Here is a 57,671-nt window from a genome sequence, read left to right as displayed (position 1 = left end):
AAACGTTGAATGGCTTCCCACCAGATTCCAATGCATATGACGGCCAATGAAATACCATTAAACAGGGCGGCAAATACTTCCACCCGGTGATAGCCATAGGTGTGGTTGTCATCACTGGGTTTCCTGGCCAGCCTGAAAGCGGCATAGCTGATCACCAGTGCCAGAATATCGGTGAAAACATGGGCGCTATCAGAAAGAAGCGCCAGACTGCCAGTCCAGATTCCACCGGCAACTTCAGCAATCAGAACTACACTGGTGATCAGGATTGAATAGAGGTAGCGGCCTTCCAGCTTTGTATCTTCGTGAGAGGGCATATGGATAGACCTTTTTTATGAATCCTGGATGGGGCAGAAAAGGGTTACAGGGTTGGGATACGAACCATCCCAGCATTTCTTCGGAAGGGGTTTTTGAACATGCAGGGGACTCTTAAGAAGTTCTTTTCCGTCGGCTGTAACAACCGTCAGGATATAGTCCATCCACCATTTTGGAGGATTGATGACCATGGTGTGGGTAACAACAGCATAAGCTTCATTCGGGTTGCTCGGATTTGCCACCATGTCATATTCGATAAATGGTTCTTGCGGTCGGGCATCCCAGATCTGCAGTTTGAGTCCGGTCGGGGCTGGCTGGTTGAAACGCACGACAAATGTACAGGAAACAGCCGGGATGGTGAAGGTAATGGTGCCGGTTTTCTTGTCAATTGTTCCAGCCTGGGCATTTTCTGGCATCGAAGCCGGGCCGTTCGGACCGTCCACATGGCTGGAGAAGTATTTCGTGGTCAGGCAGAAGGGATTAATACCATCCGTTTCAATAGCCAGCGGGGGAATGGGCGTGGCTGTTGGAAGTGGTGTGTTGGTAGGTTCCGGGGTATTGGTCGGGGGAATGGGGGTTGGTGAGGGCAGCGGCGTGCTTGTGGGCGGAACCTCTGTTGGAGTGGCGGTTGGTGGATTCAACGCAGAGATAGCGGAGCAACCGGTGGAACTCACCAGCATAATTAGTGATAGGGATGAGAAAACGATTGTTTTTAACAGATTGTTTTGCAGCATATCAGGTAACTCTTTTCATATTAAGGTGGTTCGATTATAACATTCAGTAAATCGGTCAAAAATGTATTATGAGATAAATCATCAAGATATTGATGTTTTCAATATATCGTAAATAAAAAAAAACGGCTTGAGGCCGTTTTTGGGGGATAATGTAGAACATGGCGACTGCAAAACCGACTATTCCTCGCACCGTTCAGGCTGCAAGTCTGCAATGGAATTGACAATTCGTGATGGTTTATATGGGTAACGGTGCAGGGTGTGTTCTCCGGTTACGCCAGAGAGTACCAGAATGGTTTCCAGCCCGGCCATCACACCGGCCACAATATCCGTATCCATGCGGTCACCGATCATTACGGTGTTCTCCGAATGGACACCCAGATAATTCATGGCTGTACGCATCATCAATGGATTGGGTTTACCAATAAAGAAAGGAGCCCTGCCGCTGGCTTTTTCAATGAGGGCGGCCATGGCGCCGCATGCCGGCACAACGCCGGCTTCATCAGGCCCATTAGCATCTGGATTGGTGGCGATAAATGCCGCTCCCTGAACGACCAGACGAATAGCTTTGGTGAACTGTTCCATGTTATATGTATTTACTTCACCCAGAACGACATAATCTGGATTGATATCCGTCAACACAAATCCCATATCATGAAGTGCCTGAGTCAGGCCGCTTTCACCCAGGGCAAATGCAGTTCCGTTGGGATTCTGACTGTGTAAAAAGCGGGCTGTAGCCATGGCTGATGTGAAAATTTGGTCGGGGGCGATTTCCAGACCGATCAAACTCAGCCGGTGCGCCAGATCTCTTTGCGTATACAGGGGATTGTTGGTAAGAATCAAAAACTTATGTTTCTGCTTCTTGAGTGCTTCAATAAACGTGTCTGCCCCTGGAATCAACGTCCGTCCTCGCACCAGAACGCCGTCCATATCGATAAGATAGTTTTTCTTTTTTTCCATTTTGTTTTCCATTGATAGTCGAAGAATAATGACCACCTTTCGGACCTGAATATTGCCGAAAGTTCAAAATTTTTAACAAATCATCATCATTATACGAATGTTTTGAGAACTGCATATCCAGAATATGGTTGAATGGGTTATGTGAAAATTCCCATTACATGATACTTCATGATATTTGATGACTCAAACGTGAGTCCGGTCTGACTCTGAGTGAGGAACATGGATGATGTATAATTTTGACCGAAAAACAAGTCTGACTTGAAACGGGGTATGAGTGGAACATAACCATCCGGTTGATCAATACACGCTGGAAGAATTGCAATCGCTTCTGGCGGAAAAACGTATGAAAATACGGCGTGAACGCCTGGCGTATTATCGTCGAACAGGCCGTATTGTGACCGGAACAGTGGTAGAGAGCGGTTTTAAACCGGGCCGCATTCTGAATGAACCAGGCGAAGTTAAAGAACCGGCGGCGGTTCCTTCCAAACGGAAAATTTGGATAGACCGCCTGTTGGTAGGAATCGAGATCGTGGCGGTCATCGGTCTGGTTTTTGTTCTCCTCAACGGTGTCTCCATTTTGCGTAACCTTAATAAGGAAGTAGCCTCTTCTCTGGTTCAACCCACTCTGGCTCCCACGGCCATTATTCAGGCTGTGGTACTGCCCTCCGGCCATACACCACCCAATGCTCCGGGAGGTGTGCAGCCGAATGAAGAAGAAATCCCTGCCCATTTGCGTCCACTGGTGCAATCAATGGCAGCCATTCCGCTGCCAACCGCCAGCCCCGAACAGGCAGTTCGAATTCAGATTCCGGCAATTAATGTGGATGCTCCTGTTATTCAGGGTGATGGATGGGAACAACTGAAAAAAGGGGTAGGCCAGCATGCCGGAACACCCAACCCCGGAGAGGGCGGTAATGTGGTCCTTTCTGCCCATAATGATGTTTTCGGAGAAATTTTCCGTGATCTAGACAAGTTAAAAACTGGTGATACGATTGTGTTGTTCACAAACCTGCGTACGTATACCTATGTCATTAACCAGAGCCGGATCGTCCTGCCAGCTCAGGTTGAGGTTATGTCTCCTACAACAGATTCTGTTGTAACGCTAATTTCGTGTTACCCTTATATGGTTGATAACCGCCGGATAGTCATCACTGCGGTTTTGAAAAATTCTTAATTTATTCAGGATAGACCCCCATGGCTAAAAAACAAAAACGACAAGTTTCCTTCACTACACCGAGCGCCGCAACATCTCACCCAGCCGGTGGATTTTCACGACCGGGAACTGAATTCAACCCAGATTATACCTATGTAAAAAATGACTTGAAGAATATGGGTCTTCAAGTGATCCTATTCCTCGGGATTCTGATTGCTTTGACGTTTTTCCTCCGTTAATCCACGCCAAATTAAAAGGAGAGTCTTATGTCACCAATGTTTGTTCCTGGACCCGTTGATGTCGCTCCGGTAGTCCTCGCTGCGCAGGCCAAGCCAATGATGCCGCACCGCAGCAAGGATTTCGAAGAGATCTTCCGCCGTACAGCGGAAAAGGCCCAAAAGTTATTCTATACACAGTACCGGGTATTTCAAGGTACTTCCTCCGGTTCGGGGATGCAGGAAGCCGGCGTTCGTAACTTTGTTCAGGAACAGGTTCTCTCCTGTGTTAACGGCGCTTTCGCGGATCGCTGGAATAAATGTGCCATTGCCAATGGTAAAAAAGCAGACCGGCTGGAAGTCCCCTGGGGACAGGCTATCACACCGGAAATGCTGGCCGATGCCATTAAGAAGAAATCATACGAAGCCGTAACCATTGTTCACAATGAGACTTCCACCGGTGTTGAAAATCCGGTGAAAGAGTTGGCTAAAGTTGTGCATGAATTATCTCCCGATACCTTGATTCTGGTGGATGCAGTTTCATCATTGGGCGGTACCAAGATCGAAATGGATGCCTGGGGGATTGATTTCCTGCTGACATCTTCTCAGAAATGCCTGGCTCTGCCGCCAGGTCTTTCTCTGGCTGCTGCATCTGACCGGGCTATGAAAAAGGCTGAAACGGTTGCCAATCGTGGTTGGTATTTTGACCTGGTCCTCATGGAAAAGCACCGTCTCAAGGATTCCACCCCCATGACCCCGGTGATGCCCTTGATTTTTGCCCTTGATGTTCAACTTGACCGTATTCTGGAAGAAGGCCTTGACAACCGTTTTGCGCGGCATGCCGCCATGGCAAAACGCACCCAGAATTGGGCTGTGGCTCACGGAATGGATCCGTTGGCTCCTGAACCATACCGTTCGAAAACAGTATCCACGATCAAAAACACCAAAGGATTGGATATTGCTGCTTTGAATAAATTCCTTCTCACCAAAGGAATGCGGATAGCCAATGGATATGGTGATCTGAAGGACAAGACCTTCCGGATTGCCCATATGGGAGAAATCACCATGAGTGATGTCGATTCTCTCCTTGCCAACATGGAAGAATTTATGGGATAATAACCTTCTAAGAACTACCGGGCGGAGCACTCAGCCCGCAGCGTTGATGTATTACTCAACGGTCTCAAAGGTGCACCAGTCTATTTTGGAAATAAACTGGCGCGCTCTTTGGGATCGTTTTATTTTTACTGACTTGGAGCCTTGCGGTATATGCAATCGATTCGAACACAAAAATCAAAGCCAGGAGAGCAGGCACTTTATCGCACGGCTCTCATCATTACACTTTGTGGAAATACATTGCTGGTAGCCATAAAATGGGCGGCGGCATATTTCAGCGGATCGGTAGCTTTGTTGGCTGATACGGCAAACTCGGCATCAGATGTCCTCTATTCTTTGATGATGGTTCTGGGGATCTGGATGTCGCAGCGTCCGCCTGATTCAAGTCATCCCCAGGGACACAGCCGGTTTGAACCCCTCGTAGGTTTGATGATCACATTTTCAATGACCTTTGCCGGCTATGCAGCTGTACGAGCGTCCATCGAAAGATTTCTTGAGGGAGGTAAAGCCATTGAACTTGGCCTGCCTACGTTTGTTCTGTTGCTGGCGGCCGGGATCAAAGCCGGTATGTTTGTCTGGATTCGCAATATTGCGAATAAATTGCACAGCCCGACTCTGGCAACTACAGCCACCGATAATTTGAGCGATGTTCTCACATCCACGGCGGCGTTTGTGGGGATTGCCGGGTCTGATTTTATTCATCCTCTGGCAGACCCGGTAGCCGGTATCCTGGTGGCTCTCTGGATCTTCAGGGCGGCGTTCATGGCAGCACGCGATAACCTGGGATTTCTGACCGGGGCAGGGGCTCCGGAAGAATTACGGCAGAATCTTGTTGCCGCTGCCGAATCTGTGCCCGGTGTGATGCATGTGCACCATGCCATCACCGAGTACAGCGGACCTCGGCTTGTGGTTGATATGCATATCAATGTAGACGGAAACATGCCGCTCAATCAGGTCCATGAGATCTGTGACCAGGTGATTGAGCGGCTTGAAGAGTTCCCTGAAGTGGACAGAGCTTACGTCCACATCGAACCCGAAGGCTGGGATTAATTTGCCGTTATGTTATAGAAGAAGTTGTAGGCGTACCGACCGTCAGGAAATTCGATACGTATATCAATGGGTGAAAAGCCTCGCAAAGTGGCGGGAATATTGAAGACCAGAGTCATTTGACCGCCATTCTCGGTTTTGAAGGTACCCAGTAGTGTGCCGCCATATCCGCGGGTTCCGGCTGCTCCCATATAAACCGTATATTCTGATTTTGCCGGGAATTCAGATGTCATAATGGTAACGGTGCTGTCTCCCACCACACTGAGAACACCAAAGGTGGGGACGCCAGGAATAACCGGGAAGGGAGGAATGAACTTTGTCGCCGTGGGAACGGCAATCGTTCCAGAAAATGGTGACGGAGTTCCACCGACACCCGGTGTGCCATTGGCGCCGGGTGTGCCAGAAACTACTGCGGTTCCAGGATAGATAGTTCCAAGAGCCATGACGGAAGCAGTTGGTGCGCCTGGTGTACCGGGCATCCCCATTACGTCAGGTGTTCCAGGTGTACCGGTGGTCATGCCATTTATTCCACTGGCGGTGGCAGTAAGAGTGCCAGACCGGATGGTTGCCACGGCTGTCTGAGTAGCACTCAAAATTTCCTGAAAACCTGATGCCTGGGTGGCAACCTTAACAGGTGTTTTGATCATTAACGTTGGCGTTTCTACTTTTGCCACGGGTGCCAGAGTGGGAGCGACTGCCACTGGTGCAATAGTGGAAGGCCTCTCACAACCGGTCGCACCGATCATGACAAACACAAGTAAGATGAAAAGCAATAATTTCCTGGTCAAAGTGGTTACTCTCTTTCCTTCCCTGTTCGCCCTGATATAAAGAAAGGTCGGCGTAATAGTACCGGGCAAATGGAAATGGATGGCAAAGTGCTTTCCGCCTGAATACAGAGTCGCATCTATACGGCGAATAGTACAAATTGTTGCAAGAAGCGTTCCACTTCGGAGTAGTAGTCTGCCAACGTTTCGTCTTTGCGGAAACCGTGACCTTCACCTTCATAAACTTTATACAGCAAGGGCACTCCATTGCGTCGAACAGCATTCACAATTTCTTCCGATTGTGATGGAGGTACTACCCGATCAACGGAACCCTGAAATACAGCCAGGGCATCACGAATGGACTGTGCATGGAATACTGGTGACCAGGCATGGTACTTTTCTGCTGCTTCAGGCAATGACCCGACCATGCTGTCATTGTAGCGGGCTTCAAATTTGTGCGTATCTTGCACAAGGGTGAAAAGGTTGCTGACACCATACAGGCATATGCCTGCTTTAAACAGGCCTGGATTTCGAATGAGAGCATTCAAAACGGTATATCCACCAGCGCTGCCCCCGCGAATGATCAACTTTTTCGGATCTGCCAGCCGGTTTTCTATCAGAGCATGAGCGGCACCGACAGCATCTTCCACATCCTTTTCTCCCCAGCTATGTTTTAGCGCTTGAAGATAGCTGCGTCCAAAACCGCTGCTGCCCCGATAATTGACATCCAGCCAGGCATATCCGCGTGACGTGAAATATATCCTCTCAGAGTTGTACGTTACAGGTTGTTCTGAGGTGGGGCCACCGTGAATATACACGATTGCAGGGGGAAGCCCTTCTGATTCAAAACCCGGATTGGATGGTGGATAGTAGGTTCCATACACCACACTATCGTCAGAAGCCTTCCATTCAAGAGGGACAGCGTTTGAGAAATAACCTGAAGGCAGCCGTTCCGTATCGCTATAAGCGACTACATGCATCTGAAATCCATCCCATCGAACCACACGGGGTGGAATGCCGGCGGCAGAAGCTAGAAAGGCAACGTCATTGCCCTCCTGTGAGACGGCCAGTTGGGTGATCCATGTATAAGGCGCTGTATCAATTTGATCTGACTGCCCTGTTTCAATATCGACATGCCACAGAGATGCAAACCCGCCATGATTGCGTATGTAGAAAATATCCCGGCTGTTGCCTGCCCAGCCGTAAAAACGCATTCCCTGAACCCAGGCTGGTTGTGCCAGATGAAATCCATCGCCCTTTACCAGTACTCGTGACTCACCCGTCTGTAATTCGAGCAGTACCAGGTCTTCCCACTCTCCATTTGAGACAATGTAACTTAGATACCGGCCATCTGAAGAGAATTCAGGTTGACTGACCGCCTGGTCGATTTCTCCCGCCACACTGTGGGAATCAATCAACCGGGGCGGGGTTCCTTCCAGACGACCAAGCATTAAAGTTGTGCCATCCCATGGCATATTGGGATGATTCCACTCAACCCAGGCAACGATCTTACTGCCAGGATGCCAGCGGGGAGACATATAGAAATCGGCTCCCTTAACAAGTTGAACTGGCCATCCGCTTCCCTCGATATCTGTGATGCTGAGCAGATCTTCTTTACCGTTGGAATAAATGGCCAATACCCAGGCGCCGTCTGGCGAAATTTGTGGATCGGCAAATGCCCCAAAGGTTGGCGTAATCGAAACCGGCAGACCATTTTCCAGTTCGGTTTTGTAAAGCCGCCCGCTTTTATCGGCAAAAACGACGATACCTTTATGCGTAGTAAATTCACCGCCGCCGTACCCGATTCCTCCCCTTACAGAAAACCCCGAACTGGTCAGATCACGCCGGGCGTCACCGGGTTTTTGCTGAACGAGCACCCCGGTGCCAGACCGGCCTTCCACCCAGAGTAGTGTCCCATTGCCTGAAGCAAATTGGACATCCTCCAACCGCAATTTCTGACCGGCGGCTGCTGCGCTTACTTGACTGGGCCATAATCCATAGGTGCACGTTTCTTTTGAGTTCATCTTGATATTCCTTCTTCTACAGGTGCGGGGAAACAAATTCTATTAATTTTTCCCGGCTTTGCAGACCGACCATGCGGCCAACTTCTTTACCCCTCTTAAAAATCACCAGGGTTGGCAGGCTCATAACGCCAAATTGCATCACCAGATCACTGTTTGTATCGGCATCCACTGAGAAAAAACTCGCTTTGCCTGACCATTCTTCTGCCAGACTTTCCAGGATTGGAGCCAGACGCTTGCAGGGTGAACACCAGTTGGCACTGAAATCCAGAATCACAGGCAGTGTGGCTTTTTGAACTTTACTGGCAAATTCAGGTGTTTGAAGAGCAGGTAAGTTAGACATGACATCCTCGTGAATTAGTATGCTCTTATTGTAATAAAAAAAACAGGCGGGTAAGGCCGCCTGTTTTTTTGTATGCATTTTTACTATTTCAGATCGCGGGGTTTGACCCTTTCAACAAGTTCTCCGCGAGTCTCTTCTTTGAGATCAGACCAGTGGTCAATTGGAAGCATAAGATGTGCCACAGAAGCAGTCGGAAGGGATTCCACCTGTCCGCTCAGAATTTGAAGCAATCCTTCCAATCCTGGATTATGGCCGACAATCAAAACTCGGTCAAATTTATCGGGGACTGTCTGAAGCGTGGAAAGATAAGCGGCAGGTTCAGCCAGATAGAGTGAATCGATGTATTCCACCTTGCCCTTGAAATTCATCTTGGTCAGCATGCCATCGATTGTCTGAGTCACCCGTTTAGCCGGAGAAGCCAGAATGAGCTGCGGAACCAGCTCTTTTTCACGTAGAAACTTCCCCATGTGTGGAGAATCTTTTTCACCACGTTTGTTCAACGGACGGTCTTGATCCGGCAACTCGGGGTGTTTCCAGCTTGATTTCGCGTGCCGCATCAAAAGTAATGTTTTCATACGAAAGTTTTCCTGTTTGGTTTGCTAAAAAAGAAACGCCTGAATAATGCGTTAATATCATACCTTATTTCAATCGTGCCGATTTACTATTAATAAAATGTTAACCATGCCGATTCACTGGTAATGTTTGATCTGAAAGGAAAGGCTATAATTTGCCTGATGGTCAAGAAGAAGGGTAATAACTCGCGGTGAATCTGAATTTCCAAGAAGATCTCTGGCTTAAAGAAGCCTGTGCGGGCAATCTGGAGGCATTTAATCAGTTAGTCACGCTGCATCAAGACGCAGTATTCAATTCAGCGTACCGTATTATGGGTAGTTTTGATGAAGCGGAAGACATCACCCAAAAAACGTTCATCTCTGCGTTTCAAACTATCCGATCTTTTCGGGGAGGCTCCTTCAAAGCCTGGCTGATGAGGATTGCCATAAATGCGTGCTATGACGAGATTCGCAGAAAAAAACGTCACCCGGCAATTTCCATTGAAGCAGGTTCAGAAGATCCAGATTATATAGAGGCAGATTACTGGCTTCCAGATCAGTCTCCCACACCGGCAGAAATCAGTGAGATGAAGGAATTACAGAGTGCGGTGCAACATTGCCTTCAAGACTTGCCGCCGGATTTTCGCATGATCGCCGTTTTAGCCGATGTGGATGAGATGGAATACGAAGAAATCAGCCGTATAGCTGGTTGCCCCATGGGAACCGTCAAGAGCCGGCTGGCACGGGCTCGATTGAAATTACGCGGCTGCCTTGAAGAATTCTGGGAACTTTTACCCCGGCAAATCCGTCAGAAATATGAGGATAGGAAATGACGGCCAGATTATCCGATCATGATTGGGAAATCCTGTCAGCGTATGCCGATCATGCTGTATCTGATATGGAACGGCAGCAGATCGAAAACCGCATCAGGCAAGATGCTGAATTCCTTCAGGCGTACCAGTCCCTTCTACGCGTGAAGGGATTGTTGCATGAAGTACCTGATGTAAAACGCCGTCGAAATTTCTACCTGACTCCCGAAATGGTTCATCCACACGGCTGGCTCTGGTTGATCCCGATGTTGAATTTCAGTTCGGCAGCTGCCGCATTGTTGGCGGTTATCTTCTTTCTTTTGGATCTTTTCCCTCTGGCAGCCAGACCATCTGCAGCACCGATGGCTTTGCAGGCTCTCCCGCCTGCACAGGCTGTCGTGACACCCACACAGGAAAACATAGGTGAAGAGACAGCCAAAGGTATTATTGGAATACCAACATTGACTGTTCTCAATACGGCAGAATCTGAAAAACTGGCTATTCCGGGTACGGCGCCGGATAAGGTGCAAGAATACGGAATGGAAACAGGAGCCATACCGACAGAAATTGTGACAGAGGCGTGGTTTGATACAGTTCCTACAGAAATAGTTCCATCAACCGATCAGAATACGGTTGCAGAAGCAGCGCCTCCACAGGCGGCGGCTGTACCTATGTTGAAATCAGGACCGTCTGTACCTGAGGCAGGAACCGGAGCTGTGATAGTGGAAGACGCCAACATCCCTGGAAACACAGAAGTTCCCTTGCCAGAAATGAGGCCTTCGACTGCTGCCGCTCCGAAAGAACAGACCGCTTTATCTCCGGTTGAATCGGCAAATACGCCAACGGCAGAAATCCGTTTTCTGGCGAAGCCAGAATCAACGAGAGGTGGTAAAGAAACACCTACGGCGGCTCCGACGGTAGCTGCTGCGCAACAAGAGATCCAAAAAGTCGAGATAAAACCAACAACTATTCAGCCTTCAATTGAAACCCAGAAACCAGTGGAACCAGTCCCATTTAATAAAGAAGCAATGACACTCGCATCTGTATCATATGGCGTGATATTCCTGATGGCGGCTGTGATACTGGGTTTTATCGGTTACATACTCAAGAAAAAATCGACATTATGAAAAAACCAGATGAAATTTCATTTTGTGTTCAATGCGGTACACCCGTCCGACAGGAAGAGAAATTCGGGAAAATCCGCCCGGTCTGCCCTTCTTGTGGATGGGTTTATTTTTCCGATCCAAAAGTAGCAGTGGCTGTTGTCATCCTGGAGGATGATAGAGTTCTGTTGGTCAGGCGGGTTAATCCTCCGCATAAGGGGGAATGGACATTACCGGCCGGATTCATGGATTCTGGTGAATCGATACCTGAAGCCGCCCAACGGGAATGCCGTGAAGAGACAGGGCTGGAAATCAAGATCACAGAGTTGCTCGATGTATTCAGTGGACGTGAGCATGAGCACGGATCTGATATCTTGTTGATTTATCGTGGTGAGATTACAGGTGGAGTATTAAAGTCTGGTGACGATGCGGATCAGGCAGAATTCTTCTCGATGAATTCATTGCCGCCTCTGGCTTTTGCAGCCACTCGGATCACACTGCAAAATATTATAAAAGAAAACAGGTAACCTTTCATTTATTTACATAAAATTTCTTTCCAATAAATCATTACATTCCTATAATCTACTTAAGATCGTCAGATTGTTCCTGATGGATTTATCTTTCCAGTTATTGGCCCAAACCTTGCATCAGAATTCCCGATTACTGCAGGCTGGTTTTCAAGAATTGTTGGTTGTTTCTCAGTGGTAAGGAATGCTGACAAGACCCCCGGGCAGAGCCTGTGTAGATAGATCATGAGGGATCCTTTGGCATGGATCTCTTGGGTATTTTCTGGTACTGGTTGATTTCAGGAATCTGAAAAAATACTTATGCATGCTATTACTCAACAAAGCCAATCTCAAAATCAACGAATATCTGTTTCTGATATTCCTCTGCCTTCCATTCTTGTAGAGGTAGACAGTACACGGATTATCTCCTCCAACAGGGCATTTTCTGATCTATTCCCATCTATTGGAACCGGTCAGATTCTATTAAACCTGCAGAATTCAAGTGCTCGAACGGCAGATCAATTGATCCAGGCTATCCGGAAGGCATTTCACAGCAAAAATCCGGTGATCATAGACAGGTTGTTTCTGCATACCGGCTCCGGCGATAGAGAATTTACACTTTATGCCAGGGTTTCTGATTCGGATGATCTGGCAGTTGCTCTGGTAAACCTGGTGCCTCAAATGGTACCCGGTCACAACGATTTATTTGAATTTTCTCCGGTTATGCAATTGCTTCTGGATCAGAAGGGAAATATTGTCGATGCCAACCGGCAATGGCTTTTGACCACTGGATACAGTCGAAAAGATATCGAATCACTTGAAATTTCCTCTTTCATCAACAAAGAATCAGTTGAACTAATCCAGAATGAAATCATCCCATCATTAAAATCTGATCAGGCCACTGAGATACATGAGCTTGATCTGCGGATGGCATCAGGAGAAAAAACTCGCTATCAGGTTCAATTCAACCTTGTTCCATCAGACAATTCTCTGTTGATGGCTTTTATGGGACAAATCTGCCACTCCGCCAGTGCAGATGACATGAATGAGATGGCATTGGCCAACGCACTGCGTGATTCTTTAGAAGCATTGACCAGTACCTTGAATTTTGATGAAGTATTGGATCGCATTTTGGTCAATGTTGGCTCAGTGGTGCCAAACGAAGCCGCTAATGTCATGATGATCTGGTCTGGGGTCGCCTATATCGTCCGTTCCATCGGATATGCAGAGCTCGGTCTGGAAGAGACCATGATGAGCCTGCAGATCCCCATAGTTCAAGAGTCTCATTTTTTGAGTATGTATGAAACCGGCATGCCGCTGGCAGTGGGCGATTTACAGGGATATGTGGGTATTGAAAGTCAATCAAGTATGCATTGGGCACGATCCATGGCATCGGCGCCGCTGCGCAGCAAGGGGCAGGTATTTGGCTTTCTTAACCTTGAAAGCTCTCAGGCGGGTTTCTATAACCAACGCCATGCCGAGAGGTTACAGGCTTTTGCCGATCAGGCGGCTGTGGCTATTGAAAATGCCCGATTATATGCTGAAGTACAACAATATGCCATTACAGATGAATTGACAGATATTTATAACAGAAGAGGTTTATTTGAATTAGGACGGCGTGAGGTGGAACGAGCCCGTCGTTATGGTCGCAGTCTGTCAGCCGTGATGATTGATACCGATGAATTTAAATCGATCAATGATACATACAGCCATTCTGTTGGAGACCATGTTTTACGCTCCATGGCAGATCGTTGGAAGTCCAGTATCCGAGAGGTGGATATATTAGGCCGGTATGGCGGGGATGAATTTGTAATTCTGCTTCCCGAAACAGATTTAGCCAACGCACTTCAAGTGGCAGATCGCCTCCGAATAGCCATTAGTGGAAAAAAGATCGAGACGCCCATTGGTGATCTCGATCTGACGGTAAGTGTTGGTGTAGCTGATATTGACGATGACACAACCACATTTGATGCCTTGATAGAAAAAGCCGATCAGGCAATGTTCCAGGCAAAGACCAATGGAAAGAACCAGGTAAAAAGCTATTATGTTTAAATGCGGTATGCAGGTGAAACAGACGAATCATGTGTTTAAGGTATGAATTTTCCTGAATTAAAAAACCAGGCGGTCAATTCCATGCTGGCAAAGATCCTAATTATTGAAAATGAACCTTCTTTGGCGGAAAAGATCGTCAGAAACCTTAAACAGTTTAATTATGAAGTTCTACCAGTGGTTTTTCGCGGAGAAGATGCCATCCGCAGTATTGAGTTGGACAAACCCGATCTGGTCATTCTAGACCTGCAATTTGCTGGTGATATGAGCGGCCCTTCTCTTGCCGAATTGATACATCAACGGTTTGGAACTCCGGTTGTTTTGGTGGTTGAATCGAGTGAAAACCTTTCCCTCGATACTGTTCAATCGATTAATCCATATGGTTTTGTATTAAAAGATTTTGATAATTATCGTTTTTCTGTGGTAATTTCAATTGCGTTACAAAAGTTCCAAACAGAAAAACGTCTTCGAGAAAGTGAAGAACGCCTTAAGACCATAGCCAATTTCACATATAACTGGGAATACTGATCGGATGAAAATGGCAAGTTTGTGTATATCTCTCCGTCAGTTGAGCGTGTTACCGGATACTCCATTAATGAATTCATGAAGAATCCCGGGTTGCTGCAAGAGATGGTTCATCCCCTGGATAAACAGTTATCGTATGACCATTCCAAGATCCGAAAGTCAACATTGGGGGTGGTTCAATTCAAATTACGGATCATTAAAAAAGATGGCACTGTTCGCTGGCTGGAGCATATTTGCCAGCCAGTACTCGATAATACCGGTGTTTACCGAGGCCATTACGCCACCAATTATGATATTACAGAGCAGCATCTGGCTGAAACAACACTGATTGAAAGTGAAAAGCGCTACCGCAGCCTCTTTGAGGATTCCAGCATATCTTTATGGGAAGAAGATTTTAGTGGAATTAAGCAATATTTAGATTCTCTGCGGGCAAGAGGAATTGAAGATATCCGGAATTACTTGCTCTCCCATCCCGAAATCGTTGACGAGTGTGTTTCAAAAGCCAGGATTCTGGATGTTAATAAGGCTGCGCAGGCCTTGTATAAAATGCCTGATAAGTCCAGCCTCATCAATAATGCCTTTCGAATCTTCTCAATGGCCGATCCCATATTGATCGTAGATGAAATAATGGCGATCGCCAATGATGCCGATGCGTATGATGGCGAGGGAACCAATTATGATCTGGACGGCAACCCCATCGATGTTCAGCTCCACTGGTCGATAACCCAGGAAGAGAAAGACCGGTATTCTCGTGTACTCGTCTCGATAATTGATATGACGGCCCGTCGTAAACGGGAACGCAGTCTTGAGGTGATCAGCGCTGTTAGTGCGGCTGTCAGAACAGCCAAGACCCGTGTGGAGATGATGGATGTAATCAGTGATCAAATCACCCGTCTATTTAACGCAGATGCCTGGGCAGCAGTATTAATCACGGATGATAAAAAGTATTATGTGGTTGATTATGCTACTGGTTTATGGGAGAAACTGACAGGTATTACTCTGGATGCGGATGACCCTATTTATACGACTTTCTTTCCAGATGCAATGCCTGTTATAGTAAATCGTGATGACCACATCTCGACTCGTGTAAATTTAGAGGATGATTTTGCCTATATAGACCGGGTGGTTTGCCCGTTGATTGCCGAAGATCAGGTTCTTGGTGCTATGCTCATTGGTCGTAAGACCTCTCTGGTTGACATTGATATAGACCTTGTTCATTCCCTGTCAAATATATTTGCCGTCGCCCTTTATCGAACTAATTTATTAGAGAAAACCCGTCTTTATGCCGATCACATGACGGCTATCAGCACCTTAGGCCGGCGTTTGTCTCAGACTCTCAACCTTGAAGAGGTCTACGATTATCTGGCAAAAGGGGTGCTGCAAATATTTCCTACTATTAAATCTGTGTATGTCACATCCTTTGATTCTGTAACACAATATCAAACATGTGAATATGCCATAGTGAATAATAAAAAATTGGATGTTTCTACGTATCCACCTGTCCAATTGGCTCCGCCTGGAATGGGAACAATCAGTGAAGTGGCCTATACGCGACAGCCCTTGATTGTTGATGAATTTTCCGAGTACATCAGGGGCTTGATGCGGAAACATAATCCAAATATGAATATGGATGATATCCAGTCATCCGTTATTATTCCCCTCATCGTAAAAGATGAATTTCTGGGTGTATTGCAGGTTCTAAGCGACAAACCTCATTATTTCACGCAGATGGATGTTGACCTGTTATTTCCATTAGCCAGCACAGGGGCTATTGCTATCAAAAACAGCCGTCTCTTTACCGAAACCCAGGAACAGTTGAAACGTCTTGCTACCCTGCACACAGTAGATACTGCCATATCATCCAGCCTGGAATTAAAAGTTACTCTCAATATTCTGGCAAACGAACTTGCAGCCATCCCCGGTTTTTTGGCAATTAATGTCCTTCTGTATGATACGACACGACAACTTCTAGAGTTTTCTGTAAGTCGCGGATTTGCCATTTCTGGTGAGAACCCAACATCGATCCGCCTTGGGGAAGGATTAGCAGGCAAAGCAGCCCTGGAAGGCAAAGTGATTACCTGTCACGATATTGATAAAGAATGTGTTTCTATTATCAAACCTGGCGAATTAGTTAAAGATGAATTTCGAGGATATGCTGCTGTCCCCATGATCAATAAAGGGCAGATTAAGGGTGTTCTTGAAGTCTATTTTGCCGATAGGAAGTATCAAGAGGATGAGTGGATTGAATTCCTCGAAACGCTGGCCGGGCAGGTATCTATTGCCATAGACAACAATCTGCTGGTTCAACAGTTACAACGTTCAAATCTTGAATTAACTCTGGCGTATGACTCTACCCTAGAAGGATGGTCGAAAGCATTGGATCTGCGCGACAGAGAGACTGAAGGTCATTCCCGCCGGGTGACTGAATTGACAGTCAGGCTGGCTGAAGCCCTCGGGCTTATGGATCAGGATCTGGTCAACATTCGGCGCGGCTCCCTGTTGCATGATATTGGAAAAATGGGTATTCCTGATAGTATTCTGTTGAAAGAAGGACCCCTTACACCGGAAGAATGGGTGATCATGCGGAAGCATCCGGTGTATGCCTTTGAAATGCTCTCCCCCATAACCTATCTGTCCAAATCTCTGGATATCCCTTATTGTCACCATGAACACTGGGATGGCAGGGGATATCCGCGGGGTTTGAAGGAAGAACAAATCCCATTGGCGGCACGTATTTTTGCCATCGCCGATGTTTATGATTCGCTGGTATCTGACAGACCTTACCGAAAAGCCTGGACAAAAGAGAAAGCCCTGCAGCAGATCCGTGAAGAATCAGGCACCCACCTGGATTCCAGAATTGTTGATGTGTTCCTGCACATGATGGGACAGTAATTAACAGGTGTGTTATCATTCCTGGAAGTATTTTCCAGGAAGGTTGCTGTGATTGGTGCCATTGCAGGTGATGTAATCGGTTCGGCGTATGAATTTCACGCCGTAAAAACCGTTGATGTTCCCCTTTTCTCAGAACACTCCCGATTCACCGACGATACGGTCTGCACGATTGCACTGGCAGAATCTCTTCTGAATGGTGCTGATTTTGCGACGACCCTGTATGAGTTCTGCTGCCGGTATCCTGATGCCGGATACGGGGGGATGTTTATTAAATGGTTGTATTCAGAGAATCGCACACCGTATAACAGTTTCGGAAATGGATCTGCCATGCGGGTCAGTCCGGTGGGATTTGCGGGGGAAACCGAGGCAGAGGTACTACTTCTGGCTGAAAAAAGCGCGGTTATTACTCATAACCATCCTGAAGGGATTAAAGGTGCCCAGGCGGTAGCCCTTGCCATATTTATGGCGGCCCATGGCGCAGGGAAGAAGGACATCAAGCATGAGATTCAATCCCAGTTTCATTATGATCTGGACCGCCGTCTGGATGACATTCGTCCGGCGTACACATTTGATGTCACCTGCCAGGGAAGCGTACCTGAAGCGATAATTGCTTTTCTAGAATCGACATCCTATGAAGAATGTATCCGTCTGGCTGTTTCACTGGGCGGCGATGCCGATACACAGGCCTGCATAGCCGGGGGAATCGCCCAGGCTTTTTATGGTTCTATTCCCGAGAATATTGCAGAAGATACCTTTTCACGGTTGACACCGGAGATGCGCAACACCCTCTCACGCTTTAAGGAACGCTATGGCTGGTAAATCAGACCGCATCAAGGCGGATATTGTTCTCTTGATTGTGGCGGCTGTATGGGGCGGTGGATTTGTTGCCCAAAGGACCGGCTCGCAGCATGTAGGCTTCTTTGTGTTTGGCGCAGGCCGGTACTTGCTGGGTGTGATGGCCATGCTTCCTTTCCTCCGTACGTTGAAGTATCCGCGCAAGTGGCTGCCCTGGTCAATTTTGACGGGCGCTGTTTTATTTGGTGGAAGTGCCCTGCAGCAGGCTGGAATCAAAACAACAACTGCCGGAAATGCCGCATTTATCACCGGGCTTTATGTGGTTATCGTTCCTATAATAATGGCTGTGATCACCCGAAAACCGGCTCCTTTAGTCACCTGGGTGGCGGCTGGAATTGCGGTTATCGGTACCTTCCTCTTATCCGCTGGCGGAACCATGACATCTCTTGCCTCAGGTGATGCCCTGGAGTTGGCGGGAGCTTTTCTGTGGGCCTGTCATTTGATTCTGGTGGGAAAAATATCATCTAAAGTCAATGTGGTGCATTTTTCGCTTATCCAGTATGCCGTTGCCTGTGTGTTGAACCTGGTCTTTGGGTTAATTTTTGAATTTTCCACCTTTGCCGGTTTGCCAGATGCCTGGATGGCCCTGGCGTATGCGGGAATAATTTCTACAGCGGTTGGTTTTACCGGTCAGGTCTGGGGGCAGCGCCATGCACCGGCAGCCGATGCCGCATTAATCCTCTCTATGGAAGCGGTGTTTGCTGCGCTATCCGGTATTCTCTTTCTTAATGAGAGTTTCACCCTGGTGCAAACAATAGGCTGCCTGATGATTTTTGGCGCTGTGATTCTGGCCCAACTCTGGCCGCTTATGCGGAATTCTGTTCAAACAACAGGCATTGAGGAAGTGGAAAGCAAACTGTAAGGTAACAATCAATATCTGTTTGTTTGAATAATAGAAAAGTAATACAAAATAACCTGAACCATCTATTGCAACATTAATTTAATATGAGATAATATCCATAATATTCTTTATTATGGGTAGATTATTACTCTTTTATTTCACCACCCTTACTGAATCTCCATTTTAGATTCATTAAGGGCGGTTTTGTACATAAGTTTTTCCCCCGCAAGACAATCAGCTATTTTCCATATTTACAGGGAGTTTTTAATGGTAAAAATTGTCCCCCGGTTATTTATTGGTATTGTCTTTTTCAGTCTGATTATTGGCTTTTTCCTGGCTGATTCGTTTCACATTGTACAGGCTGATGGAGACACATCGCTCCCTGCCCAGATGAATAAAGAATTTATCCCCAACAGGATCAGTGTTGGCGGTACATCTACGTTAAATATCATTGTATTTAATCCAAACACTTTCCCTCTGACTCTGTCTACATCGCCGGCCAGTTTGAGTGATACCCTCCCATCTGGAATGACCTTTGCAGATCCGGTGAATGCCACTACCACCTGCGGGGGAACAGTTTCCATTACAGGTACAACAGTTTCACTTATTGGCGGAACTGTTCCGGCAAAATCAGGGCTGGTTTTCGGGACATGTACCGTCTCGGTTAATGTGACGTCACTCACTCCCACGACGTATATCAATACAATTCCTGCCAATAACCTGAAAGCCACCGATCCGACCGGAACAATCACAGTGACCAATACCACACCGGCCAGTAATAATTTGCTGGTGGATCCTGTGCAGCCCCCTTCATTAAACAAGACTATTGCTGATGCCACACGGTATGTGGGGCAAACCACAACCCTCACCATTAATATTAAAAACAATGACACGAATTACTCCCTGACCCAGGTATCACTGACGGATACACTACCAACAAATCTGGTGATTGCCAGTGCCACTGTTACGAAAACAAACTGTGGTACGCCATCCATCACCGGGCCGTCCGGGAATCCCCTGGCTGTTAATGACACAGCTGTAACCATGACTGGGGCTACCATCGCGCCAAATACCACCTGCTCTGTAAGGGTGACAATCGTATCGTCGGTTGCAGCGGCATATCTTAATACCATACCGGCACGTGCCATCCAATCGCAGCAGAATGTAACCAATACATCGGCTGCCACGGCACCCGTAAATTACCAATCTTTGGGAGCGACAAAAACATTTTCACCGAGCATGTTTCAGGCAGGTGGTTATAGTGATTTCACCATAACCTTGAATAATCCCTCAAGCACAGCATATACCGGAATAACCTTTACTGATACTCTGCCCACCGGGCTTTCTTTCTATGGAGCCCCATTGTCCCCCCAGTGCAACGGAACCGTTACATACGATGCCACGCACCTGTACCTGGTGGGCGGCAGCATTCCGGCTGGCACTCCCACCTCTCCCCAAAGCTGCACAATCAAGGCCAGAGTAACATCCACTTATGCCGGGAAATTCACCAACAGTATCCCCCCCTATGGAATAGTGACTGACCAGAAGGTTACAAACCTGACGGCTATTTCCGGCAATGTTACGGTGTACACGGCCGGGAACGGGATTACGGAAGCTTCCAAGAGTTTTTCTCCTTCAACAATCGGGATTAGTGGAGAATCAACACTCACTATATCTTTCAGGGCTCCCGCCGATACTGACCTTACAAATTTCTCCCTTCTGGATGTCTTTCCAGAAGGAATTCAGGTATCCTCTCTTCATTTATCCCCGATTTCAGGTTGCCAGGGTGGAGTTTTTTCTCCGGCAGTAGGTGATACCCGGGTACTCTATTCAGGCGGAATAGTATTAAAGGGAACAGTCTGTACTTTGAAGGTCAATGTTACGAGTACAAAAGAGGGTGTTTTTCAAAATATCATTTCTCCGGTAAACATTTCAAATGCAGAAGGGCGGAATGTATCCAGCAGTTTTTCTGCAACCTTAACTGTCACCGGGATTGGTGTGAAAAAATCATTCACCCCGCCAACGGTAAATTCAGGTGGAATTTCCACAATGATGATCCAGTTAACCAACACCAATACCGTACCGTTGGAAAATGTCAAATTTACCGATACTTTGCCTTCTGGAATCAAATTTGCCTCCACACCAAATCTGGTAAATTCCTGTGGATCAACATCTGTAACTCTTGATTCGGGATCACCAAATAAACTGATCATGAACGGTGGTATCGTCCCTGCCCAGGTGGGTTCTGTTGCTGGAATTTGTACCGTCTATGTGGATGTGGTTGGTTCATCAACTGGAACGAATACTCTCGCAGCTTCATCTGTTACTGGGGATGTTACTGTGGGCGGAGCCACCTCAACAATTTCAAACATTTCTCCTGAATCCGCAACCCTGACTGTTTCTCCATTATCTATTAATGTTGTTAAGGCTTTTTCTCCCGTTAATGTAACCGGAGGTTCATCATCAAAATTGACGGTGACATTGTCAAATCCAACAACGGCACTATTGACCGGCATCACATTTACAGACCATCTGCCATATGATGATTCTGATCCAGACAAACGGGGAATTAAGGTTGCCTTTCCTCCTCACGCCAGCGTGGGAACCTGTGGGGGAACCATAACAGCCAATTCGGGTGATACGAGTTTTACGTTTTCTGGAGGGTCCCTGGCGGCGAAATCCAGTTGCGATGTGTCCATCGATGTAACCATGAATAAGGCAGATAATCTGACGAACGTGATCCATTCCCACGATGTAACCACAACCAACGGGGCGACCAATGAAAATGAAGCCAGTGCTACCCTGACCAACCTTGCTGGAGCCAGTGTTACAAAGGCTTTTGTAAACAGCACAATCACCAGCGGAGTGGGGAATCATTCTGATCTGGTCATCACGATTAACAACACATCGAATTTCCCCTTAACAGGATTAGGCCTGGTTGATGTATTACCATCCGGGATGGACCCGGATGGTGGTATAACCACACCTCAGTGCGGTGGTGGTACAGTGGCATACGACAGCAGTACCCGCAAGCTTACACTAACCGATGGGTCTCTTTCAGATGGAGGCAGTTGCACCATTACCGTTGGGGTGACCGCTCCAACGGCAGGTACATATGAAAATTGCATTGAAGCCGGTGTATTACAAAATGATCATAGCGCTTCCAATGAACGCACCTGTGAAACGCTTACGGTTATGCAGGGACTTATTCTACCCTCCATCACGAAAACCTTTTCACCCAATCCGGTGGCTGTTAATGCTACCTCAGGTCTAACTTTTACCATCACCAACCCCAATGCCACCGCATTAACCGGTGTTCAATTTACTGATACTTTCCCGTCCACACTTGTCGTTGCTTCAACTCCGAACTCATCGCAATGTAATGGAACAGTTACCACAACAGCAAACAGTATCACCTTAACCGGGGGAACCATTCCCGCCAGCAAATCCTGCACGGTAACAGTGGGGACCAAATCGGCCGATGCGGGAGAATATCACAATGAGAGCGGGGAAGTATCATCCACCAATGGGGGGATTGGCAACAAAGCAGCCAGTACCCTCACGGTGGCTGCCCCGCCATCAATTACCAAGTCCTTCACAGACTCCACCATCACACGCGGCTATACCAGCCGGTTGCAATTCATCATCACCAATCCGGCAGAGAACACAATTCCCCTGACAGGTGTTAACTTTACGGATGAATTACCATCTGGGCTACTGGTGGCTTCTTCGCCAAATGCAACAATGTCCGGCTGCGGTTCAGCGTCGTTTTCTCCAACAGGCGGATCAACAAGTCTATCCTTCTCAGGCGGAACAATTCAAGTTTCTCCTGGAAACGTCTGTACAGTGGGGGTGGATATTTATGCCCCTAATGGAGGTGTTTATACCAACACGTCTTCAAAGGTCTCATCTCTGGAAGCAGGCACCAGCAAAGATCCGGCAATCGCTGTGCTTACAGTAAATGGCGTTGGTCTCTCACTTCAAAAGTCGACATCAACGAATAATTTTAAAATGGCCGGTGATTCGATTACATATGACTATAAACTGACCAATACAGGAACGGCGGAGTTGTATGGTCCCTTTATGATTTCTGACAACAAGATAGGTGCCGCTTTTGAATGTGTAGGCACTTCCCCTCTGGCGCCTTCTGGAGAAATCACCTGCAGCCATGCGTACACGGTTACAGCCGGCGATATTTCAGCCAAATCTGTCACCAATACTGCCACGGCGACCGCATTGGATGGCCCTGTGGGTGGAGCGACAGTCACCTCCAATACCAGCAGTGTCACAGTACCTCTGGCACGGTTGACTATCGACAAGACAACCAGTTCAACAGGCTATACCTCTGCTGGTGCTACGTTAAATTATTCATACACACTGACTAATACCGGTAAAGTCAACCTGTATCCGCCTATTCAGGTTTCTGATGATCATATCAACGGCGGGACGGCATTTAACTGTGGAAGCCAGACTGTTATTCCGCCAGATGGTGTAACCACCTGCTCGAAATCCTATACTGTTCTTACGGCCGATGTTACAGCCGGCTTTGTAACCAACACTGCCTACGCCACTGCATTGGACGCCTCTTCTGGAGGTGCAGTTGTAACATCCAATAATGACAGTGTCACCCTTTATCGGATTGTTGCTCCCGTTATTTCGAAGAGTTTTTCGCCCAATCCCATTGCTGTAGGCAGTACATCACAGCTAACATTTACGATTACCAATCCCAATACTGCGGTCTCCCTCACTGGCCTGGCTTTTAGTGATACCTATCCATCAGGAATGACTACCGTAACGGATGCCACATCTTCACAATGTGGAGGAACGGCAACCAGCTTATCGGGTGCTACGTCTTTTTCATTTACTGACGGCTCTCTTATTCCGGGAGGCAGCTGTACTATCACTGTTCAGGTCACAGCTTCTCAACCAAAAAACTATGTGAATACCAGTGGATCGGTTTCTTCCACCAATGGAGGAACGGGGAATAAAGCTGCCGATACCTTGACGGTTCTCGATGCCCCTGTGATCACCAAATCCTTCTCGCCGACCACCATTCTGGAAAATGGAACAAGCACACTTCAATTGAACATCAGCAATCCAGCGGCCAATACAGCCGCGTTGACAAATGTGGCCTTTACCGATAATTTCCCGGCTGGTTTGAAAGTGCAGAATCCACCTAACATTACGATTACCAATTGTGGTACACCTGTTTTTTCTCCAATTGCCGGTGATACTTCGCTCAATTTCAGCGGCGGCAGCATTGCCGTCGGGGGAACCTGCACCTTGACAGTGGATGTAACGGCACCCTATGGTATATACAACAACTTTACGTCACCGGTTTCCACCAGCAATGGTGGAACCGGAGTGAAATCCAATACCGCTACGCTTACTGTTAATCAGGCTGTTGATCTTTCCATCACCAAAACAGATAACCGCCTGGCAGTTAACCGGGGGGAAGATATTTCGTATGCCATTGAAGTTGACAATGCTGGACCTAGCACGGCAGTAAATGCCCATGTCTATGACATATTCCCGTCTTCTCTGACTGGTATCTCCTGGACATGCGCGGCTGACCCAGGAGCCGCATGCACGGCTTCTGGAACGGGTAATATCTCAGATGCTGTTACCATCCCGGTTGGCGGGAAACTGGTTTACACCGTCACAGCAAAGGTCGGTTCCAGTGTAACCACCAGTGTGGCAAACACAGCTGCAGTCGTGGCTCCGGCTGGAGTGGTTGATCTGGATGATACAAATAACAGCAGCACAGATAGCGATGGATTGAATCAGCTGATTATGGATAAAACCTCTCCACAGTCCACCTACAAGACCCTTGGAGAGAGTATTTCATATAATTACAAATTGACCAACAGCGGGACTTCGACCCTTTATGGACCTTTTTCCGTAGCTGATGATAAAACCACCGTAACATGTCCTCCAACACCAGTATCATTGGCACCTGTTGATACTATTACCTGTACTGCCACATACACCATCACTCAAGATGATCTGGATAATGGATCTTTGACCAATAATGCATATGCCACCGGAAGTGATCCTGATGGTGATGTGGTAACCTCCGCTACCGACACGTTGACAATTCCCAGCAGCCAGGACCAAAAAATAACTCTGGTGAAATCTGTGGTATCCGGCGATCCGTATATTCATGTTGGTGATTCAACAAAATATAGCTATGTCTTATCGAATACCGGAAATGTAACCCTTACGGGCGGCGGTCCTTCCGGCGAATTCACCGTAACAGATGACAAGGCAACCGTAACTTGCCCGCTAACAATTACAAAACTGGCCCCAACGGAAACTGTCACCTGTTCAGCTACTTATACTATTACGTCAGGTGATATCACCGCACAGAGTGTGACCAACACGGCCCAGGGACACGGAAAGTTTGGCACCTCGACGATTAACTCAAACAAGGATACAGCCACAATCCATATCAAACGCGGTCAGATCACAGGTGTCGTTTATCTGGACCAAAACGTCAATCAAACACACGAGTCAACTGAAACACCTATCAGTGGGGTAACCATTGATATTTATGATGCTACCGGTACGACACTGCTGACAACGCTCACATCCAATGCGTCTGGCAGTTTTTCATATACCAATCTTCTGCCGGGAACCTTTGTGGTTGTTGAACATGATCCCCTGGGGTACATCAGTACAACACCAAACAGTTTGACTGTTGTTGTCGCTCCTGATGGAACAGCAGAGGCGGATTTCGGTGAATATAGGGCCACATCTTCTGCCAATAACCTTATCCGTGGAAAAGTGTATTTCGATGCAAATAAAAATGGCAAAATGGAAAAAACAGAAAGCATTCTTTCTGGAGTTACTATCGAGCTGTATGATGCCTCAAATGCACTGGTTGCCTCCACGGTTACAACAACAACCGGTACATTTGAATTCCAAAAACAACCTGCCGGTGTATTTACGGTTGTTGAAACCAATCCAACAGGTTACGCCAGTTCCACCCTGGATCATGTTGGGGTGACATTGACCTCAGGTTCTGTTGGCTATGCTGAATTTGGAGACTTTTTAGGAGCAGCTGACCCTGTGGATCCGGCTGTTCAAATTGTGGGATCCCCCACGAATGCCCGTGTGAATGATACAGTTTTGTTTTCTGTAACGGTTGGGAATAATGGATTGACAGATGCATCTGATGTGGTGATCAAAGATACACTGCCTGATTTTCTGGATCTTGTGCAGGTAATGGTCTATCCGGATAATAAGCACCCGGTTCATATTAGTGGACAGACATTCACCGTAGATATTGGCACTGTTACTCCAACGGATGTTTTCACAATCACAGAGGTTACAAAAGTGAATTCACTGGGAGTTCCTCCTGGTGGACTGAACACAGTATCTCTCACAACGACTTCAATGCCCGAACCGGCATTTAATGACACAGATGATGCCAGAGTATCCATATATTATCTTGATTCAGCCGACATGCCTGAAACTGGCTTCGCCCCTGACCGGTTGACACTTCTTCCGGAAATGCCGGAGGGTTTATATCATGCTCTGACCGATATGACTCTCGAAATTCCTACCATTCATATGAAATCAGAGATTGTTGGATTGGCAATGCAGGATAATCGGTGGGATGTCTCCTGGCTGGGTGACCGGGTTGCCTACCTTGAAGAGACCGCATTCCCAACATGGAATGGAAACAGTCTGATCACCGGCCATGTATATAAGTCTGATGGCACTCCCGGTCCTTTCAGCCAGTTGAACCAGTTACGTTACGGTGATGTGGTAAACATTCATGTGGCTGGTTTGATATATCACTTTGAAGTTCGGAATGTGGACACGATCAAACCGGATGACCTTGCCGCCGCCATGAAGCATGAAGATAAACCCTGGCTTACTCTGATGACCTGCCAGGGATATGATGCTGCTTCAGGGGAATACCGTTCGAGGTTATTGGTTCGGGCGGTTTTGATGAGTCTTGATAAAAAATAAACCGAACCTGTCTATTTAGTTAGTACTATGAATTAAAAAGAGCTATCCAACCGTAAAAAGTGAGGATAGCTCTTTTATTAATAAAATTATCTAGTTAGCTATTGAATAATCTTAAGACCATTCAAAAGAACAATGGTAACCAGAACAGGAGTAACCACCAGAAGAGTTCCATAGAACACTTTGATAATTCCCTGGTTGGATAGTTGTCCATTGTTGCTGAGAGCAGCGGATAACTTTTTATAACCCCAGATCCAGCTGATGAAGATGGCAATAAAGAGGCCGCCCAGTGGCAACAAAATATTCGACGTGGTGTAGTCAAATAGATCGAAGAAGGTCATGCCAAACAGCTTTACATCTGCCAGTGTGCTGTTGGAAAGAGCAGCCAGAGAACCCACCAGAACAATGGACAGAACCGTAATAATGGAAGCTTTCTGGCGGGAGAGGTGGAATTTCTCTTCAAGGAAGGCAACCGGAACTTCTACCAGTGAGATTTGAGCGCCGATTGAGGCAATAGCCGTCAGAATGAAGAAGATCACCATGAAAATATTGCCGAGAGGCATCGAGGCGAATACTGACGGGATTGTCAGGAAGAGCAGTGACGGCCCGGCGTTGGGTTGGTACCCGAAAGCGAAAACGGCCGGGAAGATGGCAATACCGGCCAGCAGGGAAACAGCCAGGTCAGAAAAAGCCACACGGAAAGCTGTGCCCGGAATATCCTGATCATCACGGAAATAGCTTCCATAGGTGATCATGGTACCCATACCCACAGACAACTTGAAGAATGCCAATCCCATGGCGATAAGGAAACTGGCGGCGGTCAATTTCGTGAAATCCGGCTGGAAAAGGAAAGTGAGACCCTGTCCGGCACCAGGGAGGGTGATACTGCGAATTCCCACCAGAATAAGCAAGCCCAGCAGGATGGGCATTAATTTCTTGGTGGCACTTTCAATACCTTTGTTAACACCGAGCAGGATGATGAATCCGACGACAGCGAGGTCAATCCACTGCCAGATTAAAGACTGGGTGGGATTCCCTACAAGCCCGTTAAAAGCGGATTTGGTCACTTCGGGATCGGTAGACAAAATGCCGCCCTGGATGGCTTTAAAAATATAGGCGAACACCCAGGCAGCCACCTCGGAATAAAAAGCCATGATCAAGAAAGCCGCCAGGACGCCGGCAGCACCTATCAACCACCAGGGTTGTCTGGCAGGGGACAATTTCTGCATAGTGGCAATTGCATTGCTGCGGGCAGCACGGCCAAGAGTCAGCTCAGAGACCATAACCGGGATACCGATCAGTAACATGCAGATGATATAGACAAGCAAGAACGCGGCACCGCCATTGCTGCCTGTAAGGTAGGGGAACTTCCAGATATTACCCAGTCCTACGGCTGAACCGAGGGTGGCGGCCAGTACACCCAGATTCGTGGCAAATTTTGCCCGGTTCACAGGCGGTTTTTCAGAACTTCCAACACTCATAATACATTTCTCCTATTAATTTTAGTTTCAGGGGTTTTTAGGAATACACGCAGGAATAAATTCACGCTATCTGGTATCAACATAGATGCGTAATTGTCGGTTTCTTTTCTTTTGGATCACCGGTAAAAGTTATCGGTAAATGGGATTATTGGATGTAAAGGAACACGGCAAAAACAGTTATACCACCATGAGAAAATGAGTCAATATGTTCTGAATGTTTAATCCAATTTTTAAGAAACGCCATTAATTAACATAATAATTACATTCTCATAACAAGAAAAAAATCATATATTAATCCATTCTCGGTAAGATGATAAAAGAAAGGATATCAAATGCATATTGTTGTTACAAATGATGATGGTATAGTGACGCCCGGTCTTCTGGCGTTGGCTACAGCCATGCGAAAATTGGGCGATGTGAGCATCCTGGCTCCCGATCGTAACTGGTCCGCTTCAGGTCATGTACGAACGATCGACAGACCGCTGCGGGTTCGTGAAGTGGTTTTATCAGACGGTTCAACCGCATGGGCATGTGATGGTGCTCCATCTGATTGTGTTGCACTGGCATTATGTGGTTTCTTCAAAGATCCCGTTGATCTGGTCGTTTCAGGGATCAATCCATTTGCCAATATTGGCGATGATGTCACCTACTCAGGAACAGTAACGGCAGCCATGGAAGCCGTTATCGGCGGTCTGCCGGCCGTAGCGGTTTCTGTGGATTCACCAGATAATCACCTTGGAATTGTGGATTACCAACCGGCAGCTGAACAGGCTTTAAAAATAACCGGCACCATGCTGAAAAAAGGTCTGCCAAAGGGATTGTTACTCAATGTCAATGTTCCTTATATCCCCGGTGACAAGATCAAGGGAATACGGATCACACGACAGGGCAAACGCGAATATCATGACCGTCTGGACAAGCGAATTGACCCCCGCGGCAAACCATATTATTGGGCTATTGGTGACCTTCCTACTGCCCACGAGGAACCGGGTAATGATGTCGAAGCCTTACTTAACGGATATGTTTCTGTGACTCCTGTTCAACTTGACCTGACGGCTTATCGTTTTCTTCCTGAATTGAACAGTTGGAACTGGGAATAACGAATTACAATTATTTCATACTGAGACAACTCATACTGTTATAGAGTGAACTTTTGTTAACGTTACTTTGTTTGACCTTATTACTTAAAAATTTAAAAAAACACAGAAATCTGATTGGGAGTAAAGAGTTTTCCAGCCTGCTCAGTAATATATTGGGAAGTTTTTTCCTTTGAACAGACGGACCAATAACCGGCGTATTTGGTAAGGGCGTTCCAAACTTCCACCAGAGTAAAAATCCAAACAGCCAGTAGAATAGCTCTACCGGCTCGCGTGGATTTTTGTCATGTCCTGATGATATGTAATGGTTAAAAACTCGTTACTCTCTATTGTTGAGCGCAGATATTTTCATTTTAGTGTTCAGAATCAAAAAGGCGGGAGGTTGTCCCGCCAATTTGTAGATATATCTGGTTTAGCTTATCTGCTCACTCAAATAGATCTGAATACCCATTTGCGCAATTTGATCACGCTGAGCTTCCAACCAATCCAGATGGCGCTCCTCATCCTTCAGAGTGGTTTCAAGTAATTCACGCGATCCATTATCTCCGAGACTCACACACATTTGAATGCCGTCATTATAGGCTTTGATTGCCCCGACTTCGGCGGCGAGATCATTGGCAATCTGTTTCTCAACAGTCGACCCAATGTTAATCTTATTAAGGTTGCTGACGATGGGGGTTCCTTCCAGGAAAAGAATCCGGTCGATTAATGATTCGGCATGTTTCATTTCTTCTATTGCTCGTTTTTCTATGGCATCATGTAATTTTTCATAACCCCAGTTGGCACACATGCCTGCATGTACCATATACTGGCTCACAGCAGTCAATTCATCTGCCAGTTGAGTATTTAATAAACCAATTACCTTATCATTTCCCTTCATGGTAAACCTCCTGGTTTAGATTAAATAAGAATTTCAATTGGGCAAGATAGGAACACCGTTTTTTCACTGAGTATACAAATCAATTATTTCTTTATAATCTGATTGGAATTATCTTTTTTATTTTAGCATGCCTGATAAATTTTTCCATCTGGTACTCAATGGTCGGGAAGCAAGACAATCAAATTTCAATGGAAAAACACAAAAACCCAAATAATGATATGAAGTACGGCACTTACCGATAGGATAAACAAAAACAAAGGTTTTCTCGTCTTATGATGAAATAATGAGCGTCCAAGAAAACCGCCCGGGAATCCTCCGACGGCAGCAACGAGATGAAGTACTTTCTCCGGAATTCGCCGCCCGCCGGTAATAGCCTGGGTTTTGTCCAGTCCATATAACCCAAAAAGGGTGACGGATGAAAACCCATACCAGACCAGAGCCAATTTGTACCAGAATCCCAAAATCATTCTTCAATTATCCCTTTCATTAGAAATCTTATATAATACAAATGTCTATTTTTCTATTTATATATATTTTTAAAGAAATATTCGGGGATTCATAATGGAAAAAAGATTAACCCGCCGTCAGCAGCAATTTTTACTTCAGTTCCTCGATTTATATCGTGAAATGAACCAACCGCTGCATTACAAATTTGTGGCAGAAAGATTGAAAATCGGGAAAGTATCCGTCTATGAAATGCTCAGATTGCTGGAATTTAATGGGTTTGTAAAGGCTGAATTTGAGTCTGTCACAAGGCGGCCTGGCCCTGGAAGACCTTCCGTCCTCTTTTACCCGACAAAGATCGCCTTTGAACAGACACAACGCCTATCTATCGCTCCCTCTGATCTGGAGATCTGGCGTAAAAGAAAGGATTACCTTCTCGAACATCTTGCCAATACAGATAAATCAAATCTTGACAGCCTATTTAAAGAATTGTATGACCGTTATTCAAAAGTAGAAATGTCCACGTTGCTTCAAATTACAGAAAACATCACCATGCTTTTATTAACCATTAATCGAATGCCAAAAACTCCTGAACTCCATAATCTACTTGTCGAGATTTCTCAAATAGGGAGACCAGGAAGGATGAATTTAAGCACTCTCTTCGGATTTGCACTGGCAATAGCTCAATTTGGCATAATAGATAAACAGCTTTCCGCAGAATTCTTCAATAATATTAATAAATATGAATTCTATTTACAGGATATGCATGCAGATAATCATCAACGTCTGTGTGATTACACCCATGATGCAGTAGAAATTTTATTAAATAATTAGCCTGCGTCCCTCAGGTATGGTATTTAAGCAAATAGAGTGTCTTTTCAGACACTCTATTTGTGTCGGACCACCTTTGTTCAAAGGGTGGTTTTGTATGGAAAGTGACCTTTTGCTAACCCATTACGGGGAGCAGATGAGATCCTTCGATGATCGTATTATCGGATTCCCATCATCAGGTCGGTAAGCAGTTGATCCAGTTTTTCGTATTTCAAACCGCGTGCAGCAATGGCATTGCGGTCGAAGGAGAAGGCTTTGAGGGCGGCGGCTTTCTCTGCAGTAAATTTGCCTTCAAATTTCTCCATTTCGCCGGATGCTGGAGTAATTTCAGCCAGCAGCGCCTGGATTTCTTTGTCTTCATTGAATTGGCGGGCTTTTTCTTTGAAAATGAGGTATGTTCGCATGCAACCGCGGGCGAAATCTTTGACACCTTCATAATCTTCTGTGCGGAAGGCATGAGCATCAAAGTGGCGGCTGCCGGTATAACCAACATCTTCCAGGAATTTGACGAGGAAGAATGCCTGTTTCCAGTTTTGTTGACCAAACCGCCAGTCCTGGTCGAATCGGGCGTAGTTCTGATCGTTGAGATCGATATGGAATAATTTGCCTGCATCCCATGCCTGAGCGACAGCATGCATGAAATTCAATCCGGCCATGTGCTCATGGGCAAATTCGGGATTAACTCCGACCATTTCGGGATGGTCAAGGGTTTCAATGAAGGCCAGCATGGAACCGGTGGTGGGCAGATAAATGTCACCGCGTGGTTCATTGGGCTTAGCTTCAAGGGCAAATTTATACCCATAACCCTGACTGTTGTTGTATTCGCAAAGGAAGTTCAAGGCTTCGCGGAAACGTTTTAATCCATCCAATGGATTCTTGGTGGCATCTGTTTCTGTACCTTCGCGTCCGCCCCAGAAAACGTAGATCTTGGCGCCGAATTCAGCACCCAGGTCCATACCGCGCATGGCTTTCTGAATTGAATAGGCACGCACTTTGGGATCATTGGACGTGAAAGCACCGTCTTTGAAAATCTGAGCACTGAAAAGGTTGGTTGTAGCCATGGGAACAACCAGGCCGGTTTCTTTCAAGGCTGCTCTGAAATCTTTTTTAATCTGCTCAGCTTCGGCCGGTGTGGCATCAAGGGGGATCAGATCGTTATCATGAAAATTTACACCGTAGGCTCCCACTTCACCCAGCAGACGAACAAGTTCTGCAGGTGTTTTTGGCCCACGAACCGGGAATGTTGTGGCGAATTGGTCAGCTCCTGAACTTCCAACAGTCCACAGACCGAATGTAAATTTATGTTCTGGTTTAGGTTGATAATCAGCAGACATGAAATTTTCCTCTCAATTAAATAAAATTGGGTTCGTGCATAATATCATCAAGCACGAGAGCAATGGCTCCCATCACACAGGCATCTCTACCATGAGCAGAAGCTTCGATTTTTAGATCCTGGCATTCCAGGTTCATTGCATTTTCATTTACCACTTTTCGAACCACGGGCAGCAATAACTCGCTGGCGTAGTTGAGCTCACCACCCAGAATAACCATTCTTGGATTGAAAATGTTTACAAGATTGGCAATTCCAAATCCCAGCCGTTCTCCTACTTCCTGCATGGCTATCTGTGCGGCATTATCTCCCTGGAGGGCGGCATGAACGATGGTCTCAAAAACAATGTTATCCGGGTCATTATCTGCCGCATTAAGTACGGTGCTGGGTACACCCTGACGGAGAGTATCTCTAAACCGTTTGATTACAGCACGAGGGCTGACCATTGTTTCCCAACAGCCTTTTTTCCCGCAGCCGCATTGTTCTCCGTCAGGATCCATAATAATGTGGCCTACTTCGGAGGCATAACCGTGGCTTCCGCGGAAAAGTTTTCCATCAATCATGATCCCCGCGCCCAGACCGACTCCGCCTGTCAGGAAGATAAAATTACCTTCTCCTTTGGCATTACCAAAGTAATGCTCACCCAGGGCAGCTGCTTTAGCCTCGTTATCTACGAAGACGGGCAGTTTGAATCGCTGAGACCATAGTTTGGTTACTGGAATATTGGTCCAGCCAAGGTTCGGAGCAAACATTAATTCACCGTGTTTCAAGTCAACGAGACCCGGAACACCCAGTCCGATCCCCAACGGGGTAAGGTTTAACGAATACCCTTTCTTCAGACCGTCTTCGGTCATCTGGTAGGCTCGTTCTAAAATTTCATCGATACTGTTTTGTGAGGAAGATGTTGCCCGTTGCCGCCAGAGGACATTTGCCAAAAAATCAGTTACAACCAGCGAGATAAAATCAACACCGATTTCGATTCCGATGGCAAAGCCTCCGGCAGGATCCAATTCAAGCAACAGTCCAGGCCGACCGACTCGATCGGATTGCAATATGGTTTCCTGAACGAACTTGCGTTCCAACAGTGCATTAATGATCTGCGAAACCGTGGATCGGTTAAGCCCTGTGTGTTTGGCCACTTCAGCCCGCGAAAGGGGGGCATGATGGCGGATGGTGTTCAGGACAACACCCGTATTGAATTTCCGAACAAGATTTTGGTCAGCAGTGGTTACCATATAAAACTCTACAAAAAATGGGATAGTCTTTATCTATTTTTCTTGAAATAGACGTCAATATAGACGGCCCCAACGAGAATGGCACCTTTGACAATATACTGCCAGGCTGGTGTTACATTGAGTAATTGCAAACCATTGGTAAGGCTGGCCATGATCAGGGAACCAATAATAGCGCCAAACACGGTGCCGCTGCCGCCCAGTGGAGAGGTTCCACCCAGGATACAACTGGCAATGGCATCCAACTCATATCCGCCGCCTGCAGAAATTGTACCGTAACCAACATAAGATGCCAACACGATACCGGCTACACCGCAGAGCAAACCCATGAGCACAAAGATCAAGAAAACATTACGCTTGATATTGATACCAGAAAGACGTGCAGCTTCCATATTGCCGCCCAGGGCATACGCATGCCGTCCAAATGGTGTGTTCGTTCCCAGGTAGGCCATTATGAAGGCAACGATGACCATGAGCAGAACAGGTACTTGCACACCATTGTACTGGTTGACCATGTAAACGTAGAACAAGATGACTAAAGACAATGCAATTGTTTTCGCCATATCAAGACTGAGTTTATTTGTGGCGAATCCGTAGCGGCGTTTCTGAGCACGGGAATTGAACATGGTATAGAACAGGGCTGCAATAACTACAGCAGCCACAACCCAACCGAGCCAGAGTGGTAGATAACCCTGTGCAATATAGGAGAAATATGGTTGGTTAGCCGGAATCGTACGGCCGCCAGTGACCAGCAAGATGGCGCCATTCCAGATCCATTGGAAACCCAAGGTTGTAATGAAGGCTGGTACACCCAGATAGGAGACGATGTAACCTTCAAGCATACCCACAAGAATACCCACAGAGAGACCGGCAATGACAGAGAGCGTAGCGGCCAGAAGGGGCTGATCGGGGATCAGTTTGTACCACACAAACGCCTGTAAGAACGCCACGATGACAGAGACAAATCCGGCAAATTTACCAACTGCCAGATCAATACCGCCGGTAACGATAACGAGAACCATGCCGACAGCCAAAATTGAAGTCACGGTCATCTGACGGAACAGGTTGGAAATATTCTGTGACCCGATAAACGCACCTTTGGTCAGAATGGAGAAAAATATCCAGATCACAATCATCATGATAATGATCATGGACGTTTGCAGGTTGCGGCGGAACCACTTGCCGACTGCATTTGTTGTACCTTTGCTTGTTACAACACTGGTTGATTCCATATCGACACCTTATGAATGGAGATTTGATATTTCTATTTAAGCGATGCCGGTGGCAAGCGCCATGATCTTTTCCTGAGTTGCCTCAGTGATATCCAATATGCCATTGGATCGGCCTTCATGCATCACCATGACACGATCGCTCATACCGAGGACCTCTTCCAGTTCGCTGGAAATCATGATGATCGATACACCCTTCTCGGCCAATTCATTCATCAACTTGTAGATTTCATACTTGGCGCCAACATCTACACCACGGGTGGGGTCGTCCATGATGAGAATTTTCGGAATGGTCATCAGCCATTTCCCAATAACCACTTTTTGTTGATTTCCACCCGATAGCGAGTTAACCTCGTTTTCGATATTACTGATTTTGATGGAAAGATTTTTTACTTGTTGGAGACAGGATTTCAATTCCTGATTTTTATCGATCCGCCAGGTTTTGGAGAAAGAATATAGATTTGGCAGTGAGAGGTTGTTTAAGATTGACTGGATCAGAACGAGTCCCTGTTTCTTTCGATCTTCCGGTACCAGACTGATGCCTTTTTCCATGGCATCTTTTGCACTTTTAATATTTATCTCTTTACCTTCCAGGAGCATCTTCCCGCTGGTTATTTTTCCCATCTCGCCAAATATCGTGGTTACAAGTTCGGTTCGTCCAGAGCCCATCAGACCGGCAATACCCAGGATTTCACCTCTCTTCAAATCAAATGTGACACCCTTCAATATTTCGCGGGATGGTTCTTCCGGATCAATAGCATGCAAGTTTTGCACTTCGAAAATCGTACCGTTTGGTTTACGGGTGCTGTGGGGGAAGCGTTCTTTCATTTCACGTCCCACCATATAGCTCACCAGTTTTTCCAGGCTTAATTCTTTGGTAGGTGCCGTTATTACAGTTTTGCCATCGCGCAATACGGTGATCGAATCGGTGATACGGAAGAATTCCTCCAACTTGTGGGAGATGTAGATACTGGTAATACCTTTCTCCTGCAACGATTCGAGAATTTCCATCAATTTATCAATTTCAGCTTCAGTTAACGCGCTGGTAGGTTCATCGAGAATTAGTACTTTGGCATTTTCTGAAAGGGCTTTGGCGATTTCCACCATCTGCATCTTGCCAACGCCCAGGTGTTTGACAACATCATTCGGATTGACATCAAGTTTGTAGTGTTCCAGAATCTTTCGGCATTCAGCGTAGGTTTTATCCCAGTTGATCACGCCATTCTCGGTAATCTCTTTACCGAGGAAAATATTTTCGCCAACTGTCATATCGGGAACCAGGGTAAGTTCCTGATAAACAATAGCAATACCTTCTGCCCGAGCTTCTTTAATGGAGTTGCTGGTCAGTTTTAATTCCTGACCTTCATAGAAGACACTGCCATCATACGTGCCGTATGGGTAGACACCGGCGAGAATTTTCATCAAGGTTGATTTTCCAGCGCCATTCTCGCCGCAAAGGCCGTGGATCTCTCCCCGTTTGAATTGGATGGATACATTGCTCAAAGCTGTAATGCCGGGGAATTGTTTTGTTACATTCTGTACGTCGAGGATAATCTCTTCAGTCACAGCCTGCTCCTCTAAAGCAAAATTACTCATCTACTTTACAATAGCATTCGTCATGCTTGTCGGCTCCCCGAAAACCGGGGAGCCGACTTTTATGAAGGAAAAAATCTACGGTTTGGCGGGGCGGTCAGCTTCGGGGATGTCGCGATAGACATCATCGTACGTCTGGAAACCGCTCTTCACGATTTCATCGTAGACATTGGCTTTGGTGACCTGGACAACGGGCAGGAAGATACAAGGAACTTCGCCCGTGGCGTCGGCTTTGTTGGTCAGTTCGGCCATGGTGTAATTCTTCAGGCCTTCGATGGGTTTACCGTTCAGCAGGGCATCCATAGCATCGGCAGCCATAGGAGACAGTTTGCGGATGTCTTTGTAGATGGTGACGGTGAGTTCGCCTTTGACAATGGAGTTGCAGCCATCAGCGGTGGCATCCTGACCGGAGATCGGAACAGCGAGTTTCTGGGCTTTGAGGGCCTGGAGGGCGCCGAGGGCGGTGCCGTCATTGGAGGCAACGACTGCATCGATCTTGCCGGACTGGGCGGTGATGATGTTTTCCATCAAAGAATTGGCTTTGGCAGCATCCCAGTTGTCAACCCACTGATCGGCAACCACTTTGACAACACCGGAGTCAATGTATTTCTGGAGGACGTCAGTCTGGCCTTTGCGGAACAGGATAGCGTTGTTATCGGTGGGGGAACCGCCGAGGAGGACGACTTTGGCCGGATTTTCTTTGGTCCATTTGCCGCCTTCGATATCGAGGGCTTTCAAGACACCATCAGCCTGGCCGTTACCAACTGCGACGTTGTTGAAGGACAGGTAGGCAGCGATATTGGGGGATTTCACCAGGCGGTCATAAGCGAGGACTTTGACACCGGCTTTGGCAGCATTGTCAACAGCGGTGGCAGCGGAGTCGCCGTCTTCAGCTACGACGATCAAGCCTTTGATACCCTGAGAGACCATATTGTCGATCTGGTCGTTCTGGAGTTTGGTATCGTGGTTGGCTTCGGAGGTGATGACTTCATAACCCTTGGCTTCCAACAGTTTGTGGAGCAGGGCATCTTCGTTTTTCCAGCGTTCGGTGGCGAAATCGGAGAATGACAGACCGATCTTAATTTTTTCGCCAGATTTGGCCGGTTCAGCAGCGGCAGATTTGGTCGGTTCAGCAGCGGCAGCGCCAGGTTTGGCGGGGCGGTCAGCTTCGGGGATGTCGCGATAGACATCATCGTACGTCTGGAAACCGCTCTTCACGATTTCATCGTAGACATTGGCTTTGGTGACCTGGACAACGGGCAGGAAGATACAAGGAACTTCGCCCGTGGCGTCGGCTTTGTTGGTCAGTTCGGCCATGGTGTAATTCTTCAGGCCTTCGATGGGTTTACCGTTCAGCAGGGCATCCATAGCATCGGCAGCCATAGGAGACAGTTTGCGGATGTCTTTGTAGATGGTGACGGTGAGTTCGCCTTTGACAATGGAGTTGCAGCCATCAGCGGTGGCATCCTGACCGGAGATCGGAACAGCGAGTTTCTGGGCTTTGAGGGCCTGGAGGGCGCCGAGGGCGGTGCCGTCATTGGAGGCAACGACTGCATCGATCTTGCCGGACTGGGCGGTGATGATGTTTTCCATCAAAGAATTGGCTTTGGCAGCATCCCAGTTGTCAACCCACTGATCGGCAACCACTTTGACAACACCGGAGTCAATGTATTTCTGGAGGACGTCAGTCTGGCCTTTGCGGAACAGGATAGCGTTGTTATCGGTGGGGGAACCGCCGAGGAGGACGACTTTGGCCGGATTTTCTTTGGTCCATTTGCCGCCTTCGATATCGAGGGCTTTCAAGACACCATCAGCCTGGCCGTTACCAACTGCGACGTTGTTGAAGGACAGGTAGGCAGCGATATTGGGGGATTTCACCAGGCGGTCATAAGCGAGGACTTTGACACCGGCTTTGGCAGCATTGTCAACAGCGGTGGCAGCGGAGTCGCCGTCTTCAGCTACGACGATCAAGCCTTTGATACCCTGAGAGACCATATTGTCGATCTGGTCGTTCTGGAGTTTGGTATCGTGGTTGGCTTCGGAGGTGATGACTTCATAACCCTTGGCTTCCAACAGTTTGTGGAGCAGGGCATCTTCGTTTTTCCAGCGTTCGGTGGCGAAATCGGAGAATGACAAACCGATTTTTACTTTTCCACCAGCGGCGGCGGGTGCAGCGGCTGTTTCGCCGGCAGCGGGAGCGGCGGGTGCAGCGGTCGGAGCGGCGCAACTGACCAGCATGCTGGCCATCACAATGAACGACAAAACAATCAAAATGGAACGGTATGACCTGGACATTTCTTTTGCCCTTTCGAATAATTTGAATTACTGATCGTTGGTAATGGCAACAACTTTCAACTTCGAAGTTCTTCTCTCCTCCTCCTTTCAAATTTCCGTTATGGCAACAAAAAATCCACCTGTTATGGGAAGCAATCGGCCAATCGGTTTTTACCGGGTGACCGCCCCAAACAGGCATATAAAATCTGCTCCCGGATTAAGGCAACATAAAACTTCGTGGATATCTGCGATGATTCCACCGGAAGCGAAATTTATTCAGTTGCCAATAACGATAATAGGGAACACGAAATTTGGAACAAATAATTAGTTTGTTCGACGGCCAAACTAATTAATCATTATCATAACGAGAATTATAGAAAAGTCAAGAGGATTCACATACCTGATGAATGAAAACATGACATTTGTCAATGAGTTTCAATCAAACAGCCAACCTGTTGAAATACTATTGGAAGTCGTTTGTGTCCATTTCAATCTGACATGCAGGATGATTTGATAAGTTTGGTAAATCCAGGAATATTTTTATCAATTAGCATAGACTGGTCTGGAATCAGCGAATACTGCCCATCAAAATATGTATCAAAAATCAGACGAAAGGTGTTTACGTTGGTAAAAGAAGGGGGAATAACCGTATTACCAGAATCAGGCAAATAATAGGCCTGAAAATTTAACGCTCGTTTTCCATTATCTGAGAAGGAATGATCGCTTTGTAGAATAATTACGGGCGGAACGGCAGATTTATGCTGGATTGTTTTTATGATTTTAATTATTCGGGTGTTCAGGTATTTCACCTGATCGATATATCCCAGATAGCTATCTTTTGGATCAGTCCGGAACTCACCTGTTGGCAGGAATGTGAAGGGTTGGTGGGTGATCAGCAGATGGGCGTATACAAATTTTCTTCCAGGCATGTCTGGAATTGTCTCCAGACTATCCAATTGGAAATTATTCTGACGGAATTGTTTATAGTTTCGCCCGATAAACGAGCTGCTATCTGGATTGAGACTGCCAGGATTGATCAGCCAGACAAAAAACGCAGGGATATTTTTTGAATCCTGCGGGTTTTCCACCAGCCATTCTGCGGCTGTTCGGGCAAATGTGGTGTTAATAAAGAGCTGCTGGAAATTGAGCGTCTCCATTTTTTCGCCGGGGTTTACAGCCGTTTCTCCATCCAGATATACATCGGAATCTGGCATATCAATAAACAGATAGGGTGATTTGTATGTAACAATTTTGTAGCCCATCTCGCTGAATTTCTGTCTCACCAGACTGTGAGTGATGAACGGTGTCAGGATTTTTTCGTGATCCTTGGTCGCCAGGTCTTCATAAGACAGTCCCAGATTATCGAGGTAGTCCATATTGAATGTTGCTGCCATCGACAAAGCTGTATCGATGTAATTACTTTGGCCGCAATCTGGAATGACAAACCCCATTTGTGTTAATTGATCCAAAAATGGCTGGATATCCAGATTAAGATCTCTCTTCAACAGGTCTGCCCGATCGTAACCATCCATCAGGATGTAATACACATCCCGGTTAGTGTTCGCTGAGGTGTGTAACGATGAGGAAGAGGATGCAGAGGGTCCAGATTGAACAGAATTTTGTTGCAGCCTGGTGGATGTAGATGCGGCAAATCCGATCTGGATTAAGACAAAAGCGGTCAGCAAAAATGATATCAGGTTGATGATGCGAGTAGATTCATACAAATCTGATCGCGACTTTATGATCAAATATGTGCCCACCAGTGCAATCAATCCCCAAAGAGGGATCAGAAAGCGATGGCGTCCAATGATCAGACCGGACAGACTCGCATTATCAATCAATGAAAATAAATGGCCGTATGAAAAGAACAGTAAAAGTAAAAAGCCGGCAGCCAGGCCTGCCTTCCGTATTGGATGGATAAAAATCCAGATAAGCAGAAATACAACGGCTGTGAATCCAAAAGAAATGAGGAGCGATCGCGGCACTACATAACTGTGAACTTTGCCAAAGTTGGCCAACCAGAGAAAAAGAACCGGATAAACCCCTAACAAAAGGACATATAAAGGAAAGCGTTTCAATACATTCTCAAAACGGGTCATAATACCTCATCATCAGGCTCGAATTATACGACCTCAATGATTTTACGAAGACCAGTAGTCAGGGTAAATTACGCGGATAGATATCAATAGATGATTATCTGGTGAGAAAACCTTTGCATCTCGTCACCTTTCAGCAATTGGGATGTGAGGGCTGTTTATTCATTAAAGTACTGCAAAAATGCGGATACGATGGAGCGTTTGCTTTTGCTGGATCATAGGCAGGATGCCAAGAAACCCGGCAATCAAAAGTGTTTTTTTATAAATTCTCTCTTTTCGAAGATGCTGCGAGTGACACGAAAAAATGACCCGTAAAACCGGGTTCAACAATAGATATGCGAGAATTCGTGGGCATTTTCCATTTTTTCAGTGTTCGTTATTCTATGCCCTGTCTGTTTTGAGAAAACCCGCCCGTCTGATGACATCATGGTTAGCGGAATAGTTGTGTCTACGTGCACACGCAGGTCAAGCGGCGGTTGCGTGGCGGCATTGTTCAAAATATCGGCCACTTCTTCTGGCTGGATGCCAAAAGGTTGAAGCAGCGTACGCACCGCCCGCAAGAAGAGCACCCGGTAAGCAGCGCGGTCAATGGAGCGCGGATCCGGCCTGCTGGGTAAATCCCAGGCGTGTACACCAGCTTCGGTACGTACCAGTAAAAAGCGCACCTTCTGGCCTGGGCCGAGATTTTTACCGATTTCGCGCAGCTGCATGGCTGCCCGTGCCGCCGGTGACGGCGTAACGTAAAGATCAAGTTCACGACTGAGACGCTGCCCCAGTACAAGCTGGTCAAGCGGTACCTGGCCATCGCGAAGGGCATGCAGCCGCCGGCGCAGCAATTCCAGCGCGCCGGGCATGTATTGCGGTAATTCATCAACACTGGGCGCCTGGGCCAGCCAGCGCAGGGCTTCCATTTGCGCATCCGAGATGAAATGCGGCGTGTCGTGCCGCCGGGCTTCAATACCGCGGATTTTGATGGTTCCGTCTTGAAAGACCCCGAAGTAGCGGTTGGGCACCGGCATGCGTTTATCGCGGCGGGCTGGCAGAAAAGCCACCCAGCGGTAGATGCCATCAAGCGCAATGGATAGGCCGGTGCGCTGGGAGATCTGATCCAGCAGATCATCATAATCACGTGGGGATGTGGCGCCGGGTTTTTGCACCCACAGGCCGTCTACATACATCTGCAAAATATTGAAACCGCAATCTTCCGCTGCTTCCTTTCCGCGCAGCAGGGCTTCACGTCCGTTTGACGTGACAGCCTCATGCGATTCGATGCGCCCGAAACGGGCGTTCTTGTAGCCCAGGTACCCGAAGCAGGTGACCAGCAACCACTTGTGCGCCAGTGAACGGGCTTTATCAAGCTTTAAGCGTGGATCCCAGGGCGGCGTTTCGACCAGGCGGTGTTTGAGGGCAATCCGTTTTTTCAGCAGGGGAGCCAGTGTTTGTGGAATGAGACCCGGTTCATCCGGCTGTGGGTCCGATAGGCCAATCGGGGTACATTCGGGCGAGATATTGCAGCGCACCATGATGCTGGGATACATCGATACAAAATCAATCTCTCCTACGTCGCGGTGCAGGCCGATGATCGGCTGGTATACCAGTCCGCCCTGGTCTGAGTTCAACAGGTCGAGTCCTGATTTTTCGCGTTCGGCCTGCTGTTTGTGCCAGGGGACAAGCACCTCGGTGCGCAGGGCAGTGAGAATTTGCATGGAAGATATGCCGGTGCCGGGCGATACCCGTGAGGCAATTTGCAGCGGCAGCCCGGTGACGCGCCCCACTTCAAGTACTCCTTCGAGTCCGTAATCACCGTACAGCATGGCGTTGGATCGGTCAATGTGCACCCGGCCAAACAAATGCACCTGCTCACCGCGATAAATGATCTGCCCGTAGGAAAAGTATGTGCGTGAGGCTTTTCGCAACACATTGGCGGTGGCTTCACGATTGAGCGGCAGCGGCATGCTGAATTTCTCAGAAAGCTCGATCAGGCGCGGCAGCAGCCAGGTATCACCCCATGACGTAAGCAGCAGGTCGGGGTCAAACTTTTGCAGCAGGGCGGCCAGGTTGATCAGCATGGGTCGGACCGGCTGCAGATCAAGATGATATACATGCTGATCAACCTTCACATTAATTCCGACTGGTTCGGAATGGTTCGGATCACTATCCGGTTCCAGTTCCATTACCCGCAGAGGGCATGGCTGGGGATCGAGGTCCCAGGGGCTGTCGAGCGCCCGGAGGTTCAGCAGAGTGTCGCCCTCATATTCAATGGCGCAATACGCCGTGGCGAAGGCGCCTGTTTTGGCGGCAAATCGCAGACCGATTTCGACATCGGCATCATAGTAGGTCAGATCAGGAAACGCCTGAGATGTCTGGTGGAACAGGCGGGGTTGCTCAGCCGGGTTTTCCACCTCAATGGACAGTAGACTGATGGGTTTGGGAAGGAACAAATCACGCCGTTCGGTCCGGCCGAGGCGCGGGATTGGAGTTTGAGATTTCAGCCAAAGGCCAAGTTCATGCAGGCGTTTGGTGGGACCGGCCGCGTAGAACGTCAGCGGGAAGGGGCAGCGCAGCCTCAGGCGTTGTCCGTCAGTCATCATTACCCAGATGATCAGACCATCGGTTTCGTGTTCGTACAGGTCCAGAAGCCAGCCGTGCATAGGGTTACTTTCCTTTTGCAAGAGCGTTTTTTGCGGAGGCAGATTTTACGGATGGAAAAATGGGATGGCAAATCTTCGTCTGCGGATAATCCATCACCCGTAGGGGCGGACGGCCGTCTACTCTTGCAATCTCGGATACCAGTCGGAAAACCCGGTGGGCATGCTGCATTCTACTGGAACCGATCAGAGGTATATTTCTTTTGGGTGGAAAAACGGGATGGCAAATCTTTATCTGCGGATAACCCATCACCCGTAGGGGCGGACGGCCGTCCGCCCCTACACTGTGCGGAATAGCACGTTTGCAACCAACGCAACCTTCTTCGGGGGACAAAACCCCCTCCCGTTTTGGGAGGGGGTTGCGATGACTAAATTTCGGCCGGTTCCGGTCAGGATTGGTCAGGGTCGACATCGATGATCTCCGGTTTATTGTGGCGTCTGGCTTCGACAGGCTCAGCCAACGGTGCTTCGACAGGCTCAGCCAATGGTGCTTCGACAGGCTCTCCTTCTGTTTCGTCTTCCAAAAGCATCCGCTTTTCACCGGCGGGGAGCTGCCCTGTGATTTCATCCATCTGCCGGCGCAAACGCTGCACCTCTTTGTGCTCTTCCAGCAGCATCGACAGCATGAAGGTTTCCAACGGCAGGGCGTGTGCCGCATATGCGGCAGCCGCCAGATGCTTCTGGGCAGAGACAAACAGGTCATCCAGTGCAATCTGATCGGAACGGCGCAATGCGCGGCGGAAGCGGGTGAAGGCTTCCTGTTCCATCAGGAATGTCTGAGTGATGGAGGGAAGAGTGCGTCCCATAAGAGGCGGTTTTCTCCTTATTAAATCAGGCCCGGGATGGGCTGTAATCGGGGAGCTTCGGCGGTCATCACCCGGGTGGAAGCCGCGCGCAGCAGGTCAAGCAGCACCAACCGGTCAGGGCACAGTGCAGACGGTGTTCGCGCGCTGACCATTACCGGTGCGGTGCGGCTGAGGCGGCGCAGATGGACGATGGCATTTTCAAGCAGGCGGTGGCTTTCGGCCAGCGGTACGCTTTCATCGTAAAAGGTTGAGAGCAGGTCAAGCACCAGCACCGGCCGGTCTGGAATGGTGGGGGTATCTGCCAGCAGGACAACCATCTGATAACAGGTAAAGCCGCGCGAGAGGCGGATGTTGTTCATGGCCTGGTTGAGGGCGGCCGTGTGACGGCGGATTTCACGCGAAACGGTGTAGGCATTAAACTGGTTGCCGCCGTCCAGTACCCGTACGACGTGACCGGGAGCCAGGCGGGAAGCCAGTGCCAGCATCATATCGCGCCCGGCGTGCGGAGCGACGACCAATTGGATCTGATTACGGGTGGGGGTGGCAAGTGAATTCATGTTTAGAATACCTGTTCTGAAAAGGATTTTCTACAGTATATAAGAACTGGCGTTCTATGTCAATAGGTCAAATGGAATGAATTTTCTATAGAAATCCAGAAATGGTTGAATGGAATGTGATTTTGAGGAATAATGAATATGAATGATCTCGCCGGATTTCTTCTTCTCAAATCGGGTTGGAAAGGAGATTGAGCTTTATGGATACCGGTAACCTGAATAAACTCCTCGAACAGCTTCAAGACGAGATTCGCAACACAAAAGTAGTGGATGAAAGGGGTGCCGAGTTGTTGCGCACTCTGGATGACGATATTCATACACTTCTCGAAAAATCAACGGAATACCCCGATCTAGTTGCGCGTACTGATTTTCAACGCCTGGAAGAGGCGTTTTATCATTTTGAAGCCACCCATCCAAAATTAACGGTTCTGATATCCCGGCTGATGGAATCGCTGAATAATGTGGGAATTTGACCTCTCTTCCCGAAAATGAATCGGGAGCTGGTGGCTTTTTCCTGGTCTTAATCCAACCACAATCAAACCAAAGAAGAGAGTAAAATAACGTCCATCTTAATTATTTAATAAAGATGGAGATTGTTATTATGCCCTGTGGTGAACAAACGCCGGAGATGGTCAAGGAAACCGGAGTGGATGGAAAATAGCCAGAAGAGTTCTTTAATCCGTATTGATAAGACAGATATCATCCATCTGGTCAACCAGGACAACTCCCTCTCAAAAGAAATCACCGATGAGATGGCCGTTCCCACCTACCTGCACAACAATCCCCTGATTACCTGGTTATTCTGGCGGCGGTACGAAGAAATACTGCGGTTTGCGCGGCTTCAGGAGAGTGACCATGTTCTCGAATTCGGCTGCGGCTTAGGCGTATTTCTGCCGACGCTTTATGCCCGAACCAAACATGTATACGCCATTGATCTTTTTCCATCGTACGCTCAGCTGCTATGCCGGCAAAGACAGATGGATGTGCAATTTATAGAAAATCTTGAAAATTGCGCTGAAAATCAGTTTGACCTTGTCATCGCGGCGGATGTAATGGAGCACCTTGACCAACCGCAGGATTATTACGCATTATTCCAGTCACGGATTAAACCCGGCGGGCGTTTGATTCTCTCCGGTCCGACCGAAAATTACCTGTATCGTTTCGGGCGATTCCTGGCCGGGTATAGCGGGAAAATTCATTACCATCGCAATAATATCTATGGTCTGGAACGCATAGCCCGGGAAATGGGTTTTATCCTGAAAGATAAATCCATCCTGCCATTCCGTTTCTTGCCCCCCTTATTCAATATTCTGTTATTTGAGAATCCGCCAAAACCGAAATAACCATCGAAACCAATTATCCATTTACCCTGCAGCAGGGTTGAAGCAGGTGGTGTGGTTCTGTGGATGGAGATTGGCGATTATTTCCACCTGCTTCAACCGGGAGCATTGATGTGACCGGCCGCCGGTAGAAGCAACCGGAGACGGGTTGGATGTGAGCGGACAGTAAGTTCTTCGGTTGCTTCCACCCTGCATGAAATCATAAAAAAAGGAGGGCTCGTTGTAAGAGCCCTCCAAAAATTCTGTTTATGCCAGTTTCAACACAACCGTTTTGCCGCGCAGAGAGTACTTGCCTCCACTCTTTTGCAGCACCAGACGGGCGTGTTTCTCGGCTACGTCCACATAGGTGTGGTCGTCCTGAATATCGATGGCTCCAATGGCCTTACCGGGAATGCCAACTTCGCTGGCAATGGCTCCCACCACATCACCGGGACGCAACCCCTGTTGGCCGCCGAGGTTCATGCGCAGACGAACCATTCCGGCTTCCGGTGCCCTGCTCGGACGTCCATTGCAGGATCCGCCACGTGCCTGATTGCGATTCCCACGGCCATCATGCATATCACGTTTGCCCGTCTGGCTGCGGGTTATAGGCATCGGTTCCACCAGGTCAACGGCTGGAACCGGAGTTTCACCGGCACGGGCGAGTTTGATGGCTGCTGCGGCAATTTCTACCGGATTGAATCCAAATTCGATCAACTTTGAAACCAGGGCAGCCTCACGTTTGAATTGCCCGGCACTCATCTTCTCTGTAAGCTCTTCAGTAAACCGTTCGTCGCGCTTTTGCAGGATTTCATCACGGGTGGGCAGGTTGTATTCAGCGATTTTCTGTTTTGAGTAGTTTTCAATCTGGCTTAACCGGCTGCGTTCGCGCGGGTGAATGAATGTGATGGCATTGCCCTTCTTGCCTGCACGACCAGTGCGACCGATGCGGTGGATGTAATCATCGGTATCTTCGGGCATGTCAAAGTTAAACACGTGCGACACATCATCAATATCCAGCCCGCGTGCCGCTACATCTGTAGCGACCAACAGGTGGATGGTTTTTTTACGGAAACGGTCTAAAACCCACTCACGTTTGTTTTGATCGAGGTCACCATGGAGTGCACCAGCCGGATAACCCAGCCGGTTTAATTCGTCTGAAAGTTCCTGGGCGCGGGCTTTGGTGCGAGTGAAAACCAGGGCGCTTTTTACATCTTCTGCTTCAAGAATACGGACAAGAGCGGCCTGTTTGTTCTCATCACGTACACGCAGGTATTGCTGCGTGGTTTCGGGGACGGTACGAGGCCCGGTGATTACCGAGATTTCAAGCGGATCGGTTAAATAGCGGTCAGCCAGCTTCCGGATGACCGGCGGAAGTGTGGCTGAGAAAAGGGCGATCTGTCGTTCTTCTGGAATGGCTTTGAAGATGGTTTCAACATCTTCAATAAAACCCATTTCCAGCATTTCATCGGCCTCATCCAGTACAACATATTTCACCAGACTGAGATCGAGCAGTTTTTTCTTTATCAGGTCCAGCATACGGCCGGGGGTACCTACAACCACATCAATACCACGATCAATTTGACGGAGTTGAACACCGTACGCCTGTCCACCGTAGACAGTCATCACACGCAGAGGTGTCTCCTGGGCCATTTGCCGGGCGGCTTCCGTCACCTGGATGGCCAGTTCACGGGTAGGCGCCAGGATCAATGCCTGGGGGGTCCGTTTACCGGATTGGATCTTGTGCAGCATGGGTAATACAAACGCGGCCGTTTTACCTGTTCCGGTTTGTGCCTGTCCGATGACGCTGCGTCCTTCCAGCAGCGCCGGGATGGCTGCCGCCTGGATGGGAGTGGGCTGGTCAAACCCCATTTCTTCTACAGCCTGAACGAATTGCGGCTGCAGACCAAGTTCTTCAAACTTTGATGCCATAAAACAATCTCCTGAACTATTCCTGCCGCGGCGCACAGTATATTAACCGGCTGGAAAACCGGCGGCAGAAATCAATATGATTTGTCCGGGCCCTGTTGCGGGAAGCCCGATCCCAAATCCCGGGGAGATGCGCTGTTTCAGGCATCCAGGCCTGGCATCCCTGAGGATGCCGGCGATTAGATGGTTCCAATTCTCACAATTGGATGATCCCAAATGCTCTTTGCTTTATCGGAGTATCCGGGACATCCTGTCGACGGCCAACGGCCGGAATAAGCTCAACAAAAAATCACCCGCAAAACACCACTTTTTGTTACCCAAAGAGCGCATCACACAATAACGGGCGGATTATACCCCTTTCGGGCAGAAACGCAAAATGAATTTTTCATCGGGCTGCACAAGTCGCTGGAAAATGTGCGGAGATGGAAAAAGAGGGTTTACATAATAATAATCTTCTCCCATGCCGGTACTATGACCAGTGTCATCCGGGTATGGAAAAGGATACGCCGTACCCTTCTGTTATAAGGCCAGGTTTTTCATAGTATCCACCAGGCGGTTGATTTGATCGGAAGTGTGCTGTGCACAAACCGCCACCCGCAGGGCACCTCCTGCCGGTGTGCTGGAATAGGAACGCACGTATGCCACGGCAAATCCCTGCGCGAATAATTGTTTCTGCACAGAGGCTAAATTTTGCCCTTGAAGTGACGGCAGGCAAATGATGGGAACAGGTGTATCATCCAGCTCCCATCCGAGGGACCGCAATCCGTCGCGCGCCTGTTTAACATTGGCCCATAATTGGCGGCGCAACCTCGGATTTTCACGGGCAATGGTCAAAGCCCGGGCCGAGGCGGCAGCCGTCACCAGGGGAGGCGGACTCGCGCCAATGCAAATGCTGGAATTCTGATCCATCTCATCAATCCAATCACCGGGACCGGCAATGATTCCGCCGTACCCGCCCAGTGCCTTGGCCAGCGTACCGCAGGTCTTGACCCGGTCAGATTGAATATTGAAATACTCCAGTATTCCCCGTCCATTTTCGCCCAGAACGCCCACCCCGTGAGCATCATCCAGAAATATCCGTCCATTGAACGGTTCAATGATCTTAAGGTAATCCGGCAGAGGAGCAATCTCTCCTGAAATCGGGAAAACAGCATCACTTATAACCAGAGGGTGTTCATCCGGAAGAATCTCCGATCGGATTATTTCTTCCAGATGGCCCGGATTCACGTGATGAAACGGCGTGATTGTTTTGTTGGCCGCCAGGGCAGCATCCCAAAGACTGTAATGGGCGGCCGAGTCAATGAAAATATGATCGCTCCCTGATCCATTGGTCTGTACCAGAACTGACATGCCCATGTAACCGGAGGGGAAAAACAGGGCTTTTTCCGTATTGAAATAGGCACAGGCTTCCTGTTCCAACCAGTGATACACCGGATGTTCGCCAAATCCACCACGTGAAGTCGCAGTAGACAAGCCATACCGGGCAAGGGTATCTGCGGCTGCCTTTAAAACATCTGGATGGCTTTGCAATCCCAGATACCCGGTGCCGGAAAAATAATCCACTTCTTGACCGTTAATGATCACACGTGATCCAATAGGACTTTCCAGTTGATAGTCTTTCTGGCGATGGTTATTTTTCATTTTCGGGTAGTTTTTCATCTGATGAATGCGAATGATTGTAATACCGCTTCTGATATCAAAAATTGAAGAAAGTAAATACGCCAATAAAAAAAATGGTATGATTCACATCAAGTTACTTTTATTTGTAGTGCAATTTTTATTGTTGAGGGATGTTAATGAAAAAGAATATTGTTATTGGTTGTGATAATGCGGCTGTTGGTTTAAAAAAAGTGATCATGAAGTTGCTGGACGACCTGGGATACACCTATGAAGATGTGGGGGTAACCGGGGAAGAAGATCAAACATATTATCCCAATGTAGCCAAAATCGTCTGCGAGAAGATCATCGCCAGCGGATACCAGAAAGAGGGCATCCTGATCTGCGGTACGGGGATTGGCATGGCCATCACAGCCAATAAATTCCCCGGGATTTATGCGGCTGTATGTCATGACAACTATTCTGCTGAACGCGCCCGCCTGAGCAACAACACTAATGTTATCTGCATGGGCGCCCGCATTATTGGACCAGAACTCGCCAAGAAAGTTATGAAGGAATGGCTGAGCCTGGAATTCCAGGGCGGCTCCTCACAGGCCAAGGTCGACACGATCAAAGGTATTGAGCATACGATCTGCGGAAGATGACCTCTTCTGACCGGCTTCTGATCGGCTCTAACCTGAAAATGTATAAAACCATTGCCGAGACAGTGGACTATCTGTCCCGGCTGGTATCTGTTACGTCTGACCTGCCCCGGGAAAGCATTGATATTTTCATTATCCCATCGTTCACGGCACTTCCGGCTGCCTCGATGCTGAAGTCTGACCGGTTGAAGCTCGGTGCCCAGAACATGAACTGGGCAGACAGCGGCCAGTACACCGGCGAAATCTCGCCCGTAATGTTACGGGAACTGGGGATTGATGTTGTCGAGATCGGGCATTCTGAAAGGCGGCATGTGTTTGGCGAAACGGATGATGAAACCAATCGTAAAGTAATTGCGGCGGTTAATCATGGTTTCACGGCGCTTCTATGTATCGGAGAGACGGCTTCAGATAAAAACCTGGGAATCAGTGAAGAAAGAATCCGTATTCAATTGAAAATAGGATTGCATGATTTCCCGAAAGAAAAACTCTCGAGGTTGTGGATTGCCTACGAACCTGTCTGGGCGATTGGAGTGAATGGTACACCTGCTGCCCCTGACTATGTGGAAGAGGCTCATGCAAGGATCCGGTCAACTTTGGAAGAGCTCTTTCCGGGTGAAGCTGATCACATTCCGATACTCTATGGGGGCAGCGTTAACAAACAGAATTGCTGCGAATTGATTGCACTGCCGGGTGTGGATGGTCTTTTCATCGGTCGGGCAGCCTGGAACGCCGATGATATGAATACCATCATTCGTATGACTCTCCCCATCTGGCAGGAAAAAATAAAACTGACAGCCTAGAAAAGTCAATATCCTCAAAAGAACAGCTTCCTTCAATTTTGATGGGAGTTGTTTGTTTATTTAATGGAAAGTATGCTTGACATTTCTGTAACTCTATACTATCATCAAAAATGGAAAGTGTGCTTTCCATTTGTTTTTTTCTGGAGGCATTGTGAAAAATCGTCTGGAAGAATTACGCAAACAACAGGGTATTCGTCAGGAAGAGCTGGCATCAGCTCTGGAAGTATCAAGACAGACAATTGGTTCCATTGAGAATGGGCGGTATAACCCGTCAATTCTTCTTGCTTACAAAATTGCCCGGTATTTTGGCATGACGATTGAAGAAGTTTTTATTTTTGAGGAGACGAAAGATGAACACTAAACGATGGTTTTATGGATTTCTTGTATTGCTTGGTATTGGTCTGTTGCTGGTGGGAGTTTTGGTATTCAATTCATCTGAAACAAAAATGGCGTCAGGGCTTTCCTTTGGTATAGGTGCTGCCACTTCTGGTTTAGGTATCGGGTGGTTAATCCGTTCCTTTGTTGTTACCAGCATTGAAGATGAAGCCATCCGAAAAAGCAAAGAAATTGAAATTAATGATGAAAGAAACACCCGTATTCGGGAACGGACAGGCTACATGGTCGCCCGCATCATGAACTATGTGTTGTGTGTGTTCATCCTTATTTTGGGCTTTATGGGTGCTGATCGCAACATCATCTTGATGGTTGCCGGGCTGATCCTTCTTGAAGGACTTTTGACGATTTATTTCTCCAGTCGGTACTCGAAAACAATGTAAAAAGCCATATGTGAACAAAAAAAACAGCAGACCATTGCCAGGTCTGCTGTTTTTTATCAATAAGATGTTCAACTACCTGTAGTTGATGGCCTCGCATCAATACATTTCAGCAGCACAACCGCCAGCCAGATATTTACCATGGTGATTGTCAGAAAGGGCACCAGAATGCCAAGACTGTCTGGCACACCTTTGAGCGCCATATTGATACCCATGGCACTTACGCCCAGTCCCATGGTAATGGATTTGAGAATAAAGACGGACCCGAGAAGGTATCCCCAGGCGCTGCGTTTGAGAAGCAGAATCCCTGAAAGAACAGCCAAAGGAACAATCAAAACAAGATCCATTGCCTGAATGACCAGGGTGGTGGTATTTTCCAATGCCGGTGTGCTGTTTTGCAGCAGCGGTGGAAGGATACGTCCCAGCCAGGCAAGGGTGAGAAAAGCCCCGACCAGGAACATCAACCCGGCCATGGTTTTTCCTGGGAGATTCGGTGAGAAATGTGCAGGCAAGTCTGCCAGATCAAATGACAGCATGCTGAGAATGAAGGCATACAGACACATGCCAAACAGGCAAACATATACGAGGAAAAGGTTGTTATAGGCTGTCAGCATGGACATTGACATATACGTATAGAGGAAGAATCCCAATGTTCCCGTCAGGAGCAGGCGCCCCCGCAACGAACCGCGGAAGGCCAGAATTGTGGAAATAATCAGCAAAGGCAGCCCAACTGTCAAAGTAATAACGTCGTTCCCCTGCATCTGTGCTGCCATACTGACCGTATCAAACCAGTACAATCCCTGCCTGTTGATGGTCACCTGTTCGCCGCGCAGGGTTTTGTAAGCCATCGGCTGACCGGGGGATTGATAGAACAATCCCATACCGGCCGCAAAGAGGGAAAGGATTATTATAGGCATGATAAGCCAGGTTAATGGTTTTTGAAATTTCATGTATCAATCTTCCAAAAATGAAAAAATCGTGTCTGATGTTGGTCAGGTTAGTTTGCCACATTTTTCAGTATTTTTACAATGGTCCAAATGGCCAGACAACCGAGAATGGTAAATGTGCCCACTAATCCGAAGTATTGCCCGGGTGCCAGGTAAATACCGGCGGCAGCCTGAAAAACTGTCTGGCTCAAGACAACCAACCCGATCATGGCCAGGAGAGTCAACATCACAAATGTTAATAGATAGCCGTTAGGCCGGCGGCGCAGAAGAAGAAAACCGGCAATATAACAGGCTGCCGGAATGATCCCCAGGTCAATCACAAAGGTGATTTCAGTCGTGTAGGTGTCGAGGCCTGGTGGATAAATCCCTTTGAATAATGGATTCAAAATCTCATTCAACCAGACAAATACGGAAAGGCCGGCAAAGAATAACAGGTAAGCTGCCAGGCGGTGCGGAAAGCCTGCTTCAATTCGTTCCGGTAATTCATCTACACGTATGGAGAAATACGCCAGAATGAAAGAATACAGGCTGCATGAAAAGTAGATGATATAAACCAGGAAGAAGGAATTGTAAGCTATTCCCAGTGCCATGGAGGCGGAGTTATACAGGAAGTACGCCAGTAATCCTGTTAAAAAAAGGGTCCCTCGTAACGAACCTTTTTGGTATTGGATAAAAGTAAACACCAACAGGGGAACAGCCAGAAACAGCGTCACAGCATCCGTTCCCCGGGCAATGGGTGCACGGAAATACGTATCAAATCGATAGATTCCCTGACCATACAGGGTCACATCTTTTCCATGCAGGCTCGTAACCGTGAAGGGGCCGGGTCCGCCCTGTGAGAACAGACCGGCACAGGTGGATGCCACCGCTGCCAGGATCAATATCGGTATGAGCACAGTCAAAGCCCGGTTTTGTTTCATTTTTCAACCCTCCATTTCCGATATTATTGGCTCACTGTCTATATGGCTAGATACCCTTTTGCCGAATATATTCAGAAACGTCAACATTCAGGTTGATGTTATCTACGGTGAAATAAGCCCAGGGTTTGCCGTCATCCATCCAGATGGCTGACCCGGTTTTGAAGCTTAATTTAAGACCATCCTTTTTCAGGTCTATTACGTGATTCAACCATAGCACTTTCTCAGTGCTTTTGGAATCATGGTAACGCATGGCTTCAAACCACATGGCAAAGCCGGTTTCAGGATCAAAACGTACGATAAACTGGTCGGTACTCTCATTGAAGGGCACGACCAGCAAAGCGGTATTATCATCTGCCGGCAGCCAGTTAACGCCGGGTGTTGTCAGAAAGACAGAGGGAAACCAGGCTGTTTCCGCCCATAAACCAAGATTGGCTGCCTGATCAAGTTTATCTCCTTCATCTGTGGCAAAGGGCAGTTCCATGCGGGCTTTCTTATCCAGATATCTCTCATTTACTTTGAGAATTGGGATGTTAAAAAAGGTCACTTCAATATAATGGCGATAGTCTTTTCCGGCTAGATGGGTGAAGCGGAAACGCGCGGGTAAAAAGACCGGTCCAAACGGCCGCAGGGTTGCATGACCCGTTAATACAGCTGACGTAATCACCGGGATTTCATCTCCGTAAACCACCCTGTAATATCGTTCCACCGGTTGTGGCAAGCCTTCCGGCAAGGGGATGGTTTTGATTTCAGCAGGTTTACCGTGATAATCAGCAAAGGGCCGCGGGGATACTTGCAGACCAACCCAGAGGATTAAGGCGAAGATTGCCAGTGCCAATAAAACGATCATTAAAATAGTCATGTTCCCTCTCTCTAATCTCTTTCATTTTACGGGAAATAAAAAAAAGGATCATCATAAGCTAGATGATCCTTCGTCAAGTTCACAGAAGTTCTATTTTAACGTGTCTACAATGATTTTCACGTTGTATTTCATCATGTCAATATATGTGGGCGCTTTTCCATCGGCGGCTGTTATGGAATGCGTGTAGAGATCAGTCACAACTTTGACGCCAGTCTCTTTGGAAATCTGTTCTGCCAAAGCCGGATTGGTTCCCGTTTCCAGAAAGATAGCCGAGGCTCCCGTGGACCGGATATGGTCAACAAGTTTTGCCACTTGTTGGGCTGATGGTGTGGCGCCGGTACTGACGCTGGGAACAATTGTGCCAATGATTTTAAAGCCATACCGGTCAGCAAAATACCCGAAGCTTTCATGGTTGGTAACAATCAGGCGTTTATCTTCCGGGATTGTCTCTACCTGTTTGCGAATATCCGCGTCCAGATTTTTTAACTTCTCGATATATATTTCGGCATTTTTTGTATAAACATCTTTCCCGTCAGGATCTACTTTAATTAAGCCGTCGCGTATATTTTCCACATAATGAATCATGCTGATCGGGTCCAGCCAGTAATGGGGATCACCTTCATCGTGATCAGGCTCTTCTTCCGCTTCGCCTTCAGCTTTTTCTCCTTCACGAGGTTCACGGTTAGCCAAACCCTCACAGGCTGTAATAACAAGATGGTCCCCGCCAGAGCTTGTCAGAATTTTGTTCAACCACCATTCAATGCCTTTTCCATTGATGATGACAACAGAGCTGTTTACAATTTTCGCCACATCCTGGGGAACCGGTTCAAAGGCGTGGGGATCCATTCCAATCGGAATCAACGAATCTACCTTTGCCCGATCACCTGCGACATTTTGGGCAACATCAGCAAGGAAAGACTCTGCAGCAATGACCTTCAAACTCGCGGTTTCTTTTCCAACCGGTGCTGGTGATGTTGGTTGGCAGCCAATCAGTAACAGGCTAAAGACAACTAAAAAAGTATTGATGATAATGAAACTCTTTTTCATATACTCCTCCTAAAAAACCGCTCTCCAGCGGATGATTAAGATCGATTATTTTCTCTGACAGTCTGCACAGCAGCCAAACAATTGGAACCAGTGCTCTGTAATCTGGTATCCAGACCTGGCGGCCACTGTTTCCATCAACGGAGTCAGATCGTCACCATTAAAGAATTCAGCTTTTCCGCACGATGTGCATATCAACAAATGCTGGTGTCCTTGAGGTGCCTGCAGGTACATGTTACAGGCGCCCGGTTGGTGAACACGTTGAACCAGACCCAGTGCTTCCAAACGTTCAAGTGTGCGGTAAACCGTAACCAATCCCAGGCCCGCCTGGCGCTTGCGGGCAATTTCAAATATTTCCAGCGGTTCCAATGCCCTATTGGTTTCGAGGATTACTTCAACGATTGTATTGCGGGCTTCCGTCTGACGGTACCCGCTGTTTTGAAGCAATTTAATCCATTCTGCAGCCTTTTTATTTTCGGCAGTCATCCATCACTCGATATTATTGAAAGTGTTTTTCAATTATAAGATGGCTGATCAAAATGTCAAGGAATTTGTGTATCTGGTGAAGGTGCTATAAAGGGTGTTTCGTCTCCAGTTTCTATTACCTTCGGTGTCCCCCGGATCAATTGCAGGGCAGCTTCCACATTATCGTGGTCTCCGATCAACCCGATCCGATCAGCAATTTCAAAAATTGTGGAAGATTTGGGATTGGCTGTGATATGACCATCCCGTATCAAAGCTACTATGGATGCCCCGGTATGAGCGCGGATATTTGCCTCAGACAGGGATTGTCCTATCAGGGGACTTTCTGCCGGAATTTTTGTCCAGGTGATATCAATGGCATCAATGAAGGTCAACATATCTTGCAGTGTGTTAAATTCTTCCGGTGTATTGATGGTCGTATTGTATCGGTCATGGCGAATGGCTTCTGTATATTGATGAACTTCCCGCAGCGGAAAATTTAATTCAAGCAGCGTATGCGAGAGAATTTCCAGTCCGCCTTCTAATTCAGGGTGGACAATATGATTTGCACCCCGTTCGGTCAGAGTGTTGATACCTTCCATTGAACTGGCACGTGCAATAACCCGCAGATTTGGATTGATGTCCTTTGCCGAGGTAACAATTAGAGCTGTTGAAGATTCGTCCGGAATGGTGATTACGAGAAGGGCGGCCGTTTCCAGCCGGGCGAATTTAATCACTTCAGAATTGGCGGCATCGCCGAATAGCGAAGGAATTCCGCGCTTGTTCAAAGCTTCAATTTGAGCGGCTTCTGTTTCGATGACAAGCTGTGGAACATGCAACATTTCCAACACATCCACCAGATGGCAGCCAACCTGACCATATCCGATGATCACTACATGGTCTTTGATTCCGGATTCAGGAAGAATCGGTCGAACGTCATGACGGTCAAGACGCTTCCATAAAAAGGGTACATTCCGCAGCCACTGGTTAAGTAAGGGGACCAGCCGGTACATGAAGGGGTTAAGCGCGATGGAAATAATAGAACCTGCAAGAATTAGTGAGTATTGGTCTGCGCTGAGGTAGTTTAACAACACCCCT

Annotated in this window: 49 protein-coding genes and 1 pseudogene (2 of these 50 only partly in view); 23 read left to right on the top strand and 27 right to left on the bottom strand. The window is 47.6% G+C overall.

All coding sequences use genetic code 11. The features are described 5' to 3' along the window. From LTAR_RS11350 to LTAR_RS11340, 3 genes are all read right to left on the bottom strand, one after another. A protein-coding gene (locus LTAR_RS11350) for a cation diffusion facilitator family transporter (protein ID WP_062422360.1) crosses the window boundary here: on the bottom strand, window positions 1-314 show its beginning. It extends 622 nt beyond the left edge of the window; 314 of the gene's 936 nt are visible here — the first part of the coding sequence; its start codon is at window positions 312-314; the stop codon falls past the left edge of the window. 15 nt (window positions 315-329) lie between these two features. Then, window positions 330-1,046, bottom strand: a complete 717-nt coding sequence (locus LTAR_RS11345; protein ID WP_062422359.1) for a hypothetical protein — start codon at window positions 1,044-1,046, stop codon at window positions 330-332. A gap of 177 nt (window positions 1,047-1,223) precedes the next feature. Beyond that, window positions 1,224-2,003 (bottom strand): HAD-IIA family hydrolase, encoded by a 780-nt coding sequence (locus LTAR_RS11340; RefSeq protein ID WP_062422358.1) that lies wholly within the window; start codon window positions 2,001-2,003, stop codon window positions 1,224-1,226. 274 nt (window positions 2,004-2,277) lie between these two features. Between LTAR_RS11340 and LTAR_RS11335 the strand changes: the two genes are divergently transcribed. The 4 genes from LTAR_RS11335 to LTAR_RS11320 all read left to right on the top strand — a co-directional run bounded on the left by LTAR_RS11335 (window position 2,278) and on the right by LTAR_RS11320 (window position 5,534). Beyond that, window positions 2,278-3,177 (top strand): sortase, encoded by a 900-nt coding sequence (locus tag LTAR_RS11335; protein WP_062422357.1) that lies wholly within the window; start codon window positions 2,278-2,280, stop codon window positions 3,175-3,177. 20 nt (window positions 3,178-3,197) lie between these two features. Next, a complete protein-coding gene (locus tag LTAR_RS11330) occupies window positions 3,198-3,395 on the top strand; it encodes a hypothetical protein (protein WP_062422356.1) in 198 nt (65 codons plus the stop codon). Between the two features lie 27 nt (window positions 3,396-3,422). Next, window positions 3,423-4,487 carry a pyridoxal-phosphate-dependent aminotransferase family protein gene (locus LTAR_RS11325; protein WP_062422355.1) on the top strand — a complete coding sequence of 355 codons (1,065 nt, stop codon included), beginning with the start codon at window positions 3,423-3,425 and terminating at the stop codon, window positions 4,485-4,487. Between the two features lie 150 nt (window positions 4,488-4,637). After that, window positions 4,638-5,534, top strand: coding sequence for a cation diffusion facilitator family transporter (locus tag LTAR_RS11320; RefSeq protein ID WP_062422354.1), 897 nt, complete (start codon window positions 4,638-4,640; stop codon window positions 5,532-5,534). Here LTAR_RS11320 and LTAR_RS11315 read toward each other — a convergent pair. From LTAR_RS11315 to LTAR_RS11300, 4 genes are all read right to left on the bottom strand, one after another. After that, complete coding sequence (locus LTAR_RS11315) at window positions 5,531-6,319, bottom strand: hypothetical protein (RefSeq protein ID WP_062422353.1); 789 nt, start codon at window positions 6,317-6,319, stop codon at window positions 5,531-5,533. The two genes, LTAR_RS11320 and LTAR_RS11315, sit on opposite strands and share 4 nt — an antisense overlap. 116 nt (window positions 6,320-6,435) lie before the next feature. Next, window positions 6,436-8,319: a S9 family peptidase gene (locus LTAR_RS11310; RefSeq protein ID WP_062422352.1), complete on the bottom strand. Its 1,884-nt coding sequence runs from the start codon at window positions 8,317-8,319 to the stop codon at window positions 6,436-6,438. A gap of 16 nt (window positions 8,320-8,335) precedes the next feature. Next, window positions 8,336-8,659: a thioredoxin gene (gene trxA / locus LTAR_RS11305; RefSeq protein ID WP_062422351.1), complete on the bottom strand. Its 324-nt coding sequence runs from the start codon at window positions 8,657-8,659 to the stop codon at window positions 8,336-8,338. 83 nt (window positions 8,660-8,742) lie between these two features. Next, window positions 8,743-9,234, bottom strand: coding sequence for a SixA phosphatase family protein (locus tag LTAR_RS11300; RefSeq protein WP_062422350.1), 492 nt, complete (start codon window positions 9,232-9,234; stop codon window positions 8,743-8,745). Window positions 9,235-9,422: 188 nt separating this feature from the next. Here LTAR_RS11300 and LTAR_RS11295 point away from each other — a divergent pair, with 188 nt between their 5' ends. The 10 genes and pseudogenes from LTAR_RS11295 (at window position 9,423) to LTAR_RS11255 (ending at window position 26,770) form a co-directional block, all read left to right on the top strand. Further along, window positions 9,423-10,043 carry an RNA polymerase sigma factor gene (locus tag LTAR_RS11295; protein WP_062422349.1) on the top strand — a complete coding sequence of 207 codons (621 nt, stop codon included), beginning with the start codon at window positions 9,423-9,425 and terminating at the stop codon, window positions 10,041-10,043. Next, complete coding sequence (locus LTAR_RS11290) at window positions 10,040-11,146, top strand: anti-sigma factor (protein WP_062422348.1); 1,107 nt, start codon at window positions 10,040-10,042, stop codon at window positions 11,144-11,146. Before LTAR_RS11295 ends, LTAR_RS11290 begins: the two co-directional genes overlap by 4 nt. Further along, window positions 11,143-11,649, top strand: coding sequence for an NUDIX hydrolase (locus LTAR_RS11285; protein WP_062422347.1), 507 nt, complete (start codon window positions 11,143-11,145; stop codon window positions 11,647-11,649). Before LTAR_RS11290 ends, LTAR_RS11285 begins: the two co-directional genes overlap by 4 nt. 300 nt (window positions 11,650-11,949) lie before the next feature. Next, window positions 11,950-13,680, top strand: coding sequence for a bifunctional diguanylate cyclase/phosphodiesterase (locus tag LTAR_RS11280; RefSeq protein ID WP_062422346.1), 1,731 nt, complete (start codon window positions 11,950-11,952; stop codon window positions 13,678-13,680). A 42-nt stretch (window positions 13,681-13,722) separates the two neighbouring features. Next, entirely contained in the window at window positions 13,723-14,205 is a 483-nt protein-coding gene (locus tag LTAR_RS11275; protein WP_062422345.1) for a response regulator, read from the top strand. Between the two features lie 15 nt (window positions 14,206-14,220). Then, a pseudogene (locus LTAR_RS17560) lies at window positions 14,221-14,511 on the top strand (PAS domain-containing protein); the annotation flags it as partial. A gap of 237 nt (window positions 14,512-14,748) precedes the next feature. Next, window positions 14,749-17,094: an HD domain-containing phosphohydrolase gene (locus LTAR_RS17555; RefSeq protein WP_330218564.1), complete on the top strand. Its 2,346-nt coding sequence runs from the start codon at window positions 14,749-14,751 to the stop codon at window positions 17,092-17,094. 48 nt (window positions 17,095-17,142) lie between these two features. Then, window positions 17,143-17,913 carry an ADP-ribosylglycohydrolase family protein gene (locus LTAR_RS11265; RefSeq protein ID WP_062422343.1) on the top strand — a complete coding sequence of 257 codons (771 nt, stop codon included), beginning with the start codon at window positions 17,143-17,145 and terminating at the stop codon, window positions 17,911-17,913. Next, entirely contained in the window at window positions 17,903-18,811 is a 909-nt protein-coding gene (locus LTAR_RS11260; RefSeq protein ID WP_062422342.1) for a DMT family transporter, read from the top strand. The genes LTAR_RS11265 and LTAR_RS11260 overlap by 11 nt, the downstream gene beginning before the upstream one ends. Window positions 18,812-19,057: 246 nt before the next feature. Then, window positions 19,058-26,770: a sortase gene (locus tag LTAR_RS11255; RefSeq protein ID WP_062422341.1), complete on the top strand. Its 7,713-nt coding sequence runs from the start codon at window positions 19,058-19,060 to the stop codon at window positions 26,768-26,770. A gap of 98 nt (window positions 26,771-26,868) precedes the next feature. On the opposite strand, the gene LTAR_RS11250 is transcribed toward LTAR_RS11255, so the two are convergent. Then, window positions 26,869-28,248: a sodium-dependent transporter gene (locus tag LTAR_RS11250; protein ID WP_062422340.1), complete on the bottom strand. Its 1,380-nt coding sequence runs from the start codon at window positions 28,246-28,248 to the stop codon at window positions 26,869-26,871. A gap of 332 nt (window positions 28,249-28,580) precedes the next feature. On the opposite strand from LTAR_RS11250, the gene surE reads away from it, so the two are divergent. Continuing rightward, window positions 28,581-29,348 (top strand): 5'/3'-nucleotidase SurE, encoded by a 768-nt coding sequence (gene surE, locus LTAR_RS11245; protein WP_062422339.1) that lies wholly within the window; start codon window positions 28,581-28,583, stop codon window positions 29,346-29,348. Between the two features lie 409 nt (window positions 29,349-29,757). Here surE and bfr read toward each other — a convergent pair whose 3' ends face one another. Both bfr and LTAR_RS11235 read right to left on the bottom strand, forming a co-directional pair. Continuing rightward, window positions 29,758-30,225, bottom strand: a complete 468-nt coding sequence (gene bfr, locus LTAR_RS11240; RefSeq protein WP_062422338.1) for a bacterioferritin — start codon at window positions 30,223-30,225, stop codon at window positions 29,758-29,760. A 185-nt stretch (window positions 30,226-30,410) separates the two neighbouring features. After that, window positions 30,411-30,692 (bottom strand): DUF1294 domain-containing protein, encoded by a 282-nt coding sequence (locus LTAR_RS11235; protein ID WP_062422337.1) that lies wholly within the window; start codon window positions 30,690-30,692, stop codon window positions 30,411-30,413. A gap of 94 nt (window positions 30,693-30,786) precedes the next feature. Between LTAR_RS11235 and LTAR_RS11230 the strand changes: the two genes are divergently transcribed. After that, window positions 30,787-31,503, top strand: a complete 717-nt coding sequence (locus tag LTAR_RS11230) for a hypothetical protein (protein ID WP_062422336.1) — start codon at window positions 30,787-30,789, stop codon at window positions 31,501-31,503. A gap of 155 nt (window positions 31,504-31,658) precedes the next feature. Here the strand turns inward: LTAR_RS11230 and xylA are convergent, their stop codons facing one another. The 7 genes from xylA to LTAR_RS11195 form a co-directional block, all read right to left on the bottom strand. Then, window positions 31,659-32,834 carry a xylose isomerase gene (xylA, locus tag LTAR_RS11225; RefSeq protein ID WP_062422335.1) on the bottom strand — a complete coding sequence of 392 codons (1,176 nt, stop codon included), beginning with the start codon at window positions 32,832-32,834 and terminating at the stop codon, window positions 31,659-31,661. A gap of 16 nt (window positions 32,835-32,850) precedes the next feature. Then, a complete protein-coding gene (locus tag LTAR_RS11220; RefSeq protein ID WP_062422334.1) occupies window positions 32,851-34,065 on the bottom strand; it encodes an ROK family transcriptional regulator in 1,215 nt (404 codons plus the stop codon). 29 nt (window positions 34,066-34,094) lie between these two features. After that, window positions 34,095-35,294, bottom strand: a complete 1,200-nt coding sequence (locus tag LTAR_RS11215; RefSeq protein WP_062422333.1) for a sugar ABC transporter permease — start codon at window positions 35,292-35,294, stop codon at window positions 34,095-34,097. 36 nt (window positions 35,295-35,330) lie between these two features. Further along, on the bottom strand, window positions 35,331-36,857 hold the full coding sequence (locus tag LTAR_RS11210) for a sugar ABC transporter ATP-binding protein (protein ID WP_236686605.1): 1,527 nt from the start codon (window positions 36,855-36,857) through the stop codon (window positions 35,331-35,333). 105 nt (window positions 36,858-36,962) lie between these two features. Continuing rightward, entirely contained in the window at window positions 36,963-39,179 is a 2,217-nt protein-coding gene (locus LTAR_RS17440) for a substrate-binding domain-containing protein (RefSeq protein ID WP_236686604.1), read from the bottom strand. A 467-nt stretch (window positions 39,180-39,646) separates the two neighbouring features. Then, window positions 39,647-41,257, bottom strand: a complete 1,611-nt coding sequence (locus tag LTAR_RS11200; RefSeq protein ID WP_062422331.1) for a hypothetical protein — start codon at window positions 41,255-41,257, stop codon at window positions 39,647-39,649. A gap of 320 nt (window positions 41,258-41,577) precedes the next feature. Further along, window positions 41,578-43,905, bottom strand: a complete 2,328-nt coding sequence (locus tag LTAR_RS11195) for a DNA polymerase domain-containing protein (protein WP_062422330.1) — start codon at window positions 43,903-43,905, stop codon at window positions 41,578-41,580. A gap of 51 nt (window positions 43,906-43,956) precedes the next feature. Between LTAR_RS11195 and LTAR_RS17045 the strand changes: the two genes are divergently transcribed. Beyond that, window positions 43,957-44,199, top strand: a complete 243-nt coding sequence (locus LTAR_RS17045) for a hypothetical protein (protein ID WP_139044524.1) — start codon at window positions 43,957-43,959, stop codon at window positions 44,197-44,199. A 92-nt stretch (window positions 44,200-44,291) separates the two neighbouring features. Here the strand turns inward: LTAR_RS17045 and LTAR_RS11185 are convergent, their stop codons facing one another. Both LTAR_RS11185 and LTAR_RS11180 read right to left on the bottom strand, forming a co-directional pair. Beyond that, on the bottom strand, window positions 44,292-44,708 hold the full coding sequence (locus LTAR_RS11185) for a DUF8156 family protein (protein ID WP_062422328.1): 417 nt from the start codon (window positions 44,706-44,708) through the stop codon (window positions 44,292-44,294). A 20-nt stretch (window positions 44,709-44,728) separates the two neighbouring features. After that, window positions 44,729-45,265, bottom strand: coding sequence for a hypothetical protein (locus tag LTAR_RS11180; RefSeq protein WP_062422327.1), 537 nt, complete (start codon window positions 45,263-45,265; stop codon window positions 44,729-44,731). A 197-nt stretch (window positions 45,266-45,462) separates the two neighbouring features. Here LTAR_RS11180 and LTAR_RS11175 point away from each other — a divergent pair, with 197 nt between their 5' ends. After that, window positions 45,463-45,735 carry a DUF4404 family protein gene (locus LTAR_RS11175; RefSeq protein WP_062422326.1) on the top strand — a complete coding sequence of 91 codons (273 nt, stop codon included), beginning with the start codon at window positions 45,463-45,465 and terminating at the stop codon, window positions 45,733-45,735. Window positions 45,736-45,912: 177 nt separating this feature from the next. Further along, window positions 45,913-46,605: a class I SAM-dependent methyltransferase gene (locus LTAR_RS11170; protein WP_062422325.1), complete on the top strand. Its 693-nt coding sequence runs from the start codon at window positions 45,913-45,915 to the stop codon at window positions 46,603-46,605. 243 nt (window positions 46,606-46,848) lie between these two features. On the opposite strand, the gene LTAR_RS11165 is transcribed toward LTAR_RS11170, so the two are convergent. Both LTAR_RS11165 and LTAR_RS11160 read right to left on the bottom strand, forming a co-directional pair. After that, the gene (locus LTAR_RS11165) at window positions 46,849-48,513 is read right to left on the bottom strand and encodes a DEAD/DEAH box helicase (protein WP_062422324.1); all 1,665 of its coding nucleotides are present in this window, start codon (window positions 48,511-48,513) and stop codon (window positions 46,849-46,851) included. Between the two features lie 516 nt (window positions 48,514-49,029). Further along, the gene (locus LTAR_RS11160; protein ID WP_158423436.1) at window positions 49,030-50,151 is read right to left on the bottom strand and encodes an aminotransferase class I/II-fold pyridoxal phosphate-dependent enzyme; all 1,122 of its coding nucleotides are present in this window, start codon (window positions 50,149-50,151) and stop codon (window positions 49,030-49,032) included. Window positions 50,152-50,300: 149 nt separating this feature from the next. Between LTAR_RS11160 and rpiB the strand changes: the two genes are divergently transcribed. The 4 genes from rpiB to LTAR_RS11140 all read left to right on the top strand — a co-directional run bounded on the left by rpiB (window position 50,301) and on the right by LTAR_RS11140 (window position 52,344). Further along, on the top strand, window positions 50,301-50,771 hold the full coding sequence (gene rpiB, locus LTAR_RS11155; protein ID WP_062422322.1) for a ribose 5-phosphate isomerase B: 471 nt from the start codon (window positions 50,301-50,303) through the stop codon (window positions 50,769-50,771). After that, the gene (locus tag LTAR_RS11150; RefSeq protein WP_062422321.1) at window positions 50,768-51,568 is read left to right on the top strand and encodes a triose-phosphate isomerase; all 801 of its coding nucleotides are present in this window, start codon (window positions 50,768-50,770) and stop codon (window positions 51,566-51,568) included. The genes rpiB and LTAR_RS11150 overlap by 4 nt, the downstream gene beginning before the upstream one ends. A gap of 151 nt (window positions 51,569-51,719) precedes the next feature. Then, window positions 51,720-51,929, top strand: coding sequence for a helix-turn-helix transcriptional regulator (locus LTAR_RS11145; RefSeq protein WP_062422658.1), 210 nt, complete (start codon window positions 51,720-51,722; stop codon window positions 51,927-51,929). Then, complete coding sequence (locus LTAR_RS11140) at window positions 51,919-52,344, top strand: hypothetical protein (RefSeq protein WP_062422320.1); 426 nt, start codon at window positions 51,919-51,921, stop codon at window positions 52,342-52,344. The genes LTAR_RS11145 and LTAR_RS11140 overlap by 11 nt, the downstream gene beginning before the upstream one ends. A gap of 68 nt (window positions 52,345-52,412) precedes the next feature. Here LTAR_RS11140 and LTAR_RS11135 read toward each other — a convergent pair whose 3' ends face one another. The 6 genes from LTAR_RS11135 to LTAR_RS11110 all read right to left on the bottom strand — a co-directional run. After that, the gene (locus LTAR_RS11135) at window positions 52,413-53,291 is read right to left on the bottom strand and encodes a hypothetical protein (protein WP_062422319.1); all 879 of its coding nucleotides are present in this window, start codon (window positions 53,289-53,291) and stop codon (window positions 52,413-52,415) included. Window positions 53,292-53,338: 47 nt separating this feature from the next. Further along, entirely contained in the window at window positions 53,339-54,208 is an 870-nt protein-coding gene (locus LTAR_RS11130) for a hypothetical protein (RefSeq protein ID WP_062422318.1), read from the bottom strand. Window positions 54,209-54,254: 46 nt separating this feature from the next. Beyond that, window positions 54,255-55,067, bottom strand: a complete 813-nt coding sequence (locus LTAR_RS11125; RefSeq protein ID WP_062422317.1) for a DUF6544 family protein — start codon at window positions 55,065-55,067, stop codon at window positions 54,255-54,257. Window positions 55,068-55,157: 90 nt separating this feature from the next. After that, on the bottom strand, window positions 55,158-56,114 hold the full coding sequence (locus tag LTAR_RS11120; RefSeq protein ID WP_062422316.1) for a metal ABC transporter substrate-binding protein: 957 nt from the start codon (window positions 56,112-56,114) through the stop codon (window positions 55,158-55,160). A gap of 45 nt (window positions 56,115-56,159) precedes the next feature. Further along, complete coding sequence (locus LTAR_RS11115; protein WP_062422315.1) at window positions 56,160-56,597, bottom strand: Fur family transcriptional regulator; 438 nt, start codon at window positions 56,595-56,597, stop codon at window positions 56,160-56,162. A gap of 56 nt (window positions 56,598-56,653) precedes the next feature. After that, window positions 56,654-57,671 carry the end of a monovalent cation:proton antiporter family protein gene (locus LTAR_RS11110; protein ID WP_062422314.1) on the bottom strand. 1,037 nt of this gene lie beyond the right edge of the window, so only the last 1,018 of its 2,055 coding nucleotides appear in the window; its start codon lies beyond the right edge, outside the window; its stop codon occupies window positions 56,654-56,656.

The sequence above is a fragment of the Leptolinea tardivitalis genome (assembly GCF_001050275.1).
Classification (GTDB): domain Bacteria; phylum Chloroflexota; class Anaerolineae; order Anaerolineales; family Anaerolineaceae; genus Leptolinea; species Leptolinea tardivitalis.
Note: the sequence above shows the minus strand (reverse complement) of the source record. Positions and strands in the feature narration are given on the sequence as shown.

Coding starts and splice junctions, on each gene's coding strand:
- LTAR_RS11345 (WP_062422359.1), bottom strand. CDS start 1,046: ATGCTGCAAAACAATCTGTTAAAAACAATCGTTTTCTCATCCCTATCA.
- LTAR_RS11340 (WP_062422358.1), bottom strand. CDS start 2,003: ATGGAAAAAAAGAAAAACTATCTTATCGATATGGACGGCGTTCTGGTG.
- LTAR_RS11330 (WP_062422356.1), top strand. CDS start 3,198: ATGGCTAAAAAACAAAAACGACAAGTTTCCTTCACTACACCGAGCGCC.
- LTAR_RS11325 (WP_062422355.1), top strand. CDS start 3,423: ATGTCACCAATGTTTGTTCCTGGACCCGTTGATGTCGCTCCGGTAGTC.
- LTAR_RS11320 (WP_062422354.1), top strand. CDS start 4,638: ATGCAATCGATTCGAACACAAAAATCAAAGCCAGGAGAGCAGGCACTT.
- LTAR_RS11310 (WP_062422352.1), bottom strand. CDS start 8,319: ATGAACTCAAAAGAAACGTGCACCTATGGATTATGGCCCAGTCAAGTA.
- trxA (WP_062422351.1), bottom strand. CDS start 8,659: ATGTCTAACTTACCTGCTCTTCAAACACCTGAATTTGCCAGTAAAGTT.
- LTAR_RS11300 (WP_062422350.1), bottom strand. CDS start 9,234: ATGAAAACATTACTTTTGATGCGGCACGCGAAATCAAGCTGGAAACAC.
- LTAR_RS11290 (WP_062422348.1), top strand. CDS start 10,040: ATGACGGCCAGATTATCCGATCATGATTGGGAAATCCTGTCAGCGTAT.
- LTAR_RS11285 (WP_062422347.1), top strand. CDS start 11,143: ATGAAAAAACCAGATGAAATTTCATTTTGTGTTCAATGCGGTACACCC.
- LTAR_RS11280 (WP_062422346.1), top strand. CDS start 11,950: ATGCATGCTATTACTCAACAAAGCCAATCTCAAAATCAACGAATATCT.
- LTAR_RS11275 (WP_062422345.1), top strand. CDS start 13,723: ATGAATTTTCCTGAATTAAAAAACCAGGCGGTCAATTCCATGCTGGCA.
- LTAR_RS17555 (WP_330218564.1), top strand. CDS start 14,749: ATGCCTGATAAGTCCAGCCTCATCAATAATGCCTTTCGAATCTTCTCA.
- LTAR_RS11260 (WP_062422342.1), top strand. CDS start 17,903: ATGGCTGGTAAATCAGACCGCATCAAGGCGGATATTGTTCTCTTGATT.
- LTAR_RS11255 (WP_062422341.1), top strand. CDS start 19,058: ATGGTAAAAATTGTCCCCCGGTTATTTATTGGTATTGTCTTTTTCAGT.
- LTAR_RS11250 (WP_062422340.1), bottom strand. CDS start 28,248: ATGAGTGTTGGAAGTTCTGAAAAACCGCCTGTGAACCGGGCAAAATTT.
- surE (WP_062422339.1), top strand. CDS start 28,581: ATGCATATTGTTGTTACAAATGATGATGGTATAGTGACGCCCGGTCTT.
- bfr (WP_062422338.1), bottom strand. CDS start 30,225: ATGAAGGGAAATGATAAGGTAATTGGTTTATTAAATACTCAACTGGCA.
- LTAR_RS11235 (WP_062422337.1), bottom strand. CDS start 30,692: ATGATTTTGGGATTCTGGTACAAATTGGCTCTGGTCTGGTATGGGTTT.
- LTAR_RS11230 (WP_062422336.1), top strand. CDS start 30,787: ATGGAAAAAAGATTAACCCGCCGTCAGCAGCAATTTTTACTTCAGTTC.
- xylA (WP_062422335.1), bottom strand. CDS start 32,834: ATGTCTGCTGATTATCAACCTAAACCAGAACATAAATTTACATTCGGT.
- LTAR_RS11220 (WP_062422334.1), bottom strand. CDS start 34,065: ATGGTAACCACTGCTGACCAAAATCTTGTTCGGAAATTCAATACGGGT.
- LTAR_RS11215 (WP_062422333.1), bottom strand. CDS start 35,294: ATGGAATCAACCAGTGTTGTAACAAGCAAAGGTACAACAAATGCAGTC.
- LTAR_RS17440 (WP_236686604.1), bottom strand. CDS start 39,179: ATGTCCAGGTCATACCGTTCCATTTTGATTGTTTTGTCGTTCATTGTG.
- LTAR_RS11200 (WP_062422331.1), bottom strand. CDS start 41,257: ATGACCCGTTTTGAGAATGTATTGAAACGCTTTCCTTTATATGTCCTT.
- LTAR_RS11195 (WP_062422330.1), bottom strand. CDS start 43,905: ATGCACGGCTGGCTTCTGGACCTGTACGAACACGAAACCGATGGTCTG.
- LTAR_RS17045 (WP_139044524.1), top strand. CDS start 43,957: ATGGAAAAATGGGATGGCAAATCTTCGTCTGCGGATAATCCATCACCC.
- LTAR_RS11185 (WP_062422328.1), bottom strand. CDS start 44,708: ATGGGACGCACTCTTCCCTCCATCACTCAGACATTCCTGATGGAACAG.
- LTAR_RS11180 (WP_062422327.1), bottom strand. CDS start 45,265: ATGAATTCACTTGCCACCCCCACCCGTAATCAGATCCAATTGGTCGTC.
- LTAR_RS11175 (WP_062422326.1), top strand. CDS start 45,463: ATGGATACCGGTAACCTGAATAAACTCCTCGAACAGCTTCAAGACGAG.
- LTAR_RS11170 (WP_062422325.1), top strand. CDS start 45,913: ATGGAAAATAGCCAGAAGAGTTCTTTAATCCGTATTGATAAGACAGAT.
- LTAR_RS11165 (WP_062422324.1), bottom strand. CDS start 48,513: ATGGCATCAAAGTTTGAAGAACTTGGTCTGCAGCCGCAATTCGTTCAG.
- LTAR_RS11160 (WP_158423436.1), bottom strand. CDS start 50,151: ATGAAAAATAACCATCGCCAGAAAGACTATCAACTGGAAAGTCCTATT.
- rpiB (WP_062422322.1), top strand. CDS start 50,301: ATGTTAATGAAAAAGAATATTGTTATTGGTTGTGATAATGCGGCTGTT.
- LTAR_RS11150 (WP_062422321.1), top strand. CDS start 50,768: ATGACCTCTTCTGACCGGCTTCTGATCGGCTCTAACCTGAAAATGTAT.
- LTAR_RS11140 (WP_062422320.1), top strand. CDS start 51,919: ATGAACACTAAACGATGGTTTTATGGATTTCTTGTATTGCTTGGTATT.
- LTAR_RS11135 (WP_062422319.1), bottom strand. CDS start 53,291: ATGAAATTTCAAAAACCATTAACCTGGCTTATCATGCCTATAATAATC.
- LTAR_RS11130 (WP_062422318.1), bottom strand. CDS start 54,208: ATGAAACAAAACCGGGCTTTGACTGTGCTCATACCGATATTGATCCTG.
- LTAR_RS11125 (WP_062422317.1), bottom strand. CDS start 55,067: ATGACTATTTTAATGATCGTTTTATTGGCACTGGCAATCTTCGCCTTA.
- LTAR_RS11120 (WP_062422316.1), bottom strand. CDS start 56,114: ATGAAAAAGAGTTTCATTATCATCAATACTTTTTTAGTTGTCTTTAGC.
- LTAR_RS11115 (WP_062422315.1), bottom strand. CDS start 56,597: ATGACTGCCGAAAATAAAAAGGCTGCAGAATGGATTAAATTGCTTCAA.